This window comes from Sulfuricurvum sp. (assembly GCF_028681615.1).
Lineage (GTDB): Bacteria > Campylobacterota > Campylobacteria > Campylobacterales > Sulfurimonadaceae > Sulfuricurvum.
The window spans coordinates 57,672-114,870 of record NZ_JAQUHV010000004.1; the positions used below are offsets into that span (position 1 = coordinate 57,672).

Sequence of the window (57,199 nt, forward strand, 5' to 3'; positions counted from 1 at the left end):
GACAACGGCATCGTCCAATCCCAAAATGGCCATCATTCCGGCATTAATACTCTCACACGCTTCGCTCATCAGTTTTCCGCGCTTGTGCACCAATTCGACCGCATCTACATAGTCGATGGCACCACTTGCACATAATGCACTGAACTCCCCTAAAGAGTGCCCTAAAAACATAGTTGCAGTTGTAGGATGCGCTTCTTGAAACAATTTATACGCAATCATCGAAATCAATAAAATGGCAGGTTGAGTATATTCAGTTTGATCTAATTGTTCATTCGGTTCAAATAAAAGTTTGGTAAAATCAACGCCGATTCGTTCACCCGCTTTTTCAAACATTTCGCGTGCAAGCGCGCTGTTTTCATAAAACGATTTTCCCATCCCAACACTTTGAGACCCTTGACCGGGAAAAATCATAGCGATTTTTTTTGACATTAATTCTCCTTCGTTTCTAGTTGATATTCGGCATGATCCGAAATTTTTTTACGCAATGTATTTCGGTTTAATCCCAATCGTTCCGATAGCTGTAATTGCGATTTAAACCGTTTAATTCCCGCACGGATAAGCGGAACTTCATACAGATGTAAAAACTGCCGGTAATCGTTATTGCTGCCGAGTTTATCAATGAGATAATGTTCCATGATACCCATCAAATCATTCTCATTAATACTGTCGAAGAGATAGTGCAAATACACTTGCCGTCGAAGTGAAATAGCATTTTCACTCAAATCAGGGATAAAGCCGCTTAAATCAAATGGGTCAGATTTCCCGAGTGTCTGACGCGCTTCTTTGACAAAAGCATCAATCAAAACTTCGACATCTTCAATTCTCTCACTTAAAGGCGGTAAAGCGAGCCGTATTGTAAAAATCTCATCCAATTGGTCTTGGGAATATCGAAAACCACCGGTTGCGATGACACGGGTGCGTGTTTTTTGGATCGTTTCGATTAAGCGTTTAAGATTTGCAACATTATCAAGATGATGAATGATGACGTCACTGTGTGATTCCAATGCATCCAAAAGCTCATCAAAATGTCCTGCATCAATAATAGGTGCATGAGGAAGGATATAGCGGGCAAGAGTTAGCTTACCCGTCCCGCGTTCTCCGAAAATAATGGCATTTACTCCGAGACCTTTGAGTAAATTTGCCGTTTTAAACGCTTCAATCGAAGCGTTCGATGCGGTTAAAAAATTAGTGACATCCACAGCCGTGATTACCGCCGCTTCCACAACATCCGCTATCATCCACTTTATTTTCTGCAGGGATACCTGTCATTGCTTCTTCAGCAGACGCATCACGTACATTAGAGATAGTTACGGTAAACATCAAATCTTTTCCTGCAAGAGGATGATTAAAATCGATAATAACGGCATCGTCTTTAATCTCTTTAACCATAACTTGTACAGTTCCGCCGTCTTCGCCTTGGCCGTAAAGTGTCATACCTACGTTCAAATCGATCCCTGCGAATTGCTCGCGTGGAAGTTCTTGTTGAGCTTCTTCATTGTAGTCACCGTATGCATCTGCCGCTTTTACGAGAACATCACCTTTATCACCCATATTCATGTGTGCGATTCCCGCTTCAAGGCCAGGGATAATTTGTCCTTTTCCAAACATAAACGTCAATGGATGTCCACCTACGTTACTATCAACTACAGTTCCGCCGTCACGTACTTCGTATTCAATCGATACGATTTGATTATTTTCAATTGCCATTTTAATGCCTTAACTTTAGATTGTGCGATTTTAGCACATTTACCTCTAACGAGGCTGAAAACGGTCATTTAGAGAAACGACTATTATTTTAATTTAGATAAACGCTCTTGTGCCTCTTTGGCAGCTCCGCTGCCGCCGTATTTAGACACGGTTGCCTGATAAAATGCTTTTGCCGTTGCGCTATCCCCGGTTTTTTCCATTGAAATACCCGAATGGAGTAAAAGAGTCGGCATGAAAAGTGCCTTTTCATTTCGTGATGCACTGTCTTTATAGTACGATATCGCCTCTTTGTACGATTGTCGCTCAAAGAGAGTCTCACCGACCATAAAGAGTGATTCAGAAGTTTTATACTTTTTTTGAACTAATTTCTCGAAATACGTTTGCGCTTCTGCATATTTTTTTTGCGAAAAAAGTTTGTTTGCCTGCTGTTCTATCGAGGAATTATCCATTTTTTCAGAAACGGTTGCCGCCTGGACTGAACTTTTAGGGAGATTCACTTTGAGCTGTTTAATTAAAGCTGCAAACTGATCTTTTGTGACATAATCCGCATTGATTCCGTCAACAACATGGGAGAGTTCTTCAAGCAGCGTTTTAAATTGAGCAATGTTCTCAGTATTGGCTTCAACTTGTTTTCCCAGTTGATCAAGCGTCGAAGAAATATTACTGTCCGTACTGTACTTCTCATTCAACCGCTGAAGCGCCAATGTATTTTCATTGCTTTTTTGACTTAACCCTTCCAGTATTCCCTGCATCCCGTCAAGCCGTTCCGTAACTGTTTCTACTTTAGAGCTTTGCGCATTGTTTTTTTGGATAACAGACTGAAGTTCTTTTTTATTTTCGAGAATCAGTTTCTCTTCATGAGTAAGACCGTAAGGGTTGGGAGCGTTTAGATCCCCTGCTCCGAAAACCGAAGGTTCCGCAGCCGAGGCAATGACTGAAAGAGAGAGTAAATAAATTACTAAAAGACGCATTTACGGAAGTTTAAAGTCTACACGACGATTTTTAGCCCAGCACTCTTGGGTTTTTTCCAAACAAACCGGATTTCCTTCACCGTAACTAATCATAGTAATAGAATCAGCGTTCATGCCAGCGTTAACTAATTCTGATTTAACAGCATTGGCACGTTTAAGACCAAGTGCATAGTTGTACTCGTCACTACCGAATTCGTCACAGTTTCCTTCAAGTTTAACCGCTTTACCTTTTACCAAAAGAGCGTCTTTTGCCATTGAAGCTTGCATGTCTTCACGAATATTGAATTTATCAAAGTCGAAAAGAATACTTGTTAATTGACCATCCGACCCGTTCGTTGCGTTCGCACCTGCAGCACTTGCGTCGTTTGCATTAGCATTCGTAATCGGAGCGATCACAGCACCGCTATCCGTTCCAGTTGTTCCATTTGCATTAGCATTTGTCCCGACTGACGTTCCGTTTCCATTTGCAGTAGCATCAATTGCAGGTTCTTTAGAACTACATCCGCTTAAAACCAACATTGCAACCGTTGCACTTAAAAAAGCAACATTTTTTATCATGACATCTCCTCTACGATATAAATATTTTGCTATGATACCGAAATATAATTAACACTACCAATCAATTGACTGGATTCGTCCTAATTTCAATGGGAATGCAAAGCTTTTATTCACTCCAAAACGAATTACTCCTACTGAACTTCTCGAACCTTCTTGTTTGATATAGAGAATCGCTTCACCATCAGGCGAGAAACGTGGAAAATCATTCTCTCCGCTAGCCGTCAACCGTTTTACGGCACCTGAATTAAGCGACAACAGATGCAGATTGAAACTATTCCCATTATACGTCCCGCTGCTTTCACGTGCTTTATAAACGAGAAGGTTTTTATACGAACTGAGTGATGAATTGTTTTTACCGTCATACACCAATGGTGTTACGGCTGAACTATTCGGCCGGGTAGAATAAATATTCGGATATCCTATACGATTTGATACGAATGCTATCGAGCCATCCCCCATAAATTGTCCATTAACATCAATCCCTGAATAATTGGTAATTCTAGTCTTGCTTTGAGTATTCAGATCGTAGAGATAAATATCCGGCTGACCTTCAGGTGCCAATGTCAATAATAAACGTTTACCGTCTTCGCTTACATCTGAACATACCGCCATTCCATCGGAACTGATCAATTTTTCTTTATGGCCGTTCGAAAGATTCATTTTATAAATTGTCGGTTTAAAGTCCAAAAGTGATGTATAGTATAAATCAGTTTGCTCACGATTTGCCCATTTAGCAAACCCATACAGACCTCCGCTTAGTATAACCCGCTGATAGGAAAGCGTATAATCGGCTGCGACAATATCAGATCGTTTCGGCCCGCTTTGACGAATAAAAAGTACCTTCCGCTTAATCCAATCGATCGGAGACCCGCCAAGCTTACCATTGATATCGTACGCTATCGAATGAGAAAGAAATACCAACATCTCACTTTGCTTTAAAATATAACTTTTTACAAATACATCGGCACCGTTTCGGAGTAATTTGATATCCGCTCGTACCCCTCCTGCACCATCATCAAGAAGACGGTAACGTAATAAAAACTGCGCATTTTTATGATTTAAAGCGGGTACAAGCGAATCAAATGGTGCGGTTGCATAGCTTTCATCAACTGTAAACAAGGAAACCACATTCATATCCGCAGCCAACATTTTGGCAAATTTTTGGCTCATGTCATTACTGAGAGGGCTTGAATCTTCAATGGCTAGCGGGACAGACCCTTCAACCCCTTTAACCACTTCAATAGTGGCATCCGATCCCCATAAAAATTGTATTAAAATTAAAAAAATACCAATAAATTTCAAAAAACTACTCCTTAGCGGTTAATATAAATTCCAACACCGTATCTTTGCCCTCAGGATGATCCGGAAAACGTATCACACTCAAGCGATCTCTCAACCAATCAACTTCACTATTAAATGAGGTGTTAGCAGAATAACTCAAGACTCGATAACTGATCAATTTCCCTGATCCGCTAATATTCATACGCACTCTGGCAACTGCTCCCGCACTTCCGGCAGGCGGATGAAAGTTGGTATAAACCAGCGCCTGAATCTTAGCATGGTATTCGTTAACAATCGGTCCGCTTGATCCACCTTGAACAACCATTTTTACAGATGGTTTTGCAAGTTCAACTTTATTCACTTTGTCAGTAAAGTTTGGCGTATCTTTGTGAGTTAAAAGCTCTTTCTCCAATTTATTCAGCTGTTCGTTTTGTTTATTGTCTTCAAGAGGTTTTTTAATGGTTTTTTGAGGCTTCACTTGTGCAAAAAGATCCGAAATCTCAGGAACCTTTTCAGGTTGAACAGCCGGTTTTTCCGGTTCAGCAGCTGATTCTGATTTTTCTACTTCTACTTTTGGAGAGGGTTCAGTATGTTCTGTACTTTTTGTATTATTTACAGCAAGTGAAACAGAAATGAACTCACTTTTTGTCATCGCAAACTGTTCGACTTTCGGAGAAAAAATAAAATTGTACCCTGCTAAAAAAAGAAGAAATGCAAAAAGGGTTATAGAGATAAGCCCGCTTAGAAAAAAATAACGTTCATGATTAAAACCCATTTGACAGCACCTGTGGTTGCTCTAAAATACATTTAACCATTAGTAGCTAATGATACATCTCGAAATCCGGCTTGTTTGACTGCACCCAAAATTGACATCACTTTTCCATAGTCCAGAGATTGATCTGCACTGATAAGCACAGTCGCTTTGTGATCAAGTGTCTGAGCAAAGAGAGCAAAGTTATCTGCGAAAGTATCTAGTTTAAACGGCTCTTTATTTACCGTGACTTCACCATCTTTACTGATCGTAATATTTACAGGAGGAATTTTAGTCAGTTCATGTTGAGCTGAACCCTTAGGAAGGCGAATCAGCTCTTCATACACGATATTTGGAGAAATGACCATCAAAATTGCAAGGAGAACCAACATTACATCGACAAGCGGAGTAATGTTGAGTTCCGGTTTTTCATCCCAATCAAACATAGTCATTTCTCTTTGGAAAGGAGCGCATCACCTTGCATACGAATAAGACCCGAAAGCTCATAGGCTCTGCGTTTCAATATTTGATGATAGGTATAAGCGAAAATAGCAACAAATATCCCCGATGCGGTAGCTACCAAAGCATCCGATACCCCTGAAGCTATGATACTCATTGTCCCATTTGTTCCACCGATGTGCTTGAAAGTATCCAAAATAGATACTACAGTACCAAAAAGTCCAATAAACGGTGTCGTAGATGCTACTACAGAAAGAAACATCAGCCCTTTGGTTGCTTCTTTGGTTGCCGCATAGGAAGCCATATCAAATAATGAAGAAGAAAAATGCGAAGATGATGCAACGAAATGTTTTAAATAGGCATAATCAGGGATCTTTTGCGAACCTAATAACAGTGATTCAAGCGATTTATTTTCGGTGCTGATCCACTGGTTAAGAGAAAAAAAGCGGTAAAAAAAGATCCAATTAACGGAGATAAAATAAAGAGAAAGCACCAGTAACACAAAGAGTGTTACCGAGTTACTTTTATCGTAAAAAGATGCAAATGTCTGAAACATCGTTTAGACTAAGTTGTGTGCCGCAGATTCGATACGTGCTGAAACGGTGGCAAACATAACGTTTGAATCGGTAATGCTGTTGATAAGTGATTTCGCCTCATCAAGAGCTTTAGCGATATCCCCTTCACTCTCACCACGAATTGCAACTGCACCGTCAACCAATACAACCACTTTATTATCAGTGATTTGGACGACACCCCAGTTTACAACAATCGATTCAGTTTTACCGTTCTCTTTTTGAATGTCAACTACTCCGGCTTGGAGCAATGTAGTCAAAGAGACGTGTTCAGGGAGAACACCAAATTCTCCCTCTTCACCCGGAAGGGTGACGCTTTTAGCAGGACCGTTGAAAATCGACCCGCTTGGCGTTAGCACTTCTAATTGGAGTGTTTCCATAGTGTTTCCTTTAAGGCGAGAAGCAATTACTTGCTTTTCATTTTAGCAGCTTTCTCAATCGCCTCATTCATATCACCGACCATGTAGAAGGCACCTTCTGGCATATGGTCGTAATCACCTTCAAGAATTCCTTTGAACCCTTTGATGGTGTTTTCAAGAGAAACGTATTTTCCCGGAGAACCGGTAAATACTTCTGCAACGAAGAACGGTTGAGAAAGGAATTTCTCAATTTTACGTGCACGTTCAACAACAGATTTGTCATCTTCAGAAAGCTCATCCATACCGAGAATCGCAATGATATCTTGCAAATCTTTGTATTTTTGAAGTGTTTTTTGGACACCGCGTGCTACATTATAATGCTCTTCACCGATGATTTGCGGATCAAGCAAGCGTGATGTTGAATCCAATGGATCAACCGCAGGATAGATCCCTTTTTCAGCGATTTTACGGTTAAGAACCGTTGTCGCATCCAAGTGGGCAAAAACCGAAGCAGGAGCCGGGTCAGTCAAGTCATCCGCAGGTACGTATACCGCTTGAACCGAAGTGATCGAACCTTTTTTGGTTGATGTAATACGGTCTTGGAGAGCACCCATCTCACGAGCCAATGTCGGTTGGTAACCAACGGCTGACGGGATACGTCCTAGAAGTGCTGACATTTCAGATCCTGATTGTGCGAAACGGAAGATGTTATCGATAAACATCAATACGTCAAGCCCTTTCTCATCACGGAAATATTCCGCCATGGTAAGACCTGTAAGAGCGATACGGTTACGTGCTCCCGGTGGTTCAGACATTTGACCATAGCACAGTGCTACTTTGTCCAAAACGCTTGATTCTTTCATCTCATGGTAAAGGTCATTTCCTTCACGAGTACGCTCACCGACACCGGCGAAAACAGAAAGACCGTCATGTCCGTGTGCAACGTTGTGAATAAGTTCCATGATAATAACGGTTTTACCGACACCGGCACCACCGAATAAACCGACTTTACCACCTTTTGCATATGGAGCCAAAAGGTCAACAACTTTGATACCGGTTTCAAACATCTCTGTTTTTGTACTTTGATCAACAAGAGGTGGAGGATCACGGTGGATAGACCATGTATCACAATCAGTCACTTGATCGCCGCCATCGATAGTTTCACCGATAACATTGAAGATACGTCCGAGAACTTTTTCACCAACCGGAACTTTAATCGGAGCGCCTGTAGCTGTCGCGTTCATACCGCGAACAAGCCCTTCAGACATATCCATAGCGATCGTACGTACACGACCGTTTCCAAGGTGAGATGCTACTTCAAGAACAAGACGAGTCGTATTCCCTTCTACACTTACATTTACTTCGATTGCTTCATTGATTGTCGGAAGGTAACCTTCGAAATCAACGTCAACAACCGGACCAATTACTTGAGCAATTTTACCAATCATTCTTTCCTCCATAATTATTTCATCGACTCGACGCCGCTGATAATCTCGATAAGTTCGGTTGTAATCGATTCTTGTCGCGCTTTGTTAAACTTGACTTTCAACGAGTTAACCATCTCTTTCGCATTGTTAGTTGCCGCATCCATTGCTTGCATACGCGCACTGTGCTCTGCTGCCAATGAATCAATTAACGCATAATACATATTGTACTCAGCGTATTTAGTAACCAATGAATCGAGCATTTTCTCTTCATCTTGTGCTTCGAGTTCAAGCATAGTCTCATTTGATTTTTCACAATCATAATCGTCTACATTGACCGGAAGAACTCGGTTCACATGCAACTCTTGGGTAATAACGTTTTTATATCCGTTGTATACAAGATACACGGCATCGATTTTACCCTCTTTGAAATCTTCAATCGATCGTGTCATAAATTCGCTAGAACGTTGCATATCCGGAGCAGAACTGAGATTTTTGACTTCATCAAGCATTTCTACTTGGTTATAGCTAAAAAACTCAATCCCTTTTTTCCCGATACCGCGAAGGCGGATTTTGACATTTTTATTTTTGTATCCGGTCATAAGACGTTTAACCGCTTTGATGGTTTGCATGTTGAAACCACCGCATAGACCTTTGTCGGCAGTTACAAAAATAATATCAATTGTTTCAGGAGCATCATTTTCAATAAAACAGCGATTTTCAATCCCGCCGATTTTATTGCATTTGATACGACCTGCGATTTCAGCTATCACTTGATTCGTTTTTTGTGCAAACAGACGTGAGCGCTTTGCAAGCTCTTCCGCACGGCGAAGTTTTGCCGTAGAGACAAGCTTCATTGCACGTGTAGTTTTTTGCGTATTGGAAACGCTCTTAATCTGTCGTTGAATCTCTTTCAAGTTAGCCATAAAGATCCTTATTCAGCAACGAAAGTAGATTTAAACTCTTCGAGTGCTTTTTTCATCGTTGCCATCGTTTCATCATCAATTTTAGATGTTTTAGCAATGCTTTCGAAAATTTGAGGATAAGATGCTTCTACGAACGGATAAAGATCCGCTTCAAATCTAACAACGTTAGAAGCAGACATATCATCGAGGAAACCTTCGTTACCTGCGAAAATAATCAATGATTGTTTCTCAGCTGAAAGTGGAGAATACGGAGGTTGTTTCAACACTTCCACCATACGTTGTCCACGCTCAAGTTGTTTACGGCTTACTTCGTCCAAATCAGAAGCAAACTGTGCAAACGCTTGTAGTTCACGGTATTGAGCAAGGTCAAGACGCAATGTTCCGGCAACTTGTTTCGTTGCTTTGATTTGCGCAGCACCACCGACACGTGATACAGAAAGACCTACGTTGATCGCAGGACGGATACCTGAGTTGAACAAATCAGTTTCTAAGAAAATTTGACCGTCAGTGATCGAAATAACGTTAGTCGGGATATACGCCGCAACGTCACCCGCTTGAGTTTCGATAATTGGAAGAGCAGTCAAAGAGCCAGCACCCAATTCATCATTCAATTTAGCTGCACGCTCTAATAAACGGGAGTGTAGATAAAAAACGTCACCCGGATATGCTTCACGGCCCGGAGGGCGGCGTAGGATCAATGACATTTCACGGTATGCTACCGCATGTTTTGAGAGGTCATCATAAATGATCAAACCATGTTGTGCATTGTCACGGAAATATTCACCCATTGTTACACCCGTGTACGGTGCAAGGAATTGAAGTGCTGCCGCTTCAGAAGCCGGTGAGGAAACGATGATTGTATAATCCATTGCACCAGCTTCTTCAAGACGACGAACAACTTGAGCAACGGTTGATTCTTTTTGTCCGATAGCAACATAAACACAAAGAACGCCATTACCTTTTTGGTTGATGATAGTGTCTAGAGCAACCGTGGTTTTACCTGTTTGACGGTCACCGATGATCAACTCACGTTGTCCGCGTCCGATCGGAACAAGTGCGTCAATCGCTTTAATACCGGTTGCCATTGGTTCATGAACCGATTTACGGGCCATAATACCAGGAGCTTTCTCTTCTACGAAACGCATTTCTGTAGTTTCAATTGGTCCTTTTCCGTCGATCGGCTCACCAAGAGCATTCACAACACGACCGAGAAGAGCTTTACCTACAGGAACGCGTAAAAGACGACCAAGACGTTTTACGCTCATCCCTTCACGAAGTTCTTTCCCTTTACCGAGAATAACAACACCGACGCTGCTCTCTTCAAGGTTCATTACAAGACCGCGTGTGCCGTCTTCAAATTCAACCATTTCTCCGGCCATAACGTTGTTCAAGCCATAAACTTGAGCGATTCCGTCTCCGTATGAGATGATTTTACCGGTTTCATTAATGTCTACATTAAGTTCGAAATTCTCAATTCGTTCTTTAATGATTGAACTGATTTCGTCTGCTTGTACTTTTGCTACCACTATTTCTCCTTTCCCGAGGGTTAAATTGCTTTTAAAATGTGCTCAACAAGTTGAGCATTGAGGCGGCTTTTTGAAAAATTGATCTCAACGTTCAAATCATCAACTTCAACGCGGATACCGTCAAAATCTGATGCAACGTAATCTAATGTGATTGTAGTACCTGTTTTAGTACCTAAATCACGAGCGATCAAATCGACTGAAGCTTGATCAACAACGCTATTGCTGTAGATACGCCCTTTATACATTCGTTTTGAACTTGCAATCGAGCGTTTTAACTCTGACGCAAGAACAGGAATCAAGAGTAAACGACCGTTTTCTGCTAATAATTTAACAAGGTTGTTTACCATTGAACTGTTTGCAGGAGCGACCATATCCAAAATTAATTGGCATTTAGCATTCGCATTTACATCACTGCTATTTAAAATAGCAATGAATTTGTGATCATCATAGGCAACGGCAACACTACTGAGTAATGCTGATAAATTTTCCAATGATTCCGCGTCACAGCTTTCCATTAAAGGTTTGATGTAACGTTTTGCAATGAGTTCATACTGCATTTATGCCACCTTCTTTTTCAAGATTTCGGTCATAGCTTCTTTACCCAAAGCTTCATTACTGCGATTCATAACATCACTCATAAGCTCACTTACGACTTCACGAACCATTTTTCGTTTATCAAGTTCCATCAATGCACTATTTTGCTTTGCAATAACCTCTAAGTCTTGCTCACATTGTGCCAAAATTTTGTCAGACAAAATTTTGTTTTCTTTTTTACTTGACTCTGCTAATTCGCTCGCGAATCGTTCCGCTTCTTCGACTTTGTGTTCTGCCGCCTCTTTGAGACGTTTTGACTCTCGAAGACGCTCTTGAACTTTTTCTAGCTCATCGGCAATCCCCGAACTTCTACCGCTAAAATAGTTTTTAAGCGGCTCTGCCAAAACGTAAAACAAAATTCCGGCAAAAATCAGGAAGTTGATCGTTCGCTGAACGATATCCGTAGAGCCCTCACCAGCCGCATCTGAACCAAATAGATATGCGCTGAGAAGTAATACTGTAACGATTATTTTACCCATTGCATACCTCACATCTGACTTAGTTTTGCTGATACAGCAGATTCGAATGCAGGAACTTCATTTTGAAGTGTTGCAATCAACTGTGTGCGCTCTTGCGATAAATCGCTTTCGAACTTCGTGTACTCAAGTGCTAATTCAGCACGTTTTGTCTCTATTTTGCTATTTGCCAGCGCTTTGGCCTCAGCAATAACTTTTTCTCTTAATGCCGCTGCTTCCAGTTTAGCATCACTCATAATCTTTTCTGCTTTGGCATGAAATGCAGCGATTTCGGAATCGTTGTTACCAACTTGCTCCAAATCTTTTTTAATATCTGCATCCCGTTTTTCCATATAGCTGAAAAGAGGTTTGTAAAGCAAACTGTTTAGTAGGGCAATAAGGACAAGGAAGACAATCAGTGTGCTGCCAAGCAGCATCGGACTTATATCTAACATACCACCTCCTAAAAGTTGCGTGATTATACAACTTATAAATTGAAGGGACAGTTAAACGTCAAAAGATATTAAGAAAGTAGGTCTAAAAATGATTCAATTTGATCATTATCTTCAAATTCAATGGTCATTTTGTAACCTTTTGTGCTACATTTATAACCAAGCATCTGTAAATGTTTTTTTACTGAAGTAAAATTCAGCCCTTCAGCAGTATGTGAATCTTGTGAAGTTGGAGAAGGGAGTTTAATTTTTTTTACCATACTTTCCACATCCCGAACACTCAATTTTTGACCGATAATGGAATCGATCATCATCGTTTGCTCGTTTGGTTCCAAACCAATAATGACTTTTGCATGTCCGGCAGTAATTTTTCCCTCTACTAATGCTTTACGTCCTTTTTCACTCAACTGCAATAGACGTAAGGTATTCGTTATTTGAGTACGGCTTTTGTGCACGGTTTGGGAAAGCTGCTCGTGGGTTAACTCATGTATATCGATCAATTCTTGATACGCTTGTGCCAAATCAATAGCATTCAGTTCATCACGTTGGATATTTTCAATCAATGCCTGCTGACGCATCTGTTCATCACTGACATTAACAACAATTGCTTTAATCGTTTTATTTTTGGCAAGCTTACTCGCACGCAAACGGCGTTCACCAGCTATCAAGATAAAACCGTCTAAATCTTCTTTGATAACGATAGGCTGCAACAATCCGTGTGTTTTAATTGATTCGGCAAGCTCTGCCAAAGATTCAGGATCAAAATGTTTACGAGGTTGATAAGGATTTGGACGTATTTTACTTAAAGAAATCTCTTCTACTCCGCCTCTTTTTGGAAGTTCATTATCATATGCTTCTTCGATTTCACTTAGAAGTGCGCCTAGCCCTCTTCCCAATGCTGATGCTTTCGCCATATTTTTCCTTTAGGCGATAATGGCATGTGCCAAATCTTGGTACGCCATAGATCCGCTCGATTTGACATCATACAAAATTGCCGGCTTTCCAAAACTCGGGGATTCAGCTAGTTTGACATTTCGTGGAATAACGATAAATTCATCACTTCCGCCCGATTTAAAAAGCTTAGCCTGAAAATGCTGTCGTAGATCGGCAAAGACCTGACGGGAAAGGTTATTTTGAGCACTGTACATTGTCGGTAAAAAACCTTTAATAGTCAGCTTTGGATTAATCGTCTTACGAACCAATTTAACGGTGTTCAAAAGCTGCGCCAATCCTTCAAGTGCAAAAAACTCACATTGGATTGGAATAATGACGGAGTTCGATGCCGAAAGTGCATTGATTGTCATTGGCCCAAGTGCCGGTGGTGAATCGATAATAACATAATCGTATTCGTCTTTGACTTGAGCAATGGCACGTTTCAAAATCAGTTCACGCCCTTTTGCATTGTCCGCATCATAATATTCTTTTTCAACTCCGACCAAACCGATATTCGAAGGGGCGATGAACAGTTTCGGCAATGCCGTCTTTAAAATAATTTCACGAAGTTTTTTTGCACCGATAAGTACATGATAGATATTAAACTCATAATTGTTGCGATGATACCCTAATGAGGTCGTTGCGTTTGCTTGCGGATCGGCATCGATCAGTAATACTCTTTTTTCAGCAACGGCTAGGGATGCGGCTAAGTTAACGGCGGTCGTGGTTTTACCCACTCCCCCTTTTTGATTGGCAATAACAATAACTTCACTCATCGTAAACTAAATATCCTTTGGCCATCACATTCTAACGATCCGTCTTCTAATAAAACGGCCCGTTCCAATGCAACTTTTTCATTATTGTTGTGGGTAAAAAAATCTCTACTGTTTTCAAATTCTATCTGGTAATTACTAAAAATCTGCTTCCACGATGGTAAATTTATAAACAACTCACTATAAGCTTTTGTTAAATCATATGCACTGATCGCAATATCTATTTTTCCAAAATCTTCTGGGGCTTCCATCAGATTAATACCAATGCCGCATACAAGTGTATCCCCAATCAAATTGGTGATCACTCCACCGATTTTTTTATTTCCCAAATAAAAATCATTGGGCCATTTAAGCCATACCTTTGAACCAAACGAGTGCAAAAGTTCTTTCATCAAAAAAGCCATATAAATTGATGAAGACTCCAATCTCAAATCTGTAGGAAGGGATGCACGAGGCAGGGCTACAGATATAAAAAGGTTTCCTGTGGCACTGATCCAACTATTGCCTCGAGAACCTTTCCCTATTGTTTGCGATGATGCACCTACACATACCGGGGCAGATAATCGTGCAGCTTTAAGTTCTTCCAAAAGAAAGCTTTGAGTCGATTCAAGCGACTCAAACCAATGGATTTCCACACCCTATCCGTTTTCCGTTGAGATAATCAACGACTGAGGTCTCTTGTTTTGAAGGAGCTTGAACTTTAATAATGCGCAATGAACCTTTGCCGCATTGAACGACGATACTCTCTTTATCCATAGAAAGTATCATTCCAGCCGTACCGCTGCTGAGTTCCTCTTCGAGTTTCATTGCTTTGATTTTTAACCCTGAATCGATAAATATACCCGGCCACGGCGTGAATGCACGATAGCGGTTATAGATTTCGCGTGCATCGGAAAAATCGATCAAACCGTCAGATTTAAGAATCTTCTTGCAATGCGTCGCGTCGTCATCATTTTGCTTTACCGCACTTTTTCGATTCCAGTTGCGGATTACATCAAGAGTCAAATCCACTGCAGTATCGGTCAAACGTTTATACAGCGATTCCACCATCTCATCCGCACCGATGCTAACGGTTTCAATCTTGATAATATCTCCCGTATCAAGTCCTTCATCCATCCACATCGCTGTTACACCGCTTATTGGGTCGTTGTTCAATAAACTTTGCTGAATCGGACTGGCACCTCGGTATTGAGGGAGAATGGAAGCGTGTAAATTGACACAAGGGGCATGATCTAAAATCGCTTTCGGCAAAATCTGTCCGTAAGCCGCGACAATAATCATATCGCAAGGAATCGTCAAGAGTTCCTTGACTACCGCTTCGTCTCGTAATCGATTCGGCTGAATGACACGAAGATTTGCCTTTTCCGCCAACACTTTGACTATAGGCGGTGTCAAAATTCCTTTACGGCCCACCGGTTTATCCGGCTGAGTATAGACGGCTACAATCTCAATATCATCTGCCTGGATCAGAGCCTCTAAAATGGTTCCCGCATATTCGGGTGTTCCCATAAAAATAATACGGGTCAATTAAAGTTCCTCTTGGGCTTTAAACAAACTGCCGCCAAGATGTTCGCCGGCTATCAAAAAACTGCGTGCATCGCTAAGATCAAATCCGCTTGCTAAAAACATTGCACCGCCGCGTTTGAGAAGAAAATCAGCTGCTTTGAGTTTAGTAACAATGCCGCCTGTTGCAAAATTGTGATTAGGAGTAACTTCCATTAAAAGTTCTTCAGGAGTAATGCTTTCTATTCGTGTTCTTACCATTGCATCCTCATACGTACGAGGATCTTTGTCGTAATAGGCGTCGATATCTGATAATATAACCAATAAATCCGCCCCAAAATGATAAGCGGCATATGCAGATAGCTGATCATTATCACCTAAAACAAGTTCTTCTGTTGCAGTTGCATCGTTTTCATTAATAATAGGAATTACATTATGTTTAAGGAGCGTTTCAATCGTATCTTTAGCTTTTTGAGACTGCTCATCCGTATTAAAGTTGGCTGCTGTTACCAATACTTGGGAAGGGAGAATATTATGGTGTTCAAACATCTTTCGATATTTGTTCATCAATATCGGCTGACCGATAGAAGCAAGGGCTTGCTTGTTCGCTAAAATTTTTTTATCAAGTTTGAGTTCTGTATACCCTGCAGCGACTGCACCGGAAGAGACAAGGATCACTTCATAGCTCTTTTTGAGCTCGGCAATAAAATCGACCAGATTTTGCATGCGGTCTTTTGCAATACGGTTCTGTTCGCTTAAAACAGCACTTCCGACTTTAACGACGATCCGCTTCATTTGCGCTCCGTTACGACCATTTGATAAAGTGCATACGTTAAAGGTTTGATATTGAGATTGATCGCCGAAGAGATCGGAGCGATAAATGCCGGTTTTGTACGATCATAAAACGCTTTATCAAAATCTTCTTGTTCATAAACCGGATACTCTTCACTAAAAGCAAAACGACTTTTGGTTACCGGAGCCAGATTAACCAATTTCAAAAAGGCATTGGTTTTTTCAATCGCCTCTTCGGGGCTCATCGCATCGGCACGGGTCAATGCAATTGCAAAATTACGTTCTGCCAATAAGGGTGAGAATTTTTCGAGTTCTTGCTTTAGCGTTTCGTACTGATATTCTAACTCATGGTACGATGCCAAATCAATCATAAACAACAATGTTTTCGTACGTTCAATATGTCGTAGGAATTTAAGACCAAGCCCTTTCCCCTCTGATGCTCCACCGATGATACCGGGAATATCTGCCATAATATACGAATCGAACTCACCGATATTGATTTGTCCGAGTTTCGGAGTCAATGTAGTAAATTCATAATTTGCCACTTCCGGACGGGCATTTGAAACTGTAGAGATCAAGGTTGACTTACCGACATTCGGAAAACCGACAAGCCCGACATCAGCGATCAATTTAAGATCAAGCCGGACAACCCGTGTAACAGCCGGTTCACCCGGCTGTGCATACATCGGTTTTTGGTTAGTTGAAGATTTAAAATGGACATTTCCAAGTCCACCGCGTCCTCCTTCTAAAAAGAGAACCTCTTTACCGTCTTCAAGAAGATCCAATAAAACTTCGCCTGTTTCGACATCAACAACCTGCGTTCCGGGTGGAACGACAACAACAAGTCGTTTACCCGCTTTACCTGCCATGTTCGAGCCGGAACCCGGCTGTCCTTTGTCGGCTTTTAGATTTTTGTTCCCTTGGAAATGGGCGAGGGTGTGTGTATTGTTATCAACTCTAAAATATACATCGCCCCCTTTACCGCCGTCACCGCCGTTTGGACCACCTTGAAGGACGTATTTTTCCCGTCTGAAAGCAACACACCCTGCTCCCCCTTTTCCGGATGAGACGGTAATTTCTACACTATCACTAAACATGGATGTCCTTAAAGTTATTTTGAACATTTGCCTCGGATGAGACAATTATTATTTGCTTAACACTATACTTCGTCATTAAAGTACACAATTAAAAAGATAATTTTGGAAATTGTATCAAAATCGGGCGAAAGCCCGATGTGAATCTTTGAGAAAATTAAGCGGCAGGGATGATAGAAACTTGTTTGCGTTTTTTGTCTTTGCGTTCAAATGCAACGACACCGTCAACCAACGCATACAATGTGTGGTCTTTACCCATACCCATATTTTTACCCGGGTGAACTTTTGTTCCGCGTTGGCGGATAACGATGTTACCTGCTCTTACGAATTCACCACCGTATTTTTTGACACCGAGTCTACGTCCCGCTGAATCGCGGTTATTCTGTGTACTACCCTGACCTTTCTTATGAGCCATGCTATTCTCCTACTATTCTTTAAATGAATTACGCAGCGATCTTAACGATACGAACGCGTGTGTGATCTCTTCTGAAACCACGTTTCAATTTACTGTCTTTACGGCGACGTTTTTTGTAGATCACGACTTTACGGTCACGACCTTCATTGATAACCTCAGCAGTAACAACAGCACCCTCTACAAATGGAGTACCGGTTTTAAGTTCACCGTTATTAACGGCAAGAACTTCTTTGATTTCGACGGTGGCTTTAGGATCTAGTCCCATTTTATCGAACAAAAGGATATCACCCTCTTGAACTTTATACTGTTTTCCGCCGTTTTTGATAATTGCGTACATTAGCGTTCCTTACTTACAAGTCTACAAAAAGTGGCGAATTATAGCCAACGTTTATTTAAGCTTAAATTAAAGCGATCGCATCGATCTCAACAAGTGCATTTTTCGGTAACGTTTTAACAGCAACCGTAGAGCGTGCAGGCTTATGATTTCCGAATGCTTCGCCATAGATTGTATTCACAGCTGCAAAGTCATCCATACTATCGAGAAAAATAGTTGTTTTAACCACTTTATCTAATGAACTTCCTGCCGCTTCCAAAACCGCTTTGAGGTTTGAGATCACTTGAACACATTGTGCGCTGACATCACCGCTGAGCATCTCTCCTGCCGGGGTAAGTGCGATTTGACCGGAAGTAAAAACCATTCCGTTAGCAATTATCGCTTGCGAATAGGGTCCGATAGCTGCTGGAGCGTTTGGAGTATGAACAGATGTCATTATAGTTTCCTTTGAGTATTGATCAATTATTTTTTGTATTTTACCAAAGCATCATCAAGAATTGACTGATAATCCTCTACCGGCCAATATCCCGGCATAGAATAAATCACTTTTCCGTTATTGTCTAAAAAGTAATTCATCGGTACCATTTTTGCAGTCAAATTTTTCGGATAAACACTTTTATCACGGGTTACATGTACGGCTACAAATTTTGAATTCAATTTTGAAACAACATCTTCATCTTGAAGGGTCGTTGCCTCAAATTTACGGCACCATCGGCACTGTTCGCTCGTTATGAGAACCAATAAAGGCTTGGACTCTTTTTTCGCTTTTGCTTGTGCTTGCTCGTAAGTATCATTCCAAGCAATTTCTGCTGCAAAGAGATTAGCCATCAGTAATACTGCTAGTACTATTTTTTTCATTTCTCGGCCTTTTTTTCTAAAACGAAATTTTACCTAAAATTATCAATCAACTTTGTAAAAACAGTATAAAGATTTTTCACTTCATCAATGGATGTACGCTCATTCGGAGCATGGATCGTATCATTAATAACACCGAATTCAATTACGTCTATTCCGTATGCAGCGACAAAGCGGGCATCTGATGTCCCACCGGCCGTAGAATTTTTAGGCGTCAACTCGCATACAGACTCTATTGCATCCGAAAGGGCACGGACTATTTCAGTATCCGCATCCGTTACAAACGGCTCAGCCGACTGATCGAGTCGGAGAGTATAGTCCAGCCCTTCCAAATGCTCCGCGATAAACGACTCAATCGATCCTTTGTCCGTACGAGTGGAGTTACGGACATTAAACATCATCTTAAGTTTCCCCGGAGAAACGTTCGTCGTCTCGATTCCCGCACGGATATCCGTAATAACGATCTGACTTGGGGCAAAATATTCATCCCCATTATCCAAAAAGGCACCCGCAATTTTTGAAAGTACCGGTGCAATTTTGTGAACCGGATTGATCGCTTTTTCCGGATAGGCGGCATGACCTTGTTTCCCGATTATTTCAATAATCCCGTTAATCGATCCCCGTCGCCCAACTTTGATCGCATCCCCGAAAGTGACCTCACAGGTCGGCTCTGCGACAACGACGGCATCCGGGAGCAAATGGTGCTCCTTTAGATATTTTAATACCTCAACCGTTCCGAATTTTGCCGGACCTTCCTCATCAGAAGTCAGTAAAATCGAAAGTGTTCCATTAAAATTTTCAACCTCGCTCAAAGCTTGTGTAAACGCTGCAACACCGCTTTTCATATCTTGGGCGCCGCGGGCATAAATATAGCCATCTTTTTCGGTTGCGATAAACGGGTCGGTATTCCAGCCGTCTCCAGCAGGAACAACATCAACATGTCCTGCAAAACACAAATGCTTTCCTTCCCCGAAAGTACGATAAGCAAAAAAGTTTTTAACTCCTTCTTTATCGATGCGAATCACTTTGAAGTCACTCAAATAGTCTGATAAAAAATCGAAAATACCTCCATCTTCAGGAGTAACACTCTGTGATTCCAAAAGTTGTTTAAATAATTCAATAACGTTCAACTTAAATCCTCTTTTAATTGCGTCTCATATTCCAATCGTAAACCTTGAGGTGTCATTATAAAGCCCATCAGTTTGATTTTGCCTTGCAGAATTTGACGAGAATGGGTTTCACATAATGCTATAAGATGATGATGTTCTTTGACAGCATTATTTTTTTGAGGATTTCTCACCAATGCTCCGCAGATAACACATTCACATGCAACCACTTCACGATATCGTTTGATATACTCTTTTTGATTGCCCAATTCTAAAACATCATACTCTTTTGCCAAAGTTTCTCGTAATCGCTTGGCGTTTTGTAAAAAATGGGAGTTCATATGAAGCGACTCGGCAAACTCTAAACCATACACGCTGCTCCCGCGCCCAGGTTTAAGTATCCGGTCATAAATCAAACGATCATTCTCCTGATTGTAATGAACACTCAAATGCAAATTGACCACTTCACGCAAACGGCTAAGCTCACTAATCATGGAAAGCTGATGTAAATGGGTAGTCATTAGAAAAAGAGAGCCTTTTTGTGAGAGTTCCATAATCGTACTTGCAACAATAGCAACGGCAGAGAGCGTTTCCGTCCCGTGACTGATCTCATCCCCTAAAATAAGGGAGCGGGACGTTGCACGGCTAAAGACAGTATTGAGTTCCAACATCTCTACTCCAAAGGTTGAGAGCGATTTTGCAACATTGTCACGCGATTGTATACGGGTATAGACCCCGTCAAAAAGTGAAAATTTCATCGCTTTTGCGGGGACATAAAAACCGGCTTGTGCCAGTGCTACGGCAATTCCGATACTTTTCATGAGAGATGACTTCCCGCTGGAATTGATCCCATACAGCAATACCCCGCGAATATTGGCACCGTCGTGTACTTTTGAATCCAGCATGACCGTATCCGGATACGGCAAATCGAGATGATCGCGATCCCCCATGACAATATCATTGGGAACATACGCTATCCCCTGTGCTTCTACCAACAAATGGCGTAATCCGCTGATCTGTAAAAAATTTTCTTTTGATGATTCGATGATCGTCGGGCGTACAAGCGCATACTTTTGAGCACTCAAGGCTGAAACAACAGCCACATCGATTTGAGCGATCCAATCAATCGTGTTACGCATAAGAAAAATTTGAGACTCTACCCATTGACGGTCACCGAAATGATTTTTAAGCTCGACATCCCATCCATCTAAAAGTGTTTCCGAAGGAAGCAGATGTATCAGTTTATGTTTTACACAATAGGACTGGATTTCAATCACTATACTTAATGACAATAGAAAAGACTCTATATTACTCTCACAACGACTTTGAAGTTGCCACCATAAAAGCTCAATATCCCCCATTTTTTCTAACCGTTCTTTTAACCATGATGCATGGGGGTTAACTGCTTCAATCCAATCCAAACGGCGATTAAGCTCGCGAGAATTTTGGATTGGCAAAAAAAGACGAAGACGGCCTAAACGCTGTCCCATAGGAGTCGACATGGTCAATAAAAGTTTAGTAATACTCGGTACTCTAAAATCGATTGCCGTCATTTCGAGTTGTTCGAGTGCATTATTACCCAATTCCATCAGTTCTGTTGTTTCCAGAAAAATAGGATGTGCATATGCGGTTGTATCCGTATCCTTTAGATGATGGGCCAGCAATGCCAATGCCTGAGCGCAAAGCGGCCTTATTTCGAGGTTCAGATGTTCTATAGGCGTAAGGAGAGAGTGTACGTTAAATACTTTTTTAAACAGGGAATTTTGGCTTTCAATATCATAGGCTCTATCATCATAAATAGCTTCAAACATGGCAAAATTACTTGCAATTTCTTCAAATAACTGTTTTGAAGATGCCCCAATGATAAGACGACGGCTGTTCGTAACAAACAGCAAATGCAATACTTTATCAATTGCACCGTATGGATGGGAAGGTTCCGCTGCAATTTCAGACATCCATCCTTTTAATCCAAAGGGTTCAAACATTACTAAACCGATTGAATATCCATCGGCATTATAACTGATAAACAGTGCAGCCTGAGGTTCTTTAATCATACCATCACCACGTCGATTTTAATTTCTGGGAGTTATTATATCTATAATAAAAAAAACAAAATAAAAATTTAACTTTTATTTTTGTAATAATCGAGTTATAATCGCAAGCTTATATTCTAATCTAAGTTTAGGACATCCATTATGAAACGACCTACCCCGGTAAACGAAGAAGTTTTATTTGACGGACGAAGTTTGATTTCCGAAACCGATACTAAAGGCATTATTACCTATGTCAACCGTAAGTTTACGGAAATGACTGGTTATACAGCCCAAGAAGCAGTCGGACAGCCACACAGTCTACTACGCCATCCAGATATGCCAAAAGCAGGCTTCGAAGGGATGTGGAAAATTATCCAAAGCGGTAAAATATGGGAAGGATACGTTAAAAATCTTCGCAAAGACGGAAAGTTTTACTGGGTTGTTGTACATATCGTTCCAAAACTCGATGAAGAGGGAAATATTATCGGCTACATAGCTTCACGCAAGATGCCGGATCGTAATCGTCTTAAAATCGTCGAACAGCAATATGCTGAATTGCTCGCAGCAGAAAAAAACGGTTAAACCTTATGGTTTAGCCACTTTTTCTGCTGATAAACTTTCCAAAACCACCATCCTTTAATGAATGTTTCAATTGTCATAGCAATATAAACTCCCAAAATTCCGCCTCCCGATTTTAGGACTAAATAAGATGGAATAATACGAAAAAGCCATAACGAACCTATCGAAATCTGCATACTCATCTTGGTCGCACCGGCACCTCGCAATGCACCGCTTAGAACAAATGTCATTGCAAGCGGTATTTGTGAGATCCCCACAAGCCGCAGATAGAGTGCCGCTTGATCCATTGTTTCCGGATCGTTGGTAAAAAACTGGATCATAAGTTCCGGAACAATGAGCAGGACAATCCCCACACTCCCCATAAAAACCATTGCTATTTTGGTGCTGAGAACTCCGGATGCATACGCATAATCATATTGCCGCGCACCGATGTATTGCCCTGCCAGTACCATAGCGGCTACCGAAAAACCAAAACCCGGCATGAATGCTAAAGCCTCTATCCGAAGTCCGATCTGATACCCTGCCAACGCCTCGGTACCCTGTGAAGCAATCATCATGACAAAGAGTAAAAAGGATGTTACCCCGACAACGCGTTCTACCGCTGCCGGAGTGCCGATAACAATCATTTTTTTGAAATCTCCCAAAGTAAAAATCGGATAGATATCCAAGACCCCGCCTTTTCGTTGCAAAAGCCATCCATACAGCACAACATTAAATCCATAGGCACATACGGTAGCATAAGCCGCTCCCTCTACTCCCATCGCTTCGAATCCGCCATGCCCGAAAATGAAAAGATAATTCAATCCGCCGTTGAGCAATGCCGAAAAAATTTTGATGGCTAACGATGTTCGGGTATCCCCTGCTGCGGAAAGGGCATTATAAGCTAAGGTATCGAGAAAAATAAGCCCCATCCCTAAGGAGAGAATTCCAAAATATCCGCTGCCAAGGTCTACGACATCGCTGCTTGAGCCCATCCAGCGAAAAAAATCAGCCGAAAATATCCATCCGATCCCCCCGACAATTAAAGATCCGGCTAAAGCTACCCACATCCCGACGTATACCACTGCCGAAGCACGATTACGCCGTCCACTTCCGATATATCGGGAAATCAACGCACTCGACCCGATAGCATAAACGCTCATTAAAGCCTGAATCACCATCAGAAACTGCATTGACAGTCCGACAGCCGCCAGTGCCGCAACACCCAGTGCACCCACCATTAGCATATCGATAAGAATCTGTACAATATCGAGCAAATGTTTCAATGCAGCCGGAATTGCCAGCCGAAGCACCCGTTGTTTCATAATATATGTATTCAGTTTTGTAACTTCTGTGAAATTGCATGCATAACACTAAACAACTCGTCTTTTGTTTCGTAACGCAGTTCTACCCTATTGATCGGCACCTCACCTACCGGATCAAAATCGCAGATTAAGACATAGGCGATCAATACGATCGCATCTGCTTTTAATTCTGCCCATTCCAATGAAACCGATGCTGTTTCACCGGCAGCATGAATTAATGCCGCCGGATATAAACGAGTCACTTTAGACAAATCAATTTTATGTCCATTTGACTCAAACCAAATCTCTTTATTCATCCTATCTCCTTAAGTACGAACGTCCGTCGAATCCATCCATAATAAAATGCCGCCAGTGCAAATACACTTCCCAAAATCAAAGTAATAGTCCCTAATGAAACTCCTACCTGAGCTAAAGAGCCTATCAAAAGCGATACTGATGCTCCGACTCCTAAAAAAATCATATCGTTATACGCAATGACACGACCGTAGAAATCACTATTGGTATGATGCTGCAAAAGGGTATAGGTATACGACCACAATGTCGTCGTCACAAAACCGACTCCGATCGAAGCGATAACAGAAAAATAAAAATGTTCAATCGCGAATGCCCACAAAGCAATACTCAACGCTTCGGCAAGCAACAACCATCCCAGTCTAGAATTATTAATCCAATGCCCTAGTATCATCGGACCGATTACAAGTCCCAGTGCCCGTGCAGCATTAATTAACCCAATCCCTAATGAAACTGCAATGATTTGCGCATAGAAATGCTTAGCCGCTAATGCTACCAATGCATCAAATGCCGTAAAACCTACTACGGCATGCAAAATCATCAGATGCAAGACGATACGGTTATCACGAATGTATCCAAAAGTTTCCCTCATCATTTTTACAAAGTGATCCTCATTCGTCGATAACTCGATATTCATACGAAGTGATAAAACCAATATCAATACAACCATAAATAATCCGGCGTCCAATACAAAAGCCGCTGTAGTTCCCGCCCAGTAGACAAATAATCCGCTCAAAGCCATCCCAACCGTATAAGATAGTGACCATATTATCGAATGTATTTCATTTGCGATTTGAAGTGATTTCCCCTCCAGAATTCTAGGAAGAAGCGACATTTCTACCGTAAAATGGAAACTTGATGCCCCCATGCGAATAAATACTAAAAGATACAAAAACCATAACATACTAATATTGTCAACACTAATCAATGACAGGGTACAAACGATTTCAATAAAGGTAAGTATGATCATGAGCCGTTTAGGATGAATCCGATCGAGAATGACTCCACTCAAAGGCGCTTGAAACACCCCCGGTAAAAAATGTATTGCCGCTACCAATGCAATGATAGAAGCACTAGCATCCATTTGTATCAACAAAGTATAGATCGCGACATTGCTAAACCAAGCACCGAAATAGGCAATCAGCTGAATTATAGAAAGACGACGAAGCAGTGGTTCGTTCCGTAAAAGAGTTAAATAGCGTTTCATAACCGGAAGGTTATCATAGTTCGTTAAAGTTTTTATTTTCATTGACGATTTAGCAAATACAAAATGTCTCAAACTTAATGACAAGGAGAAGCAAAATGGAAATCTTGCAAACCACTGCCAAGATGCAACAGAGCCAAAGTGTTGCACCAAAAATAAATGCAGACCTAAATCCTACGCAAAGTGTCCAACAAATTCAAAAAGCTCAGATCAATCAAGATAAAGTTGCACAAATCAATAATGATCAGAAAACTTCCAAAACCAATTCACAAGAACAAATGAATAAATTGATCGATCAACTGAATCAATCACTAAACCCATTCAATACTTCTCTACGTTTTGGATTTGATAATTCGTCAGAAGATTTTTATGTATCAGTCATCGATACAAAAAGCAACCGTATGCTTAGACGTTTTCCTGTCGAACAAGCAGAGCAGCTTTTACCAAAAATTCAAGAAGTGCATGGTTTATTATTCGATCAAAAAGGGTAATTTACTATAGCAAAGCAAAAAAATAAAATTTTATTCGAACACATTACCAAGGATATTTTATGTATAACAATCTCGCGTACGACACTTATAATCAAAATAACATAGGGGTTGAATCACCTGAAAAACTGGTTCAAATGATGTATGAAGGAATATTGCGTTTCAACATGCAGGCAAAACGCTCAATCATGGATGGTGATATCGAAAGACGGACATATTGGATCAACCGGTCGAATGCCGTAATCATGGAACTTATAAATATTTTAGATTACAAACAAGGGGATATTGCCCATTATCTTTCAGGTCTTTACACCTATCAGCTTCGCCTTCTATTAGAGGCAAATATTTACAACAATCCGATAAAATTAGATGAAGTCAGCCAAGTTTTCAAAGGGCTTTTAGAAGCATGGAAAGAGAGCACTGATGTGGCTAACCAAGCTTAAAACGGCTCTCGTATTAGAAGAGATTGATCAAATCTCTTCTTTGCTAGATCAGATGCCAAGTTTTACTTCGCTCGCAGAAATGGAAGAAGCAAATTATCTTCTATCACAAACCAAAACGCTAATTGAACGTAATAAAATTGAGACGGCACACACGTTGCAGCAGCTCAAAAATACAATCGATTTCCTCAAATCCACCCAAATAGAACCATCCTCTTCATTAAATCTAAAATTTTAACGCTATTCTCACCCATTTTTTGATAAAATCGCGACATTCACTCCATTAACACCATGGAGTAAGGGTATCAACGATAAGGATGCAGTAATGAAAAAAGAGGTTAAAAAAGTTGTTCTCGCCTATTCCGGCGGTTTAGATACAAGTGTCATTTTAAAATGGCTCCAAGATGAATACAAATGTGAGGTTGTCACGTTTACCGCAGATATCGGTCAAGGTGAAGAAGTAGAACCTGCTCGTGCCAAAGCAATCAGTCTTGGGATTAAACCTGAAAACATCTATATCGAAGACCTTCGTGAAGAGTTCGTACGTGATTATGTTTTCCCAATGTTTCGTGCCAATGCGATTTATGAAGGAGAATATCTTTTAGGAACATCTATCGCACGACCACTTATCGCAAAAAGACAAGCAGAAATAGCGCGTATTACCGGTGCTGATGCCGTCAGTCACGGTGCTACAGGTAAAGGAAATGACCAAGTCCGATTTGAGATGGGATATTTAGGGCAAAACAGTGCATTGACCATCATTGCCCCTTGGCGTGAGTGGGATCTGAACTCTCGTGAAAAACTCCTTGCCTATGCTGCTGAACACGGTATTAAAATCGAAATGAGCGGTAAAAAGTCCCCATATTCCATGGATGCCAATCTTTTACATATCTCTTATGAGGGTGGAATTCTTGAAGATCCTGCCGCTGAACCGGAAGAGAGTATGTGGCGCTGGACGGTTTCTCCTCAGAATGCACCCGATGAACCTGAATATATCGAAATCGGCTATGAAAAAGGAGACCCTGTCAGTCTTAACGGTAAAGCCCTCTCACCTGCGGTTATGCTTGAACAGCTCAATATCATAGCCGGTCGAAACGGTATCGGACGTGCCGATATCGTTGAAAACCGTTTTGTCGGTATGAAAAGCCGCGGATGTTATGAAACTCCGGGCGGTACCATTATGATTAAAGCACACCGCGCAATCGAATCCTTGACACTGGACCGTGAAGAAGCTCATCTTAAAGATGAATTGATGCCACGCTACGCAAAACTAATTTATAACGGATTTTGGTTTGCGCCTGAGCGCGAGATGCTTCAAGCAGCTATCGATAAAACCCAACAAAATGTACGTGGAACAGTACGATTAAAACTCTACAAAGGAAACGTGATGGTTGTCGGACGAAGTTCTGATCTTTCTTTGTTCAATCCGGAGTATTGTACATTTGAAGAAGACTCGGTTTATGATCAAAAAGATGCGGGTGGATTTATCAAACTCAATGCATTGCGCTTCATTATTGCCGGTAAAGCTCGAAAAAACAAATAAGTATAAGGGATAAAGTATGAGTATTATTAAAATTGATATGAACTCACCTGAATTTCAGGCTGAACTCGAAAAAACAATCAAATTTACTGATAAAGTAATTAATCAGTTTAATTGGGCTTATAACCCGCAAGAAGAGATCAATGAGGGTGTTCAACTTGGGCTTGCTCGAAACAAAATGATGTATAACAAACGCTTTTGCCCTTGTTATATGGTAGAAGAAGTAGACGGGAAATTTCAAAGCAGCGATAACAGATTATGCCCATGTACTCCTGCAATTGAGAAAGAAATACCGGAAGAAGGCGTATGCCACTGCCAGATTTTTTGCACACCTGAATTTGCTGCAGCCAAACGCATGGAAATGGGAATTGAAGAAGTTACCCATCAACATTCTCGCGGATTAACTAAAGAAGAATGTGAAATGTTATTGACGAAAAGTGATATCGACAGCGACGAATTAACATCGCTTTTCGAAGCCAGAGAACTTGGAATGGTCAACTTTAAAGTCGTGGATGTTCGCGAATGGATGGAATGGAAAATGGGCCGAATTGCCGGTGCCGATGTACTTGTACCAACCAGCAGTTTCTTCCAGACTTTGACTGAATCAAAATTAGATAAAAACGAACACATTATCGTTTATTGTCATGTCGGAAGCCGAAGTGCTCATTGTCAACGTATCCTCCACGATATGGGATATACAAAAGTATCCAACCTAGCACATGGTATCGTCTCTTATGGCGGTCAAATTGTCCGGGGATAAAAAAGGAATTATATGAAAGTTTTATTGACAAAAGATGTCAAAGGAGTCGGAAAGACCGGCGAGATTAAAGATGTAGCGGATGGTTACGGTAAAAACTTTTTGATCGGAAAGGGATTAGCACTCGCTGCAACCCATGAAGTATTAAAAAAATATGAGTCCGACCAACGAAAAAAAGCGGCTAATGAAGCAGCTGAAATCGAGCGCCTGACAGCAATCAAAAACCAACTCACTGATATAAAAGTGGTTATTACGAAAAAGTTAGGCAATACCGGGCATCTTTTTGGTGCGGTAACCAAAGAAGAGATTTCCGATGCCCTTAAAGCACAACATAATATTGAAATCGATAAAAAAGAACTCGATGCAAAACATGGCATCAAAACAACCGGCTTACATGATCTTGACCTTAAACTTGGTCATGGTATTCATGCTACCCTTCATCTAGAGATCAAAGGTGAATAAGGCAGGCTTTGTTGCTCTCATTGGGCGTCCTAATGCCGGAAAAAGTACGCTTATGAACTGGATTTTGGGTGAAAAAATCGCCCTTGTCAGTCAAAAAGCAAATGCTACCCGAAGACGTTCCAATGCAATTGTTATGCATAAAGATGATCAAATTATTTTTGTCGACACTCCGGGTTTACATCAAGCAGAAAAACTCCTTAACCAATACATGCTGGAAGAAGCGTTAAAAGCAATCGGAGATTGTGATATTGTTGTTTATCTTGCTCCCGCATCCGATAAAACAATCCATTATGAAAAGTTTCTTGAGCTCAATTCCGATAAACGTAAACACATCATTGTTTTGAGTAAAATAGATCAAATTTCTCAAGCTGAACTCCTTAAAAAAATTGGTGAGTATAATCGTTTCAGTGAACATTTTCTTGCACTTATCCCGATGTCAGTCACGAAAAATGTCGGGAAAGATGATTTATTAGATACGATTGCCAAGCATTTAGATGAATCTCCCTATCTGTATGATCCTGAAGACATGACAACTGAAAAAATGCGTGACATCTATAAAGAGTTCATTCGAGAAGCTATTTTTGACAACATTAGTGATGAAATCCCTTACGAATCCGATGTTATTATCGATAAAATCGATGAAGATTCTCCAGTGGAACACATCCGAGCCACTATTATCGTAGAAAAAGACTCCCAAAAAGGAATCATCATCGGTAAAGGGGGAGCTGCCATTAAACGTATCGGGAAAAACGCACGGGAAAAAATTGAGCGTCTTGCCTCAAAACCGGTCTACTTAGAACTTTTCGTATCAGTTAAAAAAGGGTGGACAAGCGATAAAAAATTCTTAAGTGATTTAGGATATGAGTGGTAAAAAACTCCCTTTCCAAACCCCCATTATCGGCACTTAAATATCTGCCGGTATTCTCAAATCTACAAACTAATTCAAAAAGCACCTAAAAGAATAGTTGCATTGTACGATGCTGTAACGATAAACAATAATTTTTGTCTAAATTGAGATCTTTTAAAAAACAGTTTAAGTTTGATTCCGCTACAATCGAAACGTAACGAATATAAATTCCCCCGTTATATAGGGAATGAACTGGAAATGAAACAAAAATATTATCTTTTTATCGGCGAAAAAAACTCAAAAAAATATCGTTCGCTACAGTTTTTTTTGTAACTGCCGATTTTAAGGTTATATAATGATTAAGAGTCAATCGAATCGCATTTTACGAATAAATCCGCAAATGCGGAAGAGTTCTCGTACATTTTAAATAGGATAGAGGATGAATAAAAGTAAACAACAAACCTATTCAACCATCGTATCAGCCAACCCCTACAAAGGGGATTATTATGTTGGTACATATGATACGATATCTGAAATCACTTCCCCATCGTATAAAAAAGAGCAATATGTAACTTCTTTTTTAAATACTAAGGGGTTTATCACGACCCTTATCGGGATTAGTAAAAATATTCCTGATGATGATATATATGATGCATTAGAAAATAAAGTTTATGAAGAGCTCGCTCTTGATATGGCAGTTGAATATCATATCAAATATGTTGAAGCGATTCATCGTAGCACAGAGGGGGAACGTTTTTTTCATGTATTTGTAGTTGATCCATTAACTCTCGAACAGGATTATACTTCCATTGTAGGTACACTTAAATATATTGATTTAATTGTACCTGTCCCATTACTCATAAAATCCCTGTATGTTAAAGAGCTTATGCCTTCTTCAGAAGTTCACTGCTTTATCTATTTTCAAGAGAATGATGCTTTTTTTTGTATTTATAATGAGCAAGAGTTTGTTTATGCAAAATCACTAAAGTTTTCATTGAAGCAAATGCATGAACGTTTCTGCGAACTTCTTGGTGAACAGAGTGATCTTGACACATTTGAAAGTATGATATCCAAAGAAGGTCTAAATACATCAAGCCCTGACTACCAAAAAAATCTCATCAAACTTTTTGGCGAAATTTTCCTTCATGTCAGCGATGTTATAACCTATGCAAAAAGAGCATACGATATCAAAAAGTTTGACGAAATTTTCATCGGTACAGCCGTAGGTAGTGTTATCGGCTTAGATGAATATGCACAAACATATCTGGGCTTAAAAGCAACTCCTTTTGATTTCGATTATGGGTTCAATACCAATGGTGTTAAAGTAGATCAAATTCATCAATTATTGCATCTCTATAGTCGATTAGAATCTGATGAGCGTTATCATTGTAATTTTACTATATTCCATCGTCCACCTCCGTTTGCTCAACGTGATAGTGGCAAGCTTTTATTAGTTACAGCTGCTTCATTAGCTGCTGCTCTTCTTTATCCAGGGGTGTACTGGGGACTTTCATATATTGAAGAACTTCACCATGCCATGTTAACGAAAGAATACGAGCAAGTTCATATTGAAAAAATGACACGTGAAGCAACTATCAATTTAAAATTAGCCAACAAAAGTGCAGCTCAAGTTCTTTTAGATGAACAGAAAAATTTATATAAGCAAAAACAGGATACATTGATACAAGTACATGAGAAAAAAGTTAATTATCCGATGAAATCAAAAATTATGGCTGATTTTACTCGAAGTTTTAATCAATACCGTGTACAACTCAAAAGTATCTCATATGAAGAAGATTTGAATAACACTAAAACCTTTACATTTGGTTTAACATCATCTACCACACAGGATATAACTGCTCTTTTAAAACATTTGACAGACATCAAACGTGATAAGTATGATTTTAATCTCGAACTCATTTCTTATAATGAGGAAGAAAAATCTTATTTGAGTGAATTAAAGGCGGTAATCAAATGAAATTACAAATCGAAGACTACCTGTATTCAATAGATCAGTCTCTATCACAAAAAAGTGATCGTGATAAAATGATGTTGTATGTAATGATATTTGCATCATTATTTGCACTTTCTTATTTCTTATTTTGGGAAAGTTCAGAAGCAGATTTCAAAGTATCGCACGAAAAAGCACTTAAAGCCCAAAATGATTTAAATGCTGATAAAAGTTATTTAGTATCAAATCCACCGGAAAAAATCGTTCAGATAGAACAAGAAACAGTTGCTTTAGGTAAACAACATGCTCTTTATGTTCAATATAACACATATATTAAAGAACAATTGGAACAAATTTCATCTTTATATTATGATGAAAAAGTTTGGGGATCATATCTTGATTCTGTCTCACGGTATGCTCGAGTATATAATGTAAAATTAGCCAAATTCGGAAATAGGCTACAATCTGACAACAGCTCATTCGGACATGTATTGGATATTACAATCTCTTCGGAAGGGCCGTATAAAAATACTCTCAAATTCATTAATGCACTTGAGCAAAGTCAACTGGTTGTTGATCTCCATGATTTCAAAATCGTTGCCGATGAAAAACTCAAAGGGGACTTGGATATCTCAGTATGGGGGATTGTAAGACAATGAAAAAATATATACTTTTAGGGCTTATAAGCTTTTCAGAACTCTTTGCTTCAATTGTTCCTGTAGGTGTGCCTAGCAACTCTGTAGTGCAACCTCAAGGAGATAAAGAACTAACGTGGGTTGATGAACAGATTCAAGCTATTTTACCTTCACGCATAGGTATTCCCGATGGATTCATCAATTCGCTTCGTGATCCAATGAAGATGAAGAAAGTTGCACCAACTCAAATAGCTGGTCATCTTCTTGCCCCGCCTAAATTAGGTAGTATGGGAATCATGACTCCACCGAAAATCATTGAAGAGCCGCTACGACTTCAAGCTATTATGAATAAATCGGTGCTGATTACTGGAAAATGGTATAAAGTAAGTGATAAAGTACGTAATTTTACACTTCTTGAAATCAAACCAAATTCCGTTTTATTAGCGGACAAAAAAGATCAAAAACTCATTTTGTTTTTAACAAAACAAAATAATAATATAAAAATCATCACCAAATAGGAAAGTATCATGACATCTGTAATTAAACACCATGCACGAGCGTTTATGTTATCCGTTGCCACCGCTGCCCTTCTCACACCTACAGTTCAGGCAGATTGTAAGTATGAGCTTTTCAATATTTCCTCAGCCAAGGGGACAACTGTCGGAGAATTTGTTGATCAACTAAGTGACGAATGTGGTATGAGTCTAATTGTCACCGATGAACAAGCAGAAGAAATTCTCAAAAAACCAATGAATAAAACATTCCTGAAAGACCTCACAATAAACGAAGTGTTAGATTTGATTATAAAAGAAAATAATCTGCAATACACCTTGCAGAACAATATTTTAAGAGTATCGTATCTTACAACAAAAACCTATAATATTGATTACATTATTTCTCAACGTAAAGGGACTGGTAGTGCAAACATTACTTTAAGTTCAAATACTAGTACTTCTAGTACTCCAAGTACTAGTAGTAGCGGAGCTACCAGTACCAGTAGCAATGTAGGAGGCAATAGTGCTTCATCTCAATCTGGAATCAAAATAACATCATCAGATGAAGTACAATTTTGGGAAACATTGGATAAAGATATTGAATCTGTCCTCAATAGACCTGAAGACACTTATAAGGCAACTATACCTTTAATTAATAAAAGTTCAGGTTTGATTACCGTAACAGCAACTGGTCCTCAACTCAAACGTTTAGATACTTATATTGATGATCTACAGAAAAAAATGCAAACTCAAGTACTTATAGACGTCAAGATGTACAGTGTTGTTTTTTCAGATGCTTCTTCGACAGGTATAGATTGGTCGCAATTATATGCTCTTCAAAATATAGGATTAGGATTTAATACATATAATACAAAGAACATAGGTGACTTCTCCGGTACAGCAAAAAATAATATTATAGTAGACAACACTACAGTAACAGCTGGGGCTGTCCCACGTAATATAGGAACTATTTTCCAACTAGGGGCCCAAGGTAGTTTAACTGAAGTAATAAAATTTCTTAAAACCCAAGGGGATGTTTATTCCATTTCAAACCCTAAAATTTTAACACTCAACAATCAACCGGCCCTTATTACATCTGGAACTGAGTTATTTTATAAAACAAAAAATACTTCAACACTTGCAGGTGGTACGACAGGTACACAAGCAACTACAGAAGTTGTAAGCTCCGTCTTCTCAGGAGTTCTACTCGATATAACTCCTGAAATATCAAGTGATGGAAGCATTACGCTACGTATTAATCCATCTATATCTGAAACAGCCAGTACTGTTTCTATAGATAATGCTGCACGAACCATGCCTCCAGACTTAAGTCGTCGTCAAATGTCTTCGGTGATAACCGTTAAAGATGGAAATAGAGTTATCTTAGGTGGTTTAATCAATACAAAAAATGTCAATGATTCAAATAAAGTTCCACTATTAGGAGATATTCCATTCCTTGGATATCTCTTTAAAAGAGAAGGGATTACGAAGAAAACAGAAGAAATTGTTATTATAATTGAGCCACATATTATCAAAAAAGAGAAAGATACACTTAGCTTAGGAGATTTGGGCTATACACGTCTTGGGACTAAAATAGAAGAAGCAAAGCAGGAAAGTAAATAACGGATGGAGAATTCCCTTTTCTCAAAGCCACGAGATCTGTTTTTGGACATAGTCAATCCTCGGGACTACGTCCAAATCGATAGTGTTTCTCATATGTATCAATCACTCAAAAATTCTGTTCAAAAACCTCTTAAAATGATCTTACTTTATGGTAGACCTGGAACGGGGAAAAGTATGTTGCTGCATAAGTTGCACCACGACCTTTCAAAGCATCAAAAAGTATTAATGTTATCTACACCGATGATTGATGAAGATGATTTTTTACGAGTAATGGCACAAAATCTATTTGGCCATGCACCACGGGAAGTGATGACACTAAATCGATTTTTAGAAATTGCAGCTGCACTTTCATTAACAGATATCCCTATCGTTTTACTTGATGAAGCACAGCTCTATTCTCCTTCATTGATGGAAAAAATTCGCCTTATTTCAGATGCTAGAGCTATAAAATTCGTTATTACTCTTCATAAAACAGATAAAGAAGACATCATTGCTAAAGAGCATTTCCAGACACGTATTTGGGAAAGTATAGAACTCCAAAATGCCACTTCTGATGAACTAAAAATATATATTCAGAAAAAACTTTTAAAATCCAATTGTTTTGACGTTGCCAATATGTTCAACGATAAAAACATGAAGCTTATTACCAATCTAACCAAAGGCAACTATCGGGAAACGAATAAGCTTCTTTTTTCACTGTTTAGTTTATATTGTTGGTATGAAGAAAATAATCCTACTGCAATTAAATACAATTCAATAAAACCAAAATGGATTGAAATGGCCGCTATTCATACGGGACTGATTCATGCTTAATATTAAAAATTTAGAACGTCGTTGGCTCAAGTATAAAATACTCTCCTACATGCCATATATTCTTGTATTTATGATATCTATCGTCTTAATAATTGGAATTTCTATTTGGAAGCACTTAGATCAAAGTGAAATTCAAGTAAATGACACTCACAAGCAATCAGTAATACCGGTTACAGTTGTTAAACCATCGATACAGCCAGTGATTCCGGAAGAAAATACGACTTTTCTCGAACCTTCAATGGATTTTATTCAATCCTTTCAAAGCGTCCCTGTATCAACTGAAACATCTGATCAGCAACGCTCCAATGTTATTACTAAACCTGTTCAGGCACATACTACCGCTGTACAAACTCCTAAAGTATTAACCGTTCCAGAGTATACACCTCCTTCCCAAGCCGCACCTGTAGTATCAAGCAACACGAACAATAATCAATTAATTTCAATCAAAGTGGATGAATCAAAACTTGATATAACTAGTTTAGAAAGACGTTTTAAAGAGACTTCTAATGCGAATCTAGGTCTTTTCATTGCACGTTACTATTATGAACATGGAAACTATGATGGCGCTTATAATTATGCTTTGAAAACAAATAATGCGAATAGTCGAATCGATGAAAGTTGGATTATATTTGCAAAATCACTTGTTAAACTTGGTAAAACAGATCAAGCTAAAAAGACCCTGCAAGTCTATATTTCACAGTCTAATTCAGAAAATGCAAAAGGATTATTAAATTCAATCGAAAATGGAAATTTTAAATGAAATTTTTTATTTTAGTTCTTCTTTTATTCTCAAACTATCTCTATGCAGATGTAAATCAAAAACTTTTTGAACTCTATCAAAAAGGGATGTATACAGAAGCATGTAATTACGGATATTCTTTTTTTGCGCGTAACGAGCACAATGAACCTTTTGTCTCATTAGTAGGCTTTGCATGTTTGAAAGCAGATCAAATTGATCGTCTCTCACCAGTAATGTCACAATTAACACAAACACCTGATGCAAGATCAAACAGTGCCTATTTTGCTCTAATTGTTATGCAAAAAAAACTTTTAATGCGTGCTTTGTATGATAATCAACCCATCCAAAATCTAAAATTTCCAACGAGCACGTACCTTCTTTCTAAAGTATTTGATCTTTATGTACAAAATCCGAAAAAGAATGATACCATTAAAGAATATCAAGACCCAAGCAATTTAAGACAAAGTTATAAGCTCTATACCATACAGATAAATGACCTAAAGAGCATCGCTATAGATGAATATTATGATAAAATATTAACTGTTCACCACGTATATTAAAAAGGAATTCAGATATGGATCGTATTACACATGATTTGCTTGAAAAACGCCATATCACGCAGCAACAAATCGATCGATTAACGTCTCGTGGGGTTCAAGATGATACGGTATTAGAAACACTCACCAAAGTAGGTGCGGTGTCAATTAATTTTATTAAACGTTTTATTGTAGAACAAATCCGTCTTGGACGGTATGAACTCTCAATTATTAAAAATTACCATTTTTTAGATGAAGTATCCATATTAACTCATTTGGCAGAAGTCATTGAAGTACCGTTTATAGATTTAGATTCCATTGATATGGACTACCGCCTAGTCGAAAAAATCCCAACAACCCAATTTAAACGCTATAATGCACTTCCAATTTCCCAAGATGACATGTACGTAGTTGTAGCCTTTGCTGATCCCCTTAATCTTGAAGCGCAAGAATCAATCCAACGACTTTTTCCAAGAAAATCAATTAAAATTGCTATTTCTACAGAAAAACAGATCCAAGCCTATTTATTCAAAATAGAACTAAAAGATAGTGTAAAAGAACTTGTTGCCAATATCCGAAATGAATTACGCAATATTGGAACAATTGAAGAACAGCAAGAAGCTTCTTCTATCTTGCAGCTCATTGATGTTATTCTTAAAGCCTGTATCAAGGGGCGTGCAAGTGATATTCACATTGAACCAACCGAAAAAAACTGTGTAGTACGCGGACGGATTGACGGGAAATTAGCTGAAATCTTTATATTTGACCGAGATATATATCCTCCGTTAGCTTCACGTATTAAACTTTTGGCCAATCTTGATATTGCTGAACGACGAAAACCTCAGGATGGTCGTTTTTCTGCTATAGTTATGGATGCTGAATTTGATTTTCGTCTTTCCACCCTTCCCATTATCTATGGAGAATCCATTGTTATGCGTATATTGGACAAAACCAAGGCATTAGTAAAACTCGAGGATTCCGGAATGGATACAATAAGTTATCAAAAACTTCTGAAAGGTCTTCAGACACCATTTGGTATCATTCTTGTAACCGGTCCCACAGGAAGTGGTAAAACAACTACTTTGTATGGGGCACTCAATGAGCTCCGTAATGTAGAAGACAAAGTCATTACAGTAGAAGATCCTGTCGAATATCGTATGAATTTGATTCAACAAGTTCAAGTAAACCCTAAAGTTGGTCTCTCATTTGCCGATGCACTTCGTTCTATTCTTCGCCAAGATCCTGATAAAATCATGATTGGAGAGATTCGTGACCAAGAAACACTTGAAATTGCTATTAAAGCAGCCTTAACTGGACATCTGGTTATTTCAACACTTCATACAAATGATGCTATTAGTGCCATCACCCGTATGGCAGATATGGGAATTGAGCCTTATCTTATCAGCGGTGCTCTCGTTGCAGTTCAAGCTCAGCGGCTTGTTCGCCGGATTTGCAATCACTGTAAAAAAGAAGTTGATATTCCCCAAAATCTTCTCCAAGAGTACAGTGCATTTATTCCGCCTCATACTGTTTTTTATGAAGGAGCAGGTTGTAAAGAGTGTAACGGTTCAGGATATATGGGTCGGGAAATGATTTGTGAGGTTTTACCAATTACTGAAGAATTAGCGAGTATGATAGCTCGGGGAGCTTCAAAAGATGATTTAACAAAAGAAGCAAAACGAGAAGGATTTGTAGGAATGTTTGAAAATGGAATGGCTAAAGCGGTTCATGGGATTACAACATTAGATGAAATATTAAGGGTGGCAAAAGGATGAAATACTTCATAGCAACAATACTTACAAAAGGTAAAAAAGTTGAACATGGTTTTTATGCTGAAAATAAAAAAGAAGCTCACTATTTAGCAAAAATAAAATTCTCAGGAATGATTTTAAAAATGGCTGAATCGTCTCCGCCTTTTAAGGATCAACTTCGTCATTTTAAAGAGAGTTTATTTGCAAATATTAAAAAACGAAAACTTAAACAAGACTCTTTAATTGCATCCATCCGCCAACTAGCTGTCATGGCAAATGCCGGTATTTCGATTCATGATTCATTAAAAGAAATTGCTGATGCCACAACAGACAAGACCTTACAAATTGTATTAGGAACATTGGCAGATGATATCAATTCAGGACATAGTCTCTCTCACTCTGCACGTAAGTTTTCATTTGAACTAGGTAATCTTTCTCTAGCAATGATCGAATTGGGAGAAAAGACGGGTAATATGGCCGAAGCACTTCATAAACTTGCTGATATGCTAGAAGAAATTCGTCGTAATATAATAAAGTTTAAAAAAGCAATGGCATATCCTCGGAATGTTATGATTGCAATGGCAATTGCATTTACGGTTCTAATATCCTATGTTGTTCCACAATTTAAAACTATTTTTGAACAGCTGCATGCTGAGCTACCACTTCCAACTAAAATTCTTTTGTTTTTAGAACATCTTTTTAATACATATGGTCTATACGTTGTTGCATTTATTTTTATTTTTATTTTTACCTTTAAATACATGATAGATCATTATAGAGATTTTAGATACAAATGGCACGTTTTTTTATTACATGTTTATCTGATTAAAAATATTATTATGTATGCAACACTAAATAGATTTACATTAGTTTTTGCAGAACTTGTTCGTGCTGGTATTCCCATTGCAGAAGCACTTGAAACCTCAATTGCCATGATTGATAGTCTCCCGTTGCAAGAACGTTTATATACAGTTCGCTCAACTGTTGAAAAAGGGGGAACCCTCCATAACGGTTTGGCTGAAACAGGACTTTTTGAAAATATGATTATTCAAATGATTTCTGCCGGTGAATCAAGCGGTCAACTTGATGCGATGATGCAAAAAGTTATGGAATATTATAAAATGCGCTTTGATGCAATTATTGATGGTCTATCAGAAGCGATTGAGCCTATTATGCTACTTATGATTGCATGTATGGTCGTTTTGCTTGCATTAGGTATTTTCTTGCCAATGTGGGAAATGGGCAATGCCGTTCAAGGACGACGCTAAAAAGAGGAGCTAACCCTCCTCGCTTGAACCTTTGGCGACCAAAGTGGTGTAGATTTCATCTTTGGGAATCAACCCTGCTTCAAATAAAAACTGTGAAGGGACAAAATTACTTTTCTTGATTTTGTCATATTTTGCATAACTTAAAAAAAGACGGTCTTTTGCTCGTGTGACAGATACATAAAAAAGGCGTCTCTCTTCTTCAATACTTCCGCTTCGAGACATCAGCTTTCTATTCGGAAATCGCCCATCCATCAAATCGATTACATAAACTTCCTGATACTCCAACCCTTTTGAAGCATGAATGCTGAGCAGATGAACCCCTTCGCCCTGCGTCAGATCTTGTGAGCCCAGCACCATTGCATTTAAAAATCGTTCATGATCTTTATAAGGACGGGAAAGTTCGAAAAGCAACGTACATTTTCGACGAATTCTCTCTTTGGATTCCGTTTTTGCACGCTCATCAATAGAACCGTTTTCTGTAGTAGCCCGTCTAGTTGAAAGCATCTCAATTACGTGTCCGTATAAAGCGGAAAGAGCAATTTTTTGAACAGCTGCTTTTGGCTCTTTAATATCTCGCAATTGCCGGAAAAGGATAAATAAATCGTGTAAAAAAGTGGCCGAATCTTTCGTCAACTTTGCATGTTTTAAAATCGGATTGCCCATAAAATTTGGGTCCATTCTAAGCTTGGCAAACCGCCCTGCACTTCCGAGCTCCGCATAATCATCAAATAGGCCCAATTGGTGATTTAGCCGTCGTTTCTCAAATGGATTTGAGATCTCTGAATCTGGTGAATATAATCCGCGTAAAAATGAACCGCGACCCAATTTTTGCAAGGCGACAAAAAGTTCTTTGGCAATTGCACTTCCTACCCCTTTAGCATAATCAAACAGATGGATAAATGCCATCATATCCGATTCATTGACGAGCAATGTGTACATGTCCAAAAGGGCTTTAATCTCTTTGGAGTCAAAAAAACTGGTTCCTCCACGCCGACGGCACGCTATCCCCATTTCACGCAGAGTCGCTTCGATTCCGTCCGCTGAAGCATTGTTACGAAAAATCACTGCTATTTCTTCACGCGGTGTTGATGAATCTCCGATTTTCTGAGCAATCCCATGATATTGATCAAACAGTTCATCATAAATAAGCAAAGCAGGACTTTGGGCTTCTGCCGTTCGGGTTACTTCAAGTGCTTTAGGATAGATCCGTTCATTATAGGCTATTACTGTATTGGCCAAAGAGAGAATCGGAACTGTTGAGCGATAATTTTTATTAAGGGTATATACTTTGGCATCGGGAAAATTGGTTGTAAATGAGCCGATAATCGAGATATCAGCACCGTTAAAAGCATAAATACTCTGGTCATAATCCCCGACACAAAAGAGTGAGGGTGGACGCATAGCGTTGATTAATGTCCCTTGAAGTGCATTCGTATCCTGGTATTCATCAATCAATACTTCTTTGTATCCCAAATTACTCTCGCGTGCCAAATCGCGCATATGAAGGAGCAAATCATTGAAGTTAACAAAACCGTACTCTTTTTTCAGCGCTTCGAATTCATCGATAATATCAGCATAAATAGCGGCATAAACCGCATGTTCATCTTGCCGGGTTAAAATCCATTCTTCAAAATTAACATTAAGCTCCGTATTTTGGTAAAACGAATAAACATCGTAAAGATAATTGGCACCATAGGCCGATGTTGCGCAATCAATATGACTAAAGGTCCGTTTTTCATAAACGCTGCGAAAAAGTGTTTTAAGTTCACGCGGCTGCTTGAGAACGACTTTCCCTTCTTTTCGTTTGAGCCACCGATAGCTCACCGCATGAAATGTCCCGGCATCGATCTTGGATGCAATTTCGCGACCGAAAAATGCTGCTACACGCTCAACCATTTCCTGCGCCGCTTTATTGGTAAAAGTGAGAAGTAAGATTTCTTCGGGTTTTACATTTTGAGAGATAAGATAGGCAATACGCCCTACGATCGTAGAAGTTTTTCCGGTACCTGCCGACGCAATAATAAGATTATGACCGTACGGAGCAGTTGCGGCAGTATATTGTTGATCGTTAAGACGCGAGAGAGGCAAGAGGCTCCTTGAAGCCCCTAAAAAGCAGGAGCTAAATTATGATTTAAAATTTTTGATCGGTTCTGCTAATCCGAAACCGGGATGATTTTTCACATCCAATACCGCTTGAGCCATAGTCGCATTGTCTTGATTAAAAATAAGCGGAGCAATGAAGTTAATACACGATTCATCGAGCGGGTCTTGAATAACTGCGATATTATATACAACTACCTTGGAATTTTCATTAATATCCAATAATACACGAATACTCGTAGGCAAATCAAACGAATATTCGCGTAACGCATAAGGATTTACCACAGTAAAACTGACACCTCCATCACAACCTCTAAGAGTTGCGAACAACTCATCAATCTCATGCAACTCCACACATTGAATATTCTCAAAGCCTAATATAGTCGATTTCACTTCATATTGCATTGTTGTCCTTTAAACTATCATTATTCATGTGAAAGCAAATCGCGTTCCTCTGAATTTTGGTATAATTCGCGATATTTTTTGTTACCAAGGCCTTACTATGTCATCTACCCATTACGATCCCAAAAATATTGAAGAGACTTACTATCCTATCTGGGAGAACCGAGGCTATTTTGAAATTGACGGAAACCAAGAAATCGTAAAACCCAATAAACATTTCGCCATCATGATGCCTCCTCCGAACGTTACGGGGCGACTACATATCGGACACTCACTTACTTTTACTCTCCAAGACATCATCGTCCGCTATAAACGGATGGACGGATACATGACACTGTGGCAGCCCGGGACCGACCATGCGGGGATCGCGACCCAAAACGTCGTAGAAAAACAGCTCTTGACGGAGGGAAAAACAAAAGAAGAACTCGGACGCGAAGCATTTTTAGAGCGAGTATGGGCATGGAAAGAAGAGAGCGGCGGAATCATGGTCGGACAACTCCGTAAACTCGGTGTCTCTCCTGCATGGAGCCGTGAGCGCTTTACGATGGATGAGGGGCTAAAATCCTCTGTCAAAGAGGCATTTGTACACCTTTATAACCAAAACCTTATCGTTCGCGGAAACTACATGGTCAACTGGTGTACCCATGATGGAGCCCTCAGTGATATCGAAGTGGAGCACGAAGAGCACCAAGGAAACTTTTACCATATGCGCTACCCGTTCAGCGATGGAAGCGGTCATATCGTCGTTGCGACCACCCGCCCGGAAACCTATTTCGGCGATACCGCCATCATGGTGCATCCCGATGATGAGCGTTACCTCCACCTCATCGGACAAAGTGTCACCCTCCCCCTCATTAACCGCGATATTAAAATCATCGCCGACAGCCATGTTGATCGTGAATTCGGAACAGGTGTCGTTAAAGTCACCCCGGCCCATGATACGAACGACTACGAAGTGGGCAAACGTCATGATCTCGAATTCATCACCGTATTCGATGAAAAAGGGATGTTGAATCACCACGCAGGCGAGTTTGAAGGGCTAGAGCGCCTCGAAGCACGCTCCGTTATCGTCAAACGTCTCGAAGAGGCGGGATTTATCGAAAAAATCGAAGAGCATACCCATCAGGTAGGGCATTGCTACCGCTGTAAAAATATCGTCGAACCCTACATCTCCAAACAGTGGTTTGTCCGCAAAGAGGTAGCGCGCGGCTCCATCGATAAAACCAATGAGGGGCTAACTCAGTTTTTCCCTCCGCACTGGATCAACAGCTACAACGCGTGGATGGGTGATTTACGCGACTGGTGTATCTCTCGCCAGCTTTGGTGGGGACACCGTATTCCGGTATTTTACTGCGATGATTGTAATCATGAGTGGGCAAGTTTGGAAGAAAATCCAACTTCATGCCCTCATTGCGCAAGTAAAAACTTCACCCAAGACCCTGACGTTCTCGATACATGGTTCAGCTCCGCTCTCTGGCCGTTCTCGACTCTGGGATGGGGGAACGGTGATACTGCGCAAGATCAACTCTTCCAAAGCGAAGATATGGCTCGCTTTTATCCGAACACCCTCCTCATCACCGGTTTCGACATCCTCTTCTTTTGGGTAGCCCGTATGATGATGATGGGGGAGAGTTTTACGGGAGAATTGCCGTTTAACCACATCTACCTCCACGCATTGGTACGCGATGAAAACGGTCAAAAAATGTCCAAGTCCAAAGGAAACGTGATCGATCCACTCGACATGGTCGAAAAATACAGTGCCGATGCACTCCGCTTTACGTTGGCTGTCCTTGCGGCTCAAGGACGCGATATCCGCCTCAGTAACGACCGATTGGAACAAAGCCGTAACTTTACCAACAAACTCTTCAACGCGTCCAAATTCCTCCAAATGAATGTTCCGACATTCAAAGATTTGACGGATCAAGAGATTACGACCCCATTGGGTCGCTATATGCTCAGCCGTTTCCACCGTGCTACGGCAGAGACGAGAGCGTTCTTGGATGAATACCGCTTTAACGATGCGGCTACGGTGCTTTACCGCTTCTTGTGGAATGAGTTCTGTGACTGGGGTATCGAGCTTGGAAAAGCGTCCAAAGAGAGCGTTAACGAGCTGGGAAGCATCTTTAAAGAGTCGATGAAACTTCTTCATCCGTTTATGCCGTTTATCACCGAGTACCTCTATCATGAGCTTTCAGGGACAACGCTTGAAGAGGGAAATTCCATCATGGTAATGGCTTACCCTGAAAATACCCAAACGGATGAGGCTATCGAAGCGGAATTCGCAATCATCATGGATGCCATCGTCACGATCCGCCGTGCAAAAACCCTCGTCGATCTCGGAAACCAAAAAATTGACCTCGCTTATCTCAAATGCGGCGGCAATCAAGCAATGATGGCACCGTTTATCGTGCGCTTGGCAAAAGTCGAAACACTCCACTTTACCGACTCCAAAATCGACAATGCGATCAGTGATATCGGTGAAGCTGTTGAAGTCTATCTACCTACCGATGCGATTGATCTAACACCGATTATCGACCGCCTCACCAAACAACGTGAAAAACTCCAAAAAGAGGCCGATAAACTGCGTGGCATGCTCTCAAATGAGCGTTTTGTCGCCAATGCTCCGGAAGCCGTAATTGCCGAAAACCGTAATGGACTTGCCGATGCCGAAGATAAAATCGGTAAAATTGACGCTCAACTCAGCTCATTAGGCAACTAATTTGCAATTTCGGGAACTCTCCGCATCCGAGTTGGTTGAGGGATTCGCCCTCCTCACAACCCTCCGACCGGAACTCACTTCCGAAGCGTTTGATGCATTCATAACCTCACAATATCCCAAAGACTACCGACCCATCGGTGCCTATCAGCGAGGCGAGTTACAGGTCTATACTGGGGTGAGTATACGGGAGAATTTGGAGTTGGGACGACATTTGATCGTGGATGATTTTGTAACCTATACCGGATGCGAGCATCTGAGCGGCGAAATGATCGATTATTTAGGCGATTACGCCAAAATGCACAAATGTCAAAGTATTTTAATATGGGGAAAACAGAGGGGACTTTCTATTGATGATTTGAATGGATTCCGCCCCAAAAGGGACGGTTATATAAAAACCTTCTAATTATTCTTCAATACCTTCAACTTCAATGATGAGTTTTACATCATCTCCTACAACAAAACCGCCTGCTTCAATTGCTTTATTCCAGTTCAGACCGAAATCTTTACGATTAACTTTTCCCGTCAAAGTGAATCCTGAACGCTGATTTCCCCATGGATCCGTAATCACTCCCCCCATCTCGATATTTAACACCTCTTTTTTCGTCACTCCGCGGATGGTCAAGTTACCGGTCATTTTTGTTTTGGTAGCACTTGTCATGGTAAATGTAATTTCAGGATAATTTGCCGCATCAAAAAAATCGGCACTTCGTAAGTGATCATCACGTTTAGAGATTCCTGTATCGACAGACGCTGTTTTAATATGACCGCTAAGCGATTTAAACATACCTTTGTTCAAATCATACGTCCCGTTAAAATCGCTAAACTTTCCGCTTACGGTACTGATCATCATATGTTTAACGTTGAATCCTACACTGGTATGTGCAGGATCAACTTTATAAACTGCAGCTGAAGCCAATCCGGATCCAATCAACAATCCGGCCAACACTGTCACTAAAAAACTCTTTTTCATCGTCAATCCTTTGGAGTTAATCTGAGGATATTGTATGCGGTTTTTCTCAATGAATAATTAACGTAAGAATAATGGATAATAAATTTAAGCTTCGTTATACTTTTACCACACTATTTCAAAGGTCTCTAATGCAGCTTTGTGTCGCTCTCGATCTCCCAAGCCAAGAAGAAAATCTAGCTCTTATAGAAAAAATCAAAAACTACCCCGTATGGCTCAAAGTGGGGCTCCGATCCTATATACGTGATGGAAAGCCCTTTATTGATGCGATCAAAAATATCAATCCCGAATTCAAAATTTTTCTTGATCTCAAACTTTACGATATTCCCAATACTATGGCGGATGCGGCAGAATCGATTATGGGGTTAGGTGTTGATATGTTCAATGTCCATGCTTCTGCCGGACGCAAAGCAATGCGTGAAGTGATGAAGCGTCTTGAGCCTTATGAAAATCGACCTTTAGTGCTTGCGGTAACCGCTTTGACTTCATTTGAAGAGAATGAATTCACTCACGTTTACGGAGAGAACATTGCGCTCAAAGCCGATCGTTTCGCGCAGGATGCCCATGAGGCAGGACTGGACGGTGTTGTATGCAGTGCGTATGAAAGTGCATCAATCAAATCGCTCACTTCAGATGCCTTCATCACTCTGACCCCGGGTATACGTCCATTCGGCGAAGATGCTGGTGATCAAGAACGTGTTGCCACGATCGAAACGGCACATACCGAAAAAGTAGACTTTATCGTTGTCGGTCGTCCGATTTACAAAGCTGAGAATCCTGCCGACGTGGTGGAAAAAATATTACAAAATCTCTAATTATTCCGTAATATTTTTGTAATAACTTTCATCTAAACTTCCGTAAAAACACCATTCTACGGAGGTTCCCCTTATGAAAAAATTTCTGCTTCTTATCCCTGTAGGAGTGTTGGCCGCAACAGGAGTTTTTTGGTTCACGGCCGAGAAAAACATTGCTTCCATTCAAAATGCACCCTCTAATGCAAATCTTCCTCACGGTTCTCAAAAGCTCTTTACCGAAAGCGAACGATCTCTTCGCCAGATTGTCCGACATGGAGATGAACAATCTATCCAAAAACTCAATGCATCACTTGAGGCAATAAACACTGAACTTTTACAACGTCAGAAACAAGGATTTGCAGTTAAAGATATCGAAGCACATTTATCGCAGTATAAACACGACAGTATGCTGTTAAGTGATAAATTCACACCGTATTTAAAACAACTGCACCAATTCGACCAATACGAAGAGACACACGAAAAAAGTTTCATGACAGCTATCGAGCAAATCGGCCTATATGAGCTCAAAACATCTTATGAAGAGTTGGGTAAACTCCGTACAGACTATATTAAAGAACCCTCCGATACAACCAAAATAGCTTATGAGACTCAATTAAATAAAGTAACCCAGATTATTACGGAACTCTATCTGGACAGTACGATTGACAAGCCGCTTTTTGATTATCTGGCAAACCATAAACACTATTTTGAGACGATTGATACCGCCTATAATGAAATCGGGTTTGAGCGTATCCATCAATTACGCACAAACGGCTATGCGATCAAAACCGGATTGCAACTTCTTCCTACTCTCTAAATTTTGGAATACTCCTTGCTTAAAAAGTGAAAATCACTCGAGGAGTACATATGAAATTTATGGATAAAATCGAACTTGTCGTCAAACTAAAAGAAAAAATTGTCGAAGCCAAAGCTTCAAATGAAGCACTTGCAACGCAATTGCAAGTGCTTTTGGATCAAATTGTCAGTACACCCAAAAACTCTCCTGCAATTTAATCCACCAAAGCACCTATTTAAGGTGCTTGTTATCTACAGCTACGTATAATTACGCCTCTTCAATCATATATGGACGAGTAGGAAAGCGGCTGAATCCACCTCCCTGCTAAGGAGACGTACTGGCAACGGTACCGAGAGTTCGAATCTCTCCTCGTCCGCCACTCATAAAACCTCCAATATTTACTGACTTTAAAGCCTATTTTTACAACGCTTTTACTGTAGCTTTTTACTACTATTTGAAAATTTTCTCTATGAATCTCATATTATCTTTATTATGGAATAATTGCGGAATGACGCAGGAATACCTTCCGAGCTGAATGTGGTAAAACATTAGGTCATGACGATAAATCGCTCTTTGGATCGAATTTACCTGAAAGCAGAAGTATTAATATTACAAATATACGCGCTTATAGATACAAGGAAAATTATGATGAAAAAAATTATTCTTGGCCTTTTAATCGGCACTTCTGCGTTTGCAGCACATCAAGTAGAATTTAATCTTAATGACAAAGAAGTTGAAGGACAAGTGCTTTTTGATTTGTCAAAAATGGGGGTTCCGCTGGAGGGAGCTTACGCTGGAGCACGGATATTAAATGGGGATGAGAGAAACAGCGATAAAATCGAAAATATCAGTCAATTTAAAGAAGTATCATTTTTGATAATGCGTCCGGTGAAGAGTGTCGAAGGCTTGTCTTTAGGTCTTGGGATTAAAGGGGTATATACCAAATTTGACGGTGCGCATTATTCCGCCATCCCTTTAGGATTAGAAGCGAATATGAAATTGCCCTTGGCAACTCCGTTTCCATTGCATGTAAATGGTGCTTTGTATTATGCCCCTTCCGATTTGACATTTCTTGACGGTGATAAATACCTAGAGGTTCGTACTTACCTTGACGCAGAGGTAATCCATAATAAACATATTGAAGTGGGCTATCGTAATATTGACCCCGATCTTATAAGTCACCCTTATAGCAGTCACAATGTTACCTACAATGAGGCATTCTACGGTGGACTTCGGCTCGACTTCTAAACACACACTGAAAATTTAAAGAGAAAATAGGAAGCAGCATCGCGGTCAAGTTACTTTATTTACCTATTTGACTTCGCAAATGTAATTCTCCACCCTTTTGTGCATACACGAGTAACGCAGCAATACTCACTCCGCGGTCTGCAATCCGTTCGAGATTTTTGAGTGTACCGAGGACATTAATATATTCCATAGAATGTTCTGAATTGGTCATAATCAATGCAAGAATATCTTTTTCAATGATGGAAAAAATATCATCGTTTATCGATTCTTCAATAACAACTTTTCTGTAAAGATCATGCGCATTGCAATGTTCAATATCCATCATAAAATCATAAATATATTCGAGTGTGTGTATGGTTGTCTTATGAAGATAAACGATCGGATCATTAAACGGGCTTAAATTAAATGTATCAAAAATATAGTCGCAAAAGCGTTTACAGTATTTATCGATGCTATCAACAATACGATCAATTTCATTCGTCATTTTTAGATAAACAATCAGGTCTCTAAGCTCATTGGCTTCAGGGCCGAAAAGAGCGATCGTTTGGATGGTCTTCGTATCGATGTTATCTGTAACAGCTTTTATCGTTTTTATCTTTGATTGGACGGATGCATATATGTCACGGTCACGATTTTCAAAAGCTTCAAGGGATTGTTTGCTTGATAAGAGAATATCGTGAAGCAGCATAGAGATCATTTCGCGGATTTCAATCAATTTATGTTCATAGCTCGGCAGCATCGTATAAAGCCTTTTGGATAAAGTGTGACACATTATAGGTCCCAATCATCACTCACATATTACAAAAGCCTTTTTACCCGTAATCTTTATCTCAGACATACTGAATCGTATTACGCTACCAATATTTTATGACCATAAATAGGATGATAAATAAAATCCCGATTATCGCAATAAAGAAAAACTTATCGGCAATATTTTCAAGTTTTTCTTCTTTTTGTATATCTTGTGTCCTTATGGATAAAAATAAAAAAATAACAGATCCAACAAGCAACAAAGCAATAACCGAAGTAAACTCATCTATAAAATTATTTTTTGAAGCATTGTTTATATGGATGGATGTTATTACAAAAAGACAAAATCCGAGAAGATTCGCCGATGTGCTTAATATATGTTGGGAAGTGCTATTGGCCATTTCATACTACTTATCAATAACTTCAAACTCACCAATTATCATCACCGGAATCTGACAGTGTATCAGAAGAGTTATCATCCCATGAGGAATTGTCTTCTACTCCGAAATCGTTGCCGCCCATATCATAGGAAGGTTCATTATTCACGATTGGCGTATTGTTTATATTCTCATGCATATTGTTTGATGATGAACCATCCATGAAGTGGTGCATCAGTTCTTCCCCTGCTACAAAACCGGCACCGGCAGCAGCCCCGGTTGCCAAACCGGACATTATTCCACCGCCCAATCCACTGCTTTGCGGAGGATAAGACGGCCCATACGGATTATTTGGATTCGGATAGTTTGCATATCCTCCGCTTGTACCGCCGTTGTACTGAGCAGGATATCCGTTGTTTCGTGAAGAAAAAGAACGGATAGCTAACCAGACCAGCACAAGAGCACCTAAAGCCAAAAGTATCATTGTCCATGGAATAGGATGATTATTGGATTGGGCGGCACCTACGGGACTTGTATTCATCTGTACATTAGAAGAGATAGCCAAATGCTGTTTTAAACTTTGAACGGCTTGCGGTTTAGCAAACGGTAAACCGGGTGCAAGTTTTTCAGCATTTTCAAGTTCATTTTTGGCATCAGACAAATTGCCTTGTCGAACCAGTATTTCTGCATCAACATAATGTGCTTTAGCACTTTCGGGATGCACTTTTAAGACTTGTTCAACCATTCGGTGGGCACCGTTCAAATCTCCTGACTCTGCGGCCTGATAGACTTGGTGAATACTCGTAACAGTGTCAGCGTATGCAAAAAAAACACTCATAAGCACTACACCTGCAATTTTAGAAAATGACATTTTTTTCCTTTATCTTTTTAGACGTTTTGTTCAAAATAATTCTAAACAAGATATACAAATGAATACATAATGAGTATAGATATATGAGATAAATGCTCTTTCAATGTGACGAGTAAAGAAAGAGCTTAACTTAAGGAGTTGAAGAATGAAGCCCTTTTGATTTGTTCAAACCATTGGGTTAAAGAAGTATGAATCAAAATGGTAAACGAATAAGAATATTTTATTATTGAACTCTATTTATTACAGTACGGTCACTTCAAATCCAAGTATTTACCATCCTTTTATAATATTCTCAAAATTTATAAAAAGGGCTTTTTTGCCAACGAACAGATATATCATTTATACGTCAATTGCCGTAGTGTTAAGTGCATGTTTTTCCTATTTTTTTGTAGACAGATCTCTTGCCCTTTATTTTCATAATTTGCACAGTTATTGGGTTGATCCCTTATTTCACGATATTACTAAAATCGGAGATTCTCAATATAGCTTGTTTTTAACCTTTACTCTTTTTTTATTCTCTTATAAAAAAAATCATCAATTTGCCTACAAAGCTTTATATCTCTTTAGTATTGTAGCCATCAGCGGTCTTTTGGTCGATCTGATAAAAATCATTGTCGGACGTTTACGACCTGATATGTTATTTGAACATAATATGTATGGATTTGTAGGTTTTCACTTGGGTTCAGAGTTCAATTCATTACCATCGGGTCATTCTGCAACAGCTTTTGCGCTATGTATCGGACTCACACTACTATCTCCGAAACATAAAATGCTGTTTCTTATGATTGCCGTTTTGGTTTGTGCCAGTCGTGTAATACTCAATTTCCATTACTTGAGTGATGTTTTGGTCGGAGGCCTCATAGGCGGGTTGGTAGCATATTTTATGTACCAAAAATATATGTTGCATCATAAACTATTTCATACTTCTGAAGTTACGTTAAACAGTAAAACTCATTGATTACGGTGTTACCTCAGTGCAATTAACAAAAGCTACAATAAACAAAGATTCTGCGGAACAACTATCAGAAACTCCGTTCAATGCAGTACTCAGTAGGATACGTATGTTTAACATGATCAATATTCTAAAATTCTCTTTCTCCCTCCTTTTTTTATGGATCGCATTTAGAGTGGTGAACTTTCATACGGTTGTTCCTATCATTATGCATGCTGACAGAACTTTTATTATTTTCGCTTTTATTCTTCAATTGGCCAGTACGATCCTTGCTTCCTATCGATGGTCACTTATTATGGGTGCACTCCATTTTCATCAAACCTTTTTATTTTATTTGGGAAGTTATTTCAAAGGAGCTTTTTTCAATCAGGCATTGCCCGGGAGTATCGGAGGTGACGCAGTTCGAGGGCTTGAGCTTGGGAGTATGGGATACAGTAAAAAAGAAGCTTTCGCCGGTATTTTCATAGACCGTATTGTCGGACTCGTAGGACTTTTGATTTTAAATTTCAGTGCAAATTTATTGAGTCATGATCTTTTACCAATATGGCTGTTTCATCTGGTCAATATGATTTGTATCGGCGGTATAATAGGCTTTAGTACTCTTATCGTATTACATAAAATACAATGGCTCCATACCTATAAAGCCACCCGTTTATTTGCAAATCTTTCGCATCGTTTTCGACAAGTCTATGCTACCAGACAAACGATCCTCGTTCAGGTCGGATTATCAGTCATCATCCATTTTTTATCTGTTTTGGCGTTTTATGAAATAGCCCGTTCAGTCGGGATTCCTTTGCCGCTGAGCCTTTTTTTGGTCGTAGTCCCTCCGGTCTTTTTGCTTACCATTGTTCCGATATCACTGGCGGGTTGGGGAGTGCGTGAAAGTGCGATGGTCGGGATTTTTATCCTAGTCGGCGGTTCCAAAGAGGCTATCCTCTCCGTTTCTCTTTTATATGGAATCATGCTGATTATCGCGAGCTTACCGGGGTTGTTGATTTGGGCCAGAGGGAAAAGGCTTGTTTAATATTTTGGTAGGAGCGAAGCATGCATGTTGATACGATGAGGAATGTCGATTATTGGGTCGGGATTCCGTTGTGTTTTGTCGGGACTCTCATTCAAAAATCATTATCATGGCTCCCATCCAAACGTACTGCCTCCCCTACAAACATTCTTTTGATCGAACTCTCGGAAATGGGAAGTACCATCCTTGTTGATCCTGCGATGCAAAAACTCAAACGCGAGTTAAACGCAAATCTTCACTTTGTCATCTTTAAAAAGAACAAACCAAGCCTTGATCTTCTCAAAACCGTACCGGAAGAGAATATATTTACCATCCGTGAAGAAAGCCTTTTCTCACTTGTTGCCGATACGATCCGTTTTTTATTTTGGACACGGGCGAAACAGATCGATACCGTAATCGATTTGGAACTTTTTTCCCGTTTTACGGCACTTTTGAGCGGTTTCTCCGGTGCACAGAGAAAAGTGGGTTTTCATGCATTTTACAATGAAGGGCTTTATCGCGGATCAATGCTGACACATGAAGTGGCCTACAACCCTCACCAGCACATCAGTAAAAACTTTATCGCGCTGGTCAATTCTTTGCTGATTAACAGCCATCAAATTCCCTACAGCAAAACTGCAGTAGGTGATGAAGAAATCGTTTTAAATAAAGTGTCAGTACCCCCTGAAGAGCAATACAAAATGCGACAAAAAATAGCTGACCAGTATCCTCTCTACGATTCAAACTACCATCATATAGTCCTCTTTAACGCCAATGCCAGTGATATGATGCCCCTTCGCAGGTGGGATCAAAAAAATTATATCCATCTTGCGAAACGGATATTGGACGCTCACCCTGAGATCATCATTCTTCTCACCGGTGCCCCCGCTGAATTTGAAGGATTGCAAAATATTCCCGATGCTCTGCCATCGGATCGATGCATCAATTTTGCCGGAAAAATAGCGTTTTCTGAGTTGGTTGCTCTGTATGAAATCTCCGAATTCATGCTTACAAACGATTCGGGACCGGGACATTTTTCTGCTGTTACCTCCATGCCCTCTTTTGTGTTTTTCGGCCCGGAAACACCAAAACTGTACGGATCATTGGGTATCACTACTCCCATTTATGCCGGACTTGCATGTTCACCGTGCGTGAGTGCCACCAATCACCGTAAATCTGCGTGCAACGACAATCTTTGTATGCAAGCAATCGGTGTAGATGCTGTCTATTCGCTTCTTCAGCCTTCATTGCTTAAAAGCCGTTTTGAACAGGTGTAGAGATGCCTCATAAAAAAATCTTTTTTTTAATCCTTTTTTTTACCGTTATGCGGCTTGTGGTCGCACCCTCATTCGGTCTGGGTGTTGATGAAGCGCATTATGTCCTTTACGGACATTTTCTCGATTTAAGCTATGTTGATCATCCTCCACTTGTCGGATGGACTCAGGCGCTGTTTGCACATCTTTTTGGGGAAAGCGTTTTTTGGGCGCGCGTTCCGGCCATACTTCTAATGATGCTCATTTCATGGGAAAGTTACCGCTTTCTCCTTTTTTCAAAAGCTACAGAATCCCAAGCGCTTTGGGGCGTTACTGCCCTGAACAGCTCTTTTATGTTTGGAGCAATCGGGCTTATGCTTTTGCCTGAAAACTTTCTCCTTGCATTGGTTTTTCCCATCATAATGAGCGTATTACGGATTGAGGCAGATGGGAAAACAACGGATTATATATGGTTGGGAATATGGCTTGGGTTGGCGGGGCTCTCCAAATACACGGCAGTTATTCTATTACCGCCCCTACTTTTGTATATCCTGTCAAAACGGCGCTTTGATTTACTGATCAATCCACGCATTCTTTTGTCCGCGATCATCGGATTTATTTTGATCTTACCGGTCATCTTTTGGAATGCTTCACATCAGTGGGTTAGTTTTGCCTATCAATCCTCTCATGTTGCAGGAAGCACTGTTATCGCTTTTAAACCGTTTATCCGATCTTTGGCAGCCCAATTCGGCGCATATAACCCTTTTTTATTTATTATTGCAATCTATGGAATCATTGTTTCGTTTCGCTCTAAAAATTCGGCTATCATCCTTGCCCTGTGGATCGGCCTGTCAATTGAACTCTTTTTTATACTTACATCGTTTTTAAAGCCGGTTTTACCTCATTGGCCTGCACTCTTTTATCTTTTATTTATCCCGATAGGAACCGTTGCTCTGCTGTCTCGCGGAGGAAAATACGGATCGATTGCACGCGGCAGCATTCTCATTTCATTGCTGCTAAGTCTTCTAATACATGCCGAACTTTCCGCGAAGTGGGGGGATTTTCCGGATTACAAATCTCCGTTTCGCGATATTTATGGATTTGATACTCAAATTCGTGACGGTGTAACCTTACTTAATGCCCTTCCCACCCCTAAAAAGGCATTAGCCGTCACCAACTGGAGCTATGGTAGCCGTCTGCATTACTATGCACTCCCTTATGGAATTAAAACATTTGTTTTGGATAATTACAACCGACAATTCGCTCTCTGGGAAAAAGAAAGTCCTATCGGATATGATTTAATCCTGCTTCATTCGCATTTTTCCGACATTCCTGATTCCCTTCAGTGCGAAGAAACTCAAACGCTCAAAAAAGAAGACATCCTTTTAAACGGCAGAAAGGTCGATACGGTAGAGTATCTGTGGTGTAAAAATTATCAGGGTATTGGGCAGACAAAAGTGACCGCCACTCAGTAAGTCTCATTCCCGATCTGTTTTAAATAGTCCTTTATTTCTGTATAATTGATCTAAATTTTTGAGGGACAATCATGGCAAATCTCCTTACACTCCTCGTTATTGTTGCAGCCGGATATTGGGTGATGCTCATCATTTCTCGTAAAAAACGAGAGTTGAGCGAAAAAGAACTCTATCAAAAAGAACAATTTTTAAAAGACACACAATCAATCCTTAAAACTGAATCACCCTCATATAACAAGCCGTCTGCTCCAATACAGCCAAATACTTCCTCTCCTGACAGCCTATACTGCACAACAGTTGAGCAATCTTTCCAAAAACAAGGATTTACCATTACAGATAGTGTTAAAGCAGATGGAATTGATTTTATCGGATTAAAAGATAAAGAGTTACTCTTAATTCGGTGCGAAAATCGTCTCAAAGAGATCACAATATCCGATCTAAAAACATTTATTGCAGACTGTGCAGTCTATATTGATAAAAATCCTATATTTGAGGGAAGGTCGAGCATGCGTATCTATGCAACCAACTGCCCTATTACCGAAGAAGCGCAAGAGTTTATACGTAACAATCCGTCCACCTTGCGTCTATTTACAGAAGATTAAAAGAGTTTAACGGTCATGTCCATGGTCGTTTCCCCGTCCATTATCACTGCGGTCTTGGTTTTTGCCTTGGTTGTCATTTTTACCATGGTTGTTCTTATCTCTTTGATCATTACGTAAACCTCGATCATCACGGCGCTCCTCTTGTCTCATCTCCCGATATTCATTACGATCTTTAGTTCCACGGTAATACTGATCAATATTTATATATCTTTCGCCTTTTCTACGACGATCAATGACTTCGTCCGGACTGATATGATGGTAATCGGATAGGAAGCGAACATTTACCAAATCAACGATTTCGGCATCCCGTAAATGGTGTCTATTATTACGATAACCATACGCTTCACCGTACGGAGGGCCAAAGTGCTGATGGCTGTTAATAACATAAATTCTGTATGGATCCAGTCCAAGACGGAAGGTAATATCCCACCAGCTAAAACCTCGCAATCGCAAATCGCTGATATATCGGGCATCTCTATGGGATTCACGCGCCAAATAATAAACAACACTCATTTCATCCCGTGGTATTGAACGCTCTATTACGACAATTTCTTGTGGAGGAACACGATAATAGTCACCGATGGAGAGAGAAAAGCCATTGATCCCTCGATCAGAGCCGGAAACTCCGACATCAAAATTTGTAGCACTTAGCGATGTATACATACATCCGCTCATTAAGACTAAAAGTACCTTTTTTTTCATACTACCATCCCCCTCTATCTTTTTCTAATAGTATCGTACAAATTGTTAGCATACAGTAAACGGATTTTCTACAGAATAATGAGATAAAATAACGTTTACAATTAAGGAGCCATAATGATAAAAAAATGCCTTTTCCCAGCTGCCGGGTATGGTACTCGCTTTTTGCCTGCTACCAAAGCAATGCCCAAAGAGATGCTTCCCGTATTGACAAAACCATTAATCCAATACGGCGTCGAAGAGGCCGTTGAAGCGGGAATGAATACGATGGCAATCGTAACAGGGCGCGGTAAACGGGCATTGGAAGATCATTTTGACGTAAGCTATGAACTCGAGCACCAAATCCAAGGAACTTCAAAAGAGCATTATCTCGATGAGATCCGTACCCTAATCGACAAATGTACCTTTTCCTATACACGTCAAAATGAGATGAAGGGGTTAGGACATGCTATCCTCACCGGAGAAACATTAATCGGGAATGAGCCTTTTGCCGTTCTATTGGCGGATGACTTATGTGATGGTGACAATGAAGGTGTATTGACCCAGATGGTTGCACTCTATAATAAATATAAATGCTCTATCGTCGCAATCGAAGAAGT

General features: G+C 40.0%; 67 protein-coding genes and 1 tRNA gene (2 of these 68 only partly in view). 30 read left to right on the top strand and 38 right to left on the bottom strand.

Annotation, left to right across the window (positions count from 1 at the left end; genetic code table 11):
- The 28 genes from fabD to PHE37_RS06405 all read right to left on the bottom strand — a co-directional run.
- A protein-coding gene (gene fabD, locus PHE37_RS06270; protein WP_299997344.1) for an ACP S-malonyltransferase crosses the window boundary here: on the bottom strand, positions 1-429 show its 5' end (the start). 507 nt of this gene lie to the left of the window's left edge; only the first 429 of its 936 coding nucleotides appear in the window; its start codon is at positions 427-429; the stop codon falls past the left edge of the window.
- The gene (locus PHE37_RS06275) at positions 429-1,223 is read right to left on the bottom strand and encodes a Fis family transcriptional regulator (RefSeq protein WP_299997341.1); all 795 of its coding nucleotides are present in this window, start codon (positions 1,221-1,223) and stop codon (positions 429-431) included. Before PHE37_RS06275 ends, fabD begins: the two co-directional genes overlap by 1 nt.
- Positions 1,186-1,707, bottom strand: a complete 522-nt coding sequence (locus tag PHE37_RS06280) for a peptidylprolyl isomerase (protein ID WP_299997338.1) — start codon at positions 1,705-1,707, stop codon at positions 1,186-1,188. The genes PHE37_RS06275 and PHE37_RS06280 overlap by 38 nt, the downstream gene beginning before the upstream one ends.
- Positions 1,708-1,790: 83 nt before the next feature.
- Entirely contained in the window at positions 1,791-2,678 is an 888-nt protein-coding gene (locus PHE37_RS06285) for a tetratricopeptide repeat protein (RefSeq protein ID WP_299997718.1), read from the bottom strand.
- Entirely contained in the window at positions 2,679-3,236 is a 558-nt protein-coding gene (locus tag PHE37_RS06290; protein ID WP_299997716.1) for an OmpA family protein, read from the bottom strand.
- Between the two features lie 54 nt (positions 3,237-3,290).
- Entirely contained in the window at positions 3,291-4,538 is a 1,248-nt protein-coding gene (gene tolB, locus PHE37_RS06295; protein WP_299997714.1) for a Tol-Pal system protein TolB, read from the bottom strand.
- A 4-nt stretch (positions 4,539-4,542) separates the two neighbouring features.
- Positions 4,543-5,292, bottom strand: coding sequence for a TonB C-terminal domain-containing protein (locus tag PHE37_RS06300; RefSeq protein ID WP_299997711.1), 750 nt, complete (start codon positions 5,290-5,292; stop codon positions 4,543-4,545).
- A gap of 32 nt (positions 5,293-5,324) precedes the next feature.
- Positions 5,325-5,720, bottom strand: a complete 396-nt coding sequence (locus tag PHE37_RS06305; protein WP_366881148.1) for a biopolymer transporter ExbD — start codon at positions 5,718-5,720, stop codon at positions 5,325-5,327.
- Complete coding sequence (locus PHE37_RS06310) at positions 5,717-6,283, bottom strand: MotA/TolQ/ExbB proton channel family protein (protein ID WP_299997708.1); 567 nt, start codon at positions 6,281-6,283, stop codon at positions 5,717-5,719. Before PHE37_RS06310 ends, PHE37_RS06305 begins: the two co-directional genes overlap by 4 nt.
- 3 nt (positions 6,284-6,286) lie before the next feature.
- Positions 6,287-6,679, bottom strand: coding sequence for an ATP synthase F1 subunit epsilon (atpC, locus tag PHE37_RS06315; RefSeq protein WP_299997705.1), 393 nt, complete (start codon positions 6,677-6,679; stop codon positions 6,287-6,289).
- A 26-nt stretch (positions 6,680-6,705) separates the two neighbouring features.
- Complete coding sequence (atpD, locus tag PHE37_RS06320; RefSeq protein WP_300008324.1) at positions 6,706-8,106, bottom strand: F0F1 ATP synthase subunit beta; 1,401 nt, start codon at positions 8,104-8,106, stop codon at positions 6,706-6,708.
- Between the two features lie 14 nt (positions 8,107-8,120).
- Positions 8,121-9,008: an ATP synthase F1 subunit gamma gene (gene atpG, locus PHE37_RS06325; RefSeq protein ID WP_299998088.1), complete on the bottom strand. Its 888-nt coding sequence runs from the start codon at positions 9,006-9,008 to the stop codon at positions 8,121-8,123.
- Positions 9,009-9,016: 8 nt separating this feature from the next.
- A complete protein-coding gene (atpA, locus tag PHE37_RS06330; protein WP_299998086.1) occupies positions 9,017-10,534 on the bottom strand; it encodes a F0F1 ATP synthase subunit alpha in 1,518 nt (505 codons plus the stop codon).
- Between the two features lie 20 nt (positions 10,535-10,554).
- Positions 10,555-11,091 carry a F0F1 ATP synthase subunit delta gene (locus tag PHE37_RS06335; RefSeq protein WP_299997494.1) on the bottom strand — a complete coding sequence of 179 codons (537 nt, stop codon included), beginning with the start codon at positions 11,089-11,091 and terminating at the stop codon, positions 10,555-10,557.
- Positions 11,092-11,607, bottom strand: coding sequence for a F0F1 ATP synthase subunit B (locus PHE37_RS06340; protein ID WP_299997496.1), 516 nt, complete (start codon positions 11,605-11,607; stop codon positions 11,092-11,094).
- Between the two features lie 8 nt (positions 11,608-11,615).
- Complete coding sequence (locus tag PHE37_RS06345) at positions 11,616-12,038, bottom strand: F0F1 ATP synthase subunit B' (RefSeq protein ID WP_300008326.1); 423 nt, start codon at positions 12,036-12,038, stop codon at positions 11,616-11,618.
- A gap of 68 nt (positions 12,039-12,106) precedes the next feature.
- Complete coding sequence (locus tag PHE37_RS06350) at positions 12,107-12,949, bottom strand: ParB/RepB/Spo0J family partition protein (protein WP_299997499.1); 843 nt, start codon at positions 12,947-12,949, stop codon at positions 12,107-12,109.
- Positions 12,950-12,958: 9 nt separating this feature from the next.
- Entirely contained in the window at positions 12,959-13,744 is a 786-nt protein-coding gene (locus PHE37_RS06355; RefSeq protein WP_299997501.1) for an AAA family ATPase, read from the bottom strand.
- Entirely contained in the window at positions 13,741-14,376 is a 636-nt protein-coding gene (locus PHE37_RS06360) for a biotin--[acetyl-CoA-carboxylase] ligase (protein ID WP_299997503.1), read from the bottom strand. Before PHE37_RS06360 ends, PHE37_RS06355 begins: the two co-directional genes overlap by 4 nt.
- On the bottom strand, positions 14,357-15,268 hold the full coding sequence (gene fmt / locus PHE37_RS06365) for a methionyl-tRNA formyltransferase (RefSeq protein ID WP_299997504.1): 912 nt from the start codon (positions 15,266-15,268) through the stop codon (positions 14,357-14,359). Before fmt ends, PHE37_RS06360 begins: the two co-directional genes overlap by 20 nt.
- Positions 15,269-16,039 (bottom strand): glutamate 5-kinase, encoded by a 771-nt coding sequence (proB, locus tag PHE37_RS06370; protein ID WP_299997507.1) that lies wholly within the window; start codon positions 16,037-16,039, stop codon positions 15,269-15,271. It lies immediately after the preceding gene.
- Positions 16,036-17,133 (bottom strand): GTPase ObgE, encoded by a 1,098-nt coding sequence (gene obgE / locus PHE37_RS06375; RefSeq protein ID WP_299997510.1) that lies wholly within the window; start codon positions 17,131-17,133, stop codon positions 16,036-16,038. Before obgE ends, proB begins: the two co-directional genes overlap by 4 nt.
- Before the next feature lie 154 nt (positions 17,134-17,287).
- Complete coding sequence (rpmA, locus tag PHE37_RS06380; protein ID WP_015654103.1) at positions 17,288-17,545, bottom strand: 50S ribosomal protein L27; 258 nt, start codon at positions 17,543-17,545, stop codon at positions 17,288-17,290.
- 28 nt (positions 17,546-17,573) lie between these two features.
- Entirely contained in the window at positions 17,574-17,882 is a 309-nt protein-coding gene (gene rplU / locus PHE37_RS06385; protein WP_300008329.1) for a 50S ribosomal protein L21, read from the bottom strand.
- 61 nt (positions 17,883-17,943) lie between these two features.
- On the bottom strand, positions 17,944-18,315 hold the full coding sequence (locus PHE37_RS06390; protein ID WP_299993269.1) for a RidA family protein: 372 nt from the start codon (positions 18,313-18,315) through the stop codon (positions 17,944-17,946).
- 26 nt (positions 18,316-18,341) lie between these two features.
- Positions 18,342-18,737 (bottom strand): DUF255 domain-containing protein, encoded by a 396-nt coding sequence (locus PHE37_RS06395; RefSeq protein WP_299993270.1) that lies wholly within the window; start codon positions 18,735-18,737, stop codon positions 18,342-18,344.
- A 29-nt stretch (positions 18,738-18,766) separates the two neighbouring features.
- Complete coding sequence (gene dapE / locus PHE37_RS06400) at positions 18,767-19,864, bottom strand: succinyl-diaminopimelate desuccinylase (protein ID WP_299993271.1); 1,098 nt, start codon at positions 19,862-19,864, stop codon at positions 18,767-18,769.
- Positions 19,861-21,894, bottom strand: coding sequence for a hypothetical protein (locus tag PHE37_RS06405; protein ID WP_299993272.1), 2,034 nt, complete (start codon positions 21,892-21,894; stop codon positions 19,861-19,863). The genes dapE and PHE37_RS06405 overlap by 4 nt, the downstream gene beginning before the upstream one ends.
- Before the next feature lie 141 nt (positions 21,895-22,035).
- On the opposite strand from PHE37_RS06405, the gene PHE37_RS06410 reads away from it, so the two are divergent.
- Positions 22,036-22,455: a PAS domain-containing protein gene (locus tag PHE37_RS06410; protein WP_299993273.1), complete on the top strand. Its 420-nt coding sequence runs from the start codon at positions 22,036-22,038 to the stop codon at positions 22,453-22,455.
- Here PHE37_RS06410 and PHE37_RS06415 read toward each other — a convergent pair.
- The 3 genes from PHE37_RS06415 to PHE37_RS06425 are packed head-to-tail and all read right to left on the bottom strand — an operon-like array spanning position 22,452 to position 25,254.
- Positions 22,452-23,756, bottom strand: a complete 1,305-nt coding sequence (locus tag PHE37_RS06415; RefSeq protein ID WP_299993274.1) for an MATE family efflux transporter — start codon at positions 23,754-23,756, stop codon at positions 22,452-22,454. The two genes, PHE37_RS06410 and PHE37_RS06415, sit on opposite strands and share 4 nt — an antisense overlap.
- An 11-nt stretch (positions 23,757-23,767) precedes the next feature.
- Entirely contained in the window at positions 23,768-24,052 is a 285-nt protein-coding gene (locus tag PHE37_RS06420) for a hypothetical protein (RefSeq protein ID WP_299993275.1), read from the bottom strand.
- Positions 24,049-25,254: an MFS transporter gene (locus tag PHE37_RS06425; RefSeq protein WP_299993276.1), complete on the bottom strand. Its 1,206-nt coding sequence runs from the start codon at positions 25,252-25,254 to the stop codon at positions 24,049-24,051. The genes PHE37_RS06420 and PHE37_RS06425 overlap by 4 nt, the downstream gene beginning before the upstream one ends.
- Positions 25,255-25,349: 95 nt before the next feature.
- On the opposite strand from PHE37_RS06425, the gene PHE37_RS06430 reads away from it, so the two are divergent.
- From PHE37_RS06430 to PHE37_RS06505, 16 genes are all read left to right on the top strand, one after another.
- Complete coding sequence (locus PHE37_RS06430; protein WP_299993277.1) at positions 25,350-25,742, top strand: flagellar protein FlaG; 393 nt, start codon at positions 25,350-25,352, stop codon at positions 25,740-25,742.
- A gap of 59 nt (positions 25,743-25,801) precedes the next feature.
- Positions 25,802-26,182: a flagellar export chaperone FliS gene (fliS, locus tag PHE37_RS06435; protein WP_299993278.1), complete on the top strand. Its 381-nt coding sequence runs from the start codon at positions 25,802-25,804 to the stop codon at positions 26,180-26,182.
- On the top strand, positions 26,163-26,417 hold the full coding sequence (locus tag PHE37_RS06440) for a hypothetical protein (RefSeq protein ID WP_299993279.1): 255 nt from the start codon (positions 26,163-26,165) through the stop codon (positions 26,415-26,417). The genes fliS and PHE37_RS06440 overlap by 20 nt, the downstream gene beginning before the upstream one ends.
- An 87-nt stretch (positions 26,418-26,504) precedes the next feature.
- Positions 26,505-27,722, top strand: a complete 1,218-nt coding sequence (locus PHE37_RS06445; RefSeq protein ID WP_299993280.1) for an argininosuccinate synthase — start codon at positions 26,505-26,507, stop codon at positions 27,720-27,722.
- Positions 27,723-27,738: 16 nt separating this feature from the next.
- On the top strand, positions 27,739-28,479 hold the full coding sequence (locus tag PHE37_RS06450) for a ferredoxin-thioredoxin reductase catalytic domain-containing protein (protein ID WP_299993281.1): 741 nt from the start codon (positions 27,739-27,741) through the stop codon (positions 28,477-28,479).
- A 12-nt stretch (positions 28,480-28,491) separates the two neighbouring features.
- Entirely contained in the window at positions 28,492-28,938 is a 447-nt protein-coding gene (gene rplI / locus PHE37_RS06455; protein WP_299993283.1) for a 50S ribosomal protein L9, read from the top strand.
- Positions 28,931-29,809: a GTPase Era gene (gene era, locus PHE37_RS06460; protein ID WP_299993285.1), complete on the top strand. Its 879-nt coding sequence runs from the start codon at positions 28,931-28,933 to the stop codon at positions 29,807-29,809. Before rplI ends, era begins: the two co-directional genes overlap by 8 nt.
- Positions 29,810-30,224: 415 nt before the next feature.
- On the top strand, positions 30,225-31,763 hold the full coding sequence (locus PHE37_RS06465; RefSeq protein ID WP_299993286.1) for a hypothetical protein: 1,539 nt from the start codon (positions 30,225-30,227) through the stop codon (positions 31,761-31,763).
- Positions 31,760-32,395 carry a hypothetical protein gene (locus tag PHE37_RS06470; protein ID WP_299993288.1) on the top strand — a complete coding sequence of 212 codons (636 nt, stop codon included), beginning with the start codon at positions 31,760-31,762 and terminating at the stop codon, positions 32,393-32,395. The genes PHE37_RS06465 and PHE37_RS06470 overlap by 4 nt, the downstream gene beginning before the upstream one ends.
- Positions 32,392-32,889 carry a hypothetical protein gene (locus PHE37_RS06475; RefSeq protein ID WP_299993290.1) on the top strand — a complete coding sequence of 166 codons (498 nt, stop codon included), beginning with the start codon at positions 32,392-32,394 and terminating at the stop codon, positions 32,887-32,889. The genes PHE37_RS06470 and PHE37_RS06475 overlap by 4 nt, the downstream gene beginning before the upstream one ends.
- 9 nt (positions 32,890-32,898) lie before the next feature.
- Positions 32,899-34,488, top strand: coding sequence for a pilus (MSHA type) biogenesis protein MshL (gene mshL, locus PHE37_RS06480; RefSeq protein ID WP_299993292.1), 1,590 nt, complete (start codon positions 32,899-32,901; stop codon positions 34,486-34,488).
- Positions 34,489-34,581: 93 nt separating this feature from the next.
- Positions 34,582-35,301: an ATP-binding protein gene (locus PHE37_RS06485; RefSeq protein ID WP_366881151.1), complete on the top strand. Its 720-nt coding sequence runs from the start codon at positions 34,582-34,584 to the stop codon at positions 35,299-35,301.
- Positions 35,294-36,061: a CDC27 family protein gene (locus tag PHE37_RS06490; protein WP_299993296.1), complete on the top strand. Its 768-nt coding sequence runs from the start codon at positions 35,294-35,296 to the stop codon at positions 36,059-36,061. Before PHE37_RS06485 ends, PHE37_RS06490 begins: the two co-directional genes overlap by 8 nt.
- The gene (locus PHE37_RS06495) at positions 36,058-36,600 is read left to right on the top strand and encodes a hypothetical protein (RefSeq protein WP_299993297.1); all 543 of its coding nucleotides are present in this window, start codon (positions 36,058-36,060) and stop codon (positions 36,598-36,600) included. The genes PHE37_RS06490 and PHE37_RS06495 overlap by 4 nt, the downstream gene beginning before the upstream one ends.
- A gap of 14 nt (positions 36,601-36,614) precedes the next feature.
- A complete protein-coding gene (locus PHE37_RS06500; protein ID WP_299993298.1) occupies positions 36,615-38,351 on the top strand; it encodes a GspE/PulE family protein in 1,737 nt (578 codons plus the stop codon).
- Positions 38,348-39,595, top strand: coding sequence for a type II secretion system F family protein (locus PHE37_RS06505; protein ID WP_299993299.1), 1,248 nt, complete (start codon positions 38,348-38,350; stop codon positions 39,593-39,595). Before PHE37_RS06500 ends, PHE37_RS06505 begins: the two co-directional genes overlap by 4 nt.
- A 9-nt stretch (positions 39,596-39,604) precedes the next feature.
- Here PHE37_RS06505 and PHE37_RS06510 read toward each other — a convergent pair whose 3' ends face one another.
- Together PHE37_RS06510 and fliW are read right to left on the bottom strand one after the other, a co-directional pair.
- Entirely contained in the window at positions 39,605-41,683 is a 2,079-nt protein-coding gene (locus tag PHE37_RS06510; protein WP_299993301.1) for an ATP-dependent helicase, read from the bottom strand.
- A 36-nt stretch (positions 41,684-41,719) separates the two neighbouring features.
- Positions 41,720-42,100, bottom strand: a complete 381-nt coding sequence (gene fliW, locus PHE37_RS06515; RefSeq protein WP_299993304.1) for a flagellar assembly protein FliW — start codon at positions 42,098-42,100, stop codon at positions 41,720-41,722.
- Between the two features lie 97 nt (positions 42,101-42,197).
- Here fliW and PHE37_RS06520 point away from each other — a divergent pair, with 97 nt between their 5' ends.
- Positions 42,198-44,816 (top strand): valine--tRNA ligase, encoded by a 2,619-nt coding sequence (locus PHE37_RS06520; RefSeq protein ID WP_299993306.1) that lies wholly within the window; start codon positions 42,198-42,200, stop codon positions 44,814-44,816.
- A 1-nt stretch (position 44,817) separates the two neighbouring features.
- Positions 44,818-45,219, top strand: a complete 402-nt coding sequence (locus PHE37_RS06525; RefSeq protein WP_299993308.1) for a hypothetical protein — start codon at positions 44,818-44,820, stop codon at positions 45,217-45,219.
- On the opposite strand, the gene PHE37_RS06530 is transcribed toward PHE37_RS06525, so the two are convergent.
- Positions 45,220-45,786 carry a YceI family protein gene (locus tag PHE37_RS06530; protein WP_299993309.1) on the bottom strand — a complete coding sequence of 189 codons (567 nt, stop codon included), beginning with the start codon at positions 45,784-45,786 and terminating at the stop codon, positions 45,220-45,222.
- Between the two features lie 128 nt (positions 45,787-45,914).
- Here PHE37_RS06530 and pyrF point away from each other — a divergent pair, with 128 nt between their 5' ends.
- From pyrF to PHE37_RS06555, 5 genes are all read left to right on the top strand, one after another.
- Positions 45,915-46,598, top strand: a complete 684-nt coding sequence (gene pyrF, locus PHE37_RS06535) for an orotidine-5'-phosphate decarboxylase (RefSeq protein ID WP_299993311.1) — start codon at positions 45,915-45,917, stop codon at positions 46,596-46,598.
- A gap of 73 nt (positions 46,599-46,671) precedes the next feature.
- Positions 46,672-47,394, top strand: coding sequence for a hypothetical protein (locus PHE37_RS06540; RefSeq protein WP_299993313.1), 723 nt, complete (start codon positions 46,672-46,674; stop codon positions 47,392-47,394).
- Between the two features lie 50 nt (positions 47,395-47,444).
- Entirely contained in the window at positions 47,445-47,591 is a 147-nt protein-coding gene (locus PHE37_RS06545) for a hypothetical protein (RefSeq protein WP_299993315.1), read from the top strand.
- 71 nt (positions 47,592-47,662) lie between these two features.
- Positions 47,663-47,752, top strand: a tRNA-Ser gene (locus tag PHE37_RS06550).
- 269 nt (positions 47,753-48,021) lie between these two features.
- A complete protein-coding gene (locus tag PHE37_RS06555; RefSeq protein ID WP_300008332.1) occupies positions 48,022-48,621 on the top strand; it encodes a YfaZ family outer membrane protein in 600 nt (199 codons plus the stop codon).
- Between the two features lie 55 nt (positions 48,622-48,676).
- Here the strand turns inward: PHE37_RS06555 and PHE37_RS06560 are convergent, their stop codons facing one another.
- The 3 genes from PHE37_RS06560 to PHE37_RS06570 all read right to left on the bottom strand — a co-directional run bounded on the left by PHE37_RS06560 (position 48,677) and on the right by PHE37_RS06570 (position 50,619).
- Positions 48,677-49,360 (bottom strand): PhoU domain-containing protein, encoded by a 684-nt coding sequence (locus PHE37_RS06560; RefSeq protein WP_299993318.1) that lies wholly within the window; start codon positions 49,358-49,360, stop codon positions 48,677-48,679.
- A gap of 115 nt (positions 49,361-49,475) precedes the next feature.
- On the bottom strand, positions 49,476-49,772 hold the full coding sequence (locus tag PHE37_RS06565; RefSeq protein ID WP_299993319.1) for a hypothetical protein: 297 nt from the start codon (positions 49,770-49,772) through the stop codon (positions 49,476-49,478).
- A 28-nt stretch (positions 49,773-49,800) separates the two neighbouring features.
- Positions 49,801-50,619 (bottom strand): tetratricopeptide repeat protein, encoded by an 819-nt coding sequence (locus tag PHE37_RS06570; RefSeq protein ID WP_299993320.1) that lies wholly within the window; start codon positions 50,617-50,619, stop codon positions 49,801-49,803.
- A gap of 316 nt (positions 50,620-50,935) precedes the next feature.
- Here PHE37_RS06570 and PHE37_RS06575 point away from each other — a divergent pair, with 316 nt between their 5' ends.
- The 5 genes from PHE37_RS06575 (at position 50,936) to PHE37_RS06595 (ending at position 55,901) form a co-directional block, all read left to right on the top strand.
- Positions 50,936-51,577, top strand: a complete 642-nt coding sequence (locus PHE37_RS06575) for a phosphatase PAP2 family protein (protein WP_299993321.1) — start codon at positions 50,936-50,938, stop codon at positions 51,575-51,577.
- A 103-nt stretch (positions 51,578-51,680) separates the two neighbouring features.
- The gene (locus PHE37_RS06580; protein ID WP_299993323.1) at positions 51,681-52,595 is read left to right on the top strand and encodes a lysylphosphatidylglycerol synthase transmembrane domain-containing protein; all 915 of its coding nucleotides are present in this window, start codon (positions 51,681-51,683) and stop codon (positions 52,593-52,595) included.
- Positions 52,596-52,615: 20 nt separating this feature from the next.
- Complete coding sequence (locus PHE37_RS06585; RefSeq protein WP_299993324.1) at positions 52,616-53,848, top strand: glycosyltransferase family 9 protein; 1,233 nt, start codon at positions 52,616-52,618, stop codon at positions 53,846-53,848.
- A gap of 2 nt (positions 53,849-53,850) precedes the next feature.
- Positions 53,851-55,299: a glycosyltransferase family 39 protein gene (locus PHE37_RS06590; protein ID WP_299993326.1), complete on the top strand. Its 1,449-nt coding sequence runs from the start codon at positions 53,851-53,853 to the stop codon at positions 55,297-55,299.
- A 71-nt stretch (positions 55,300-55,370) separates the two neighbouring features.
- The gene (locus PHE37_RS06595; RefSeq protein WP_299993328.1) at positions 55,371-55,901 is read left to right on the top strand and encodes a hypothetical protein; all 531 of its coding nucleotides are present in this window, start codon (positions 55,371-55,373) and stop codon (positions 55,899-55,901) included.
- A 6-nt stretch (positions 55,902-55,907) separates the two neighbouring features.
- Here PHE37_RS06595 and PHE37_RS06600 read toward each other — a convergent pair whose 3' ends face one another.
- The gene (locus PHE37_RS06600) at positions 55,908-56,603 is read right to left on the bottom strand and encodes a hypothetical protein (RefSeq protein ID WP_299993329.1); all 696 of its coding nucleotides are present in this window, start codon (positions 56,601-56,603) and stop codon (positions 55,908-55,910) included.
- 114 nt (positions 56,604-56,717) lie between these two features.
- On the opposite strand from PHE37_RS06600, the gene galU reads away from it, so the two are divergent.
- Positions 56,718-57,199, top strand: the 5' portion of a protein-coding gene (gene galU, locus PHE37_RS06605) for a UTP--glucose-1-phosphate uridylyltransferase GalU (RefSeq protein WP_299993331.1). It continues 343 nt past the right edge of the window; 482 of the gene's 825 nt are visible here — the first part of the coding sequence; the start codon lies at positions 56,718-56,720; its stop codon lies beyond the right edge, outside the window.

What these genes read in the sequence shown, in the direction of transcription:
- PHE37_RS06280 (WP_299997338.1), bottom strand. Translation starts at nt 1,707, where the DNA reads ATGGCAATTGAAAATAATCAAATCGTATCGATTGAATACGAAGTACGT.
- PHE37_RS06285 (WP_299997718.1), bottom strand. Translation starts at nt 2,678, where the DNA reads ATGCGTCTTTTAGTAATTTATTTACTCTCTCTTTCAGTCATTGCCTCG.
- PHE37_RS06290 (WP_299997716.1), bottom strand. Translation starts at nt 3,236, where the DNA reads ATGATAAAAAATGTTGCTTTTTTAAGTGCAACGGTTGCAATGTTGGTT.
- PHE37_RS06300 (WP_299997711.1), bottom strand. Translation starts at nt 5,292, where the DNA reads ATGGGTTTTAATCATGAACGTTATTTTTTTCTAAGCGGGCTTATCTCT.
- PHE37_RS06305 (WP_366881148.1), bottom strand. Translation starts at nt 5,720, where the DNA reads ATGACTATGTTTGATTGGGATGAAAAACCGGAACTCAACATTACTCCG.
- PHE37_RS06310 (WP_299997708.1), bottom strand. Translation starts at nt 6,283, where the DNA reads ATGTTTCAGACATTTGCATCTTTTTACGATAAAAGTAACTCGGTAACA.
- atpC (WP_299997705.1), bottom strand. Translation starts at nt 6,679, where the DNA reads ATGGAAACACTCCAATTAGAAGTGCTAACGCCAAGCGGGTCGATTTTC.
- atpD (WP_300008324.1), bottom strand. Translation starts at nt 8,106, where the DNA reads ATGATTGGTAAAATTGCTCAAGTAATTGGTCCGGTTGTTGACGTTGAT.
- atpG (WP_299998088.1), bottom strand. Translation starts at nt 9,008, where the DNA reads ATGGCTAACTTGAAAGAGATTCAACGACAGATTAAGAGCGTTTCCAAT.
- PHE37_RS06335 (WP_299997494.1), bottom strand. Translation starts at nt 11,091, where the DNA reads ATGCAGTATGAACTCATTGCAAAACGTTACATCAAACCTTTAATGGAA.
- PHE37_RS06340 (WP_299997496.1), bottom strand. Translation starts at nt 11,607, where the DNA reads ATGGGTAAAATAATCGTTACAGTATTACTTCTCAGCGCATATCTATTT.
- PHE37_RS06345 (WP_300008326.1), bottom strand. Translation starts at nt 12,038, where the DNA reads ATGTTAGATATAAGTCCGATGCTGCTTGGCAGCACACTGATTGTCTTC.
- PHE37_RS06350 (WP_299997499.1), bottom strand. Translation starts at nt 12,949, where the DNA reads ATGGCGAAAGCATCAGCATTGGGAAGAGGGCTAGGCGCACTTCTAAGT.
- PHE37_RS06355 (WP_299997501.1), bottom strand. Translation starts at nt 13,744, where the DNA reads ATGAGTGAAGTTATTGTTATTGCCAATCAAAAAGGGGGAGTGGGTAAA.
- proB (WP_299997507.1), bottom strand. Translation starts at nt 16,039, where the DNA reads ATGAAGCGGATCGTCGTTAAAGTCGGAAGTGCTGTTTTAAGCGAACAG.
- obgE (WP_299997510.1), bottom strand. Translation starts at nt 17,133, where the DNA reads ATGTTTAGTGATAGTGTAGAAATTACCGTCTCATCCGGAAAAGGGGGA.
- rpmA (WP_015654103.1), bottom strand. Translation starts at nt 17,545, where the DNA reads ATGGCTCATAAGAAAGGTCAGGGTAGTACACAGAATAACCGCGATTCA.
- rplU (WP_300008329.1), bottom strand. Translation starts at nt 17,882, where the DNA reads ATGTACGCAATTATCAAAAACGGCGGAAAACAGTATAAAGTTCAAGAG.
- PHE37_RS06390 (WP_299993269.1), bottom strand. Translation starts at nt 18,315, where the DNA reads ATGACATCTGTTCATACTCCAAACGCTCCAGCAGCTATCGGACCCTAT.
- PHE37_RS06395 (WP_299993270.1), bottom strand. Translation starts at nt 18,737, where the DNA reads ATGAAAAAAATAGTACTAGCAGTATTACTGATGGCTAATCTCTTTGCA.
- PHE37_RS06405 (WP_299993272.1), bottom strand. Translation starts at nt 21,894, where the DNA reads ATGATTAAAGAACCTCAGGCTGCACTGTTTATCAGTTATAATGCCGAT.
- PHE37_RS06410 (WP_299993273.1), top strand. Translation starts at nt 22,036, where the DNA reads ATGAAACGACCTACCCCGGTAAACGAAGAAGTTTTATTTGACGGACGA.
- PHE37_RS06415 (WP_299993274.1), bottom strand. Translation starts at nt 23,756, where the DNA reads ATGAAACAACGGGTGCTTCGGCTGGCAATTCCGGCTGCATTGAAACAT.
- PHE37_RS06420 (WP_299993275.1), bottom strand. Translation starts at nt 24,052, where the DNA reads ATGAATAAAGAGATTTGGTTTGAGTCAAATGGACATAAAATTGATTTG.
- PHE37_RS06425 (WP_299993276.1), bottom strand. Translation starts at nt 25,254, where the DNA reads ATGAAACGCTATTTAACTCTTTTACGGAACGAACCACTGCTTCGTCGT.
- PHE37_RS06430 (WP_299993277.1), top strand. Translation starts at nt 25,350, where the DNA reads ATGGAAATCTTGCAAACCACTGCCAAGATGCAACAGAGCCAAAGTGTT.
- fliS (WP_299993278.1), top strand. Translation starts at nt 25,802, where the DNA reads ATGTATAACAATCTCGCGTACGACACTTATAATCAAAATAACATAGGG.
- PHE37_RS06440 (WP_299993279.1), top strand. Translation starts at nt 26,163, where the DNA reads ATGTGGCTAACCAAGCTTAAAACGGCTCTCGTATTAGAAGAGATTGAT.
- PHE37_RS06445 (WP_299993280.1), top strand. Translation starts at nt 26,505, where the DNA reads ATGAAAAAAGAGGTTAAAAAAGTTGTTCTCGCCTATTCCGGCGGTTTA.
- PHE37_RS06450 (WP_299993281.1), top strand. Translation starts at nt 27,739, where the DNA reads ATGAGTATTATTAAAATTGATATGAACTCACCTGAATTTCAGGCTGAA.
- rplI (WP_299993283.1), top strand. Translation starts at nt 28,492, where the DNA reads ATGAAAGTTTTATTGACAAAAGATGTCAAAGGAGTCGGAAAGACCGGC.
- PHE37_RS06465 (WP_299993286.1), top strand. Translation starts at nt 30,225, where the DNA reads ATGAATAAAAGTAAACAACAAACCTATTCAACCATCGTATCAGCCAAC.
- PHE37_RS06470 (WP_299993288.1), top strand. Translation starts at nt 31,760, where the DNA reads ATGAAATTACAAATCGAAGACTACCTGTATTCAATAGATCAGTCTCTA.
- PHE37_RS06475 (WP_299993290.1), top strand. Translation starts at nt 32,392, where the DNA reads ATGAAAAAATATATACTTTTAGGGCTTATAAGCTTTTCAGAACTCTTT.
- mshL (WP_299993292.1), top strand. Translation starts at nt 32,899, where the DNA reads ATGACATCTGTAATTAAACACCATGCACGAGCGTTTATGTTATCCGTT.
- PHE37_RS06485 (WP_366881151.1), top strand. Translation starts at nt 34,582, where the DNA reads ATGTATCAATCACTCAAAAATTCTGTTCAAAAACCTCTTAAAATGATC.
- PHE37_RS06490 (WP_299993296.1), top strand. Translation starts at nt 35,294, where the DNA reads ATGCTTAATATTAAAAATTTAGAACGTCGTTGGCTCAAGTATAAAATA.
- PHE37_RS06495 (WP_299993297.1), top strand. Translation starts at nt 36,058, where the DNA reads ATGAAATTTTTTATTTTAGTTCTTCTTTTATTCTCAAACTATCTCTAT.
- PHE37_RS06500 (WP_299993298.1), top strand. Translation starts at nt 36,615, where the DNA reads ATGGATCGTATTACACATGATTTGCTTGAAAAACGCCATATCACGCAG.
- PHE37_RS06505 (WP_299993299.1), top strand. Translation starts at nt 38,348, where the DNA reads ATGAAATACTTCATAGCAACAATACTTACAAAAGGTAAAAAAGTTGAA.
- fliW (WP_299993304.1), bottom strand. Translation starts at nt 42,100, where the DNA reads ATGCAATATGAAGTGAAATCGACTATATTAGGCTTTGAGAATATTCAA.
- PHE37_RS06520 (WP_299993306.1), top strand. Translation starts at nt 42,198, where the DNA reads ATGTCATCTACCCATTACGATCCCAAAAATATTGAAGAGACTTACTAT.
- PHE37_RS06530 (WP_299993309.1), bottom strand. Translation starts at nt 45,786, where the DNA reads ATGAAAAAGAGTTTTTTAGTGACAGTGTTGGCCGGATTGTTGATTGGA.
- pyrF (WP_299993311.1), top strand. Translation starts at nt 45,915, where the DNA reads ATGCAGCTTTGTGTCGCTCTCGATCTCCCAAGCCAAGAAGAAAATCTA.
- PHE37_RS06540 (WP_299993313.1), top strand. Translation starts at nt 46,672, where the DNA reads ATGAAAAAATTTCTGCTTCTTATCCCTGTAGGAGTGTTGGCCGCAACA.
- PHE37_RS06545 (WP_299993315.1), top strand. Translation starts at nt 47,445, where the DNA reads ATGAAATTTATGGATAAAATCGAACTTGTCGTCAAACTAAAAGAAAAA.
- PHE37_RS06555 (WP_300008332.1), top strand. Translation starts at nt 48,022, where the DNA reads ATGAAAAAAATTATTCTTGGCCTTTTAATCGGCACTTCTGCGTTTGCA.
- PHE37_RS06560 (WP_299993318.1), bottom strand. Translation starts at nt 49,360, where the DNA reads ATGCTGCCGAGCTATGAACATAAATTGATTGAAATCCGCGAAATGATC.
- PHE37_RS06565 (WP_299993319.1), bottom strand. Translation starts at nt 49,772, where the DNA reads ATGGCCAATAGCACTTCCCAACATATATTAAGCACATCGGCGAATCTT.
- PHE37_RS06570 (WP_299993320.1), bottom strand. Translation starts at nt 50,619, where the DNA reads ATGTCATTTTCTAAAATTGCAGGTGTAGTGCTTATGAGTGTTTTTTTT.
- PHE37_RS06580 (WP_299993323.1), top strand. Translation starts at nt 51,681, where the DNA reads ATGTTTAACATGATCAATATTCTAAAATTCTCTTTCTCCCTCCTTTTT.
- PHE37_RS06585 (WP_299993324.1), top strand. Translation starts at nt 52,616, where the DNA reads ATGCATGTTGATACGATGAGGAATGTCGATTATTGGGTCGGGATTCCG.
- PHE37_RS06590 (WP_299993326.1), top strand. Translation starts at nt 53,851, where the DNA reads ATGCCTCATAAAAAAATCTTTTTTTTAATCCTTTTTTTTACCGTTATG.
- PHE37_RS06595 (WP_299993328.1), top strand. Translation starts at nt 55,371, where the DNA reads ATGGCAAATCTCCTTACACTCCTCGTTATTGTTGCAGCCGGATATTGG.
- PHE37_RS06600 (WP_299993329.1), bottom strand. Translation starts at nt 56,603, where the DNA reads ATGAAAAAAAAGGTACTTTTAGTCTTAATGAGCGGATGTATGTATACA.